This is a genomic window from Burkholderia sp. EMB26, from assembly GCF_024730645.1.
Classification (GTDB): domain Bacteria; phylum Pseudomonadota; class Gammaproteobacteria; order Burkholderiales; family Burkholderiaceae; genus Burkholderia; species Burkholderia cenocepacia.
The window spans coordinates 1131688-1185873 of record NZ_CP078070.1; the positions used below are offsets into that span (position 1 = coordinate 1131688).

Sequence of the window (54186 nt, forward strand, 5' to 3'; positions counted from 1 at the left end):
CACGAGGGCGGCGCGAAGGGGCAACATGACGGTCGGGAGCGTCCTGGACACGACGATTGTAGGCCCGGCGGACGGGCCGTCCGCGGATTTTTACGCGTAAGTGTTTGTTGTACCTCTGGTTTCCGGCTATAATCGCGTGTTTCAGTAGTTTCGAACCCGGTTTTCCCGAAGGACATCATATGGTTATCATCCGTCTGGCTCGTGGCGGCTCGAAGAAGCGCCCGTTCTACAACATCGTTGCTACCGATTCGCGCAACCGTCGTGACGGCCGCTTCATCGAGCGCGTCGGCTTCTACAACCCGGTCGCCACGAAGGGCGAATCGCTGCGTATCGCTCAGGATCGCCTGACGTACTGGCAAGGCGTTGGCGCGCAACTGTCGCCGACCGTCCAGCGTCTCGTGAAGGAAGCGCAAAAGGCGCAACCGGCTGCCTAACATGGCACGGTGTGCCGGTCGTGCCGGCTATGAGGTGCATTGATGGCGGGTCACGATTCCGGTAATGCAAGGCGCGGGCGGGCGTCATTCGGCGCATTCGTCCGCAAACCGGTCGAGCGCGACATGGTCGCGAACGCCGGTCAGGCTGCCGAACCAGGCGGCCTCGACGCGACGCAAACCTGGCCCGACGATGCCGTCGAGGTCGGGGCGGTGGTCGACGCCTACGGCCTGAAAGGCTGGGTCAAGGTGGCGGCGCATGCCGATGCCGGTCGCGGTGGCGACGCGCTGCTCAATGCGCGTCGCTGGTGGCTGGAACGCGGTGCGGAGCGGCTTTCCGTCCGCATCATGCAGTCGAAGACGCACAGCGATACTGTCGTTGCGCAACCCGCGGGCGTCAGCGACCGCGATGCTGCGCTGTCCATGCGCGGCTTTCGCGTGTTCGTGCGCCGGGAAGATTTCCCGGCACTGGCCGCGGACGAATTCTATTGGGTCGACCTGATCGGTCTCGAGGTCGTCAACGAGCAATCGGTGGCGCTCGGGAAGGTGAGCGGGATGATCGACAACGGCGTGCATTCGATCATGCGTGTCGAGTATCCGGCGACCGGCAAAGACGGTCGGCCGACCACCGACGAGCGGTTGATTCCGTTCGTCGGCGTCTACGTCAAAACGGTGGATCAGGCGGCGCGTCGCATCGTCGTCGACTGGGAAGCCGATTACTGAAATGAACCAGGTTACCGAGAGCGCGGTGCAGTTCGACGTCATCACGCTCTTTCCCGAGATGTTCCGCGCACTGACCGACTGGGGAATCACCAGCCGGGCCGTCAAGCAGGGGCGCTTCGGGCTGCGCACCTGGAACCCGCGTGATTTCACGACGGACAACTACCGCACGGTCGACGATCGTCCGTACGGCGGCGGTCCGGGCATGGTGATGCTGGCCAGGCCGCTCGAAGCCGCGATCGATGCCGCGAAAGCGGCACAGGCGGAGCAGGGCATCGCGAGCACGCGCGTCGTGATGATGTCGCCGCAAGGCGCGCCGCTCACGCATGATCGCGCGGTGCGGATGGCGCAGGAACCCGGCGTCGTCGTGCTGTGCGGTCGTTACGAAGCGATCGATCAGCGCCTGCTCGACCGTTGCGTCGACGAGGAAATCAGCCTCGGCGATTTCGTGCTGTCGGGCGGCGAGCTGCCGGCGATGGCGATGATGGATGCAGTCGTGCGGTTGCTGCCCGGTGTGCTGAACGATTCGCTGTCGGCAGTGCAGGACAGCTTCGCCGATGGTCTGCTCGATTGTCCGCACTACACGCGTCCCGAGGAATACGACGGCGTGCGCGTGCCGGACGTGTTGCTCGGCGGGCATCATGCCGAGATCGAGAAGTGGCGGCGTCAGGAAGCATTGAGGAATACGTTGCGGAAGCGGCCGGACCTGATCGTCCGGGCGCGCCGCGAAAAGTTGTTGAGCCGGGCCGACGAGGCGTGGCTTGCGAACCTCGCACGCGAAGCGAAGGACGCCTCCTGAGGCGGCTGCGCGAGCGGGAATTGGCGGTGCCGTACATGCGTGTACGGTGCCTGATGTGAATCCATCCTCTATCGGGGCCAGGCCTGGAAGCAGGCGGGTGCCAACGCCGACACGATGGCATAAGGAGTCAGTAATGAATCTGATCGCAAAACTTGAGCAGGAAGAAATCGAGCGCGCGCTCGCCGGCAAGACGATCCCCGATTTCGCCCCGGGCGACACGGTGATCGTGAACGTGAACGTGGTTGAAGGTAACCGCAAGCGCGTTCAGGCTTACGAAGGCGTCGTGATCGCGATTCGCAATCGTGGTCTGAACTCGAACTTCATCGTTCGCAAGATCTCGTCGGGCGAAGGCGTCGAGCGTACGTTCCAGACGTACTCGCCGCTGCTGGCAAGCATCGTCGTGAAGCGTCGCGGTGATGTGCGTCGTGCGAAGCTGTACTACCTGCGCGAGCGTTCGGGCAAGTCGGCTCGTATCAAGGAAAAGCTGGTGTCGAAGGATCGCGCCGCAGCAGCTTCCCAAGAGTAAGAGCTGTAAGGAAAAAGCACCCAACCGGGTGCTTTTTTCATTCTGGCGCGACAATATGCTCGATACGACACGAACCCGAGAGCCCCATTGAATCGCCGCCCCATCATCGATCCCGAAGTCTTGCCGGTCGAAGGCACCGGCGCCGGCCTGCCCGTCATCGACTCCCGGCTGATGACGCCGTCCGGCCTGCGCGAACGTTTTGCGCGCACGCTCGAATGGAGCGTCGAGCCCGGCGAGGCGAGGCTGCAGGAGGGCGTCGATCCGCGTAGCGCGGCCGTCCTCGTGCCGCTCGTCGTCCGCGAGTCAGGCCTCACCGTGCTGCTGACGCAGCGCGCCGATCACCTGAACGACCACGCCGGACAGATCAGCTTTCCCGGCGGCCGTCGCGAGCCGTTCGACCGCGATGCGACCGCCACCGCGTTGCGCGAGGCGAAGGAAGAGATCGGGCTGGCCGCCGAACGCGTCGAGATTCTCGGCGCGCTGCCCGACTACCTGACCGGCACGGGCTTCTGCGTGACGCCGGTCGTCGGCCTCGTGCATCCGCCGTTTACCGTGCAGGCCGATACGTTCGAAGTCGCCGAGATTTTCGAAGTGCCGCTCGCGTTCGTGATGAATCCCGCGAACCATCAGGTCCGCGTGTTCCGGTGGGAAGGCGGCGAGCGTCGTTTTTTTGCCATGCCCTATCCGAATGGCGAACCGGGCGGGCATTACTTCATCTGGGGCGCAACTGCCGGCATGTTTCGCAATCTGTATCGCTTCTTGGCCGCCGGCTAGGCGGGCGCGCCGACTGGCGCGCGCGACCGGCTGCCGGGCGACCGCGCCGGCAGCCATGCGCGGCTGACGCTGTGCTATCGTTATGCAAAAAATGACATAACTCCGAAGACGGCGCCACGCATGACTTTCTTTTCGGTTCTCCTCGCTCTCATCATCGAACAGGTCCGCGCGTTGTCGCCGAGCAATCCGGTATTCGCGCTGTTCCAGTTTCATGCGGAAACCGTCGCGCATGGCCTCGACGCCGGCAAGCAGAAGCACGGGATCCTCGCATGGCTCGCGGTCGTGCTGCCGTGGGTGCTGATCGTCGCGCTGATCTATTTCCTGCTGTACAAGGTGAGCTTCGTGCTCGCGTTCCTGTGGAACGTCGCCGTCGTGTATTTCACGCTCGGCTTCCGCCAGTTCAGCCACTACTTCACCGACATCCACCTCGCGCTCAACAACGACGACGTGCCGCGCGCGCGTGAAATCCTCCATGAATGGACGGGCATCGACACGGTCGACATGCCGGTGGGTGAAATCGTCCGCCATACGCTGATCCATGCGGTCGTCGCGTCGCATCGCCACGTGTTCGGCGTGTTCTTCTGGTACGTGCTGCCGATTGGCCCGGCCGGCGCCGTGCTGTACCGGATTTCCGAATATCTCGCGCGCAGCTGGGCGACGCCGGGCGACGACCGTACGGCCGCGTTCTCGACGTTCGCGCAGCGTGCGTTCTTCGTGATCGACTGGATTCCGTCCCGACTGACGGCGCTCGGTTTCGCGATCGTCGGCAATTTCGAGGATGCGATTTACGCGTGGCGCAATCACACGCGCCAGTGGCCCGACCCGAACGACGGCGTACTGCTGGCCGCCGGCAGCGGGGCGCTCGGCGCGCGTCTCGCAGGGCCGCTCGCGGAACCGTCGAGCCTCGATGCGCTGGCAGTCGGCGACAGCGGCCCGTTGACGGTTGGTGACGATTGCACGCCGCGCACGCTGCAGTCGGCGGTCGGTCTCGTATGGCGTGCGGTGATTCTGTGGATGATCCTGCTGCTGATGTTGACGCTCGCCGTCTGGGTGTCGTGACGGGGCAGCCTGACGCGCGATGAAATGAAAAGGCCGGCTCGATGCCGGCCTTTTCGCTGTGTGTCAGCGCGGTGCATTCAGTCATCGAGCGGGTCACGCACGGCGCCGCATTGCCAGCACGCGGTGAATTGCGCTTCGAGCGCTTCGCCGCACTGCCGGCAGCGCCAGGGCGCCGCGCCCGCCGACGGGCCGTGCGACGCGGCGTCGAGGAGCCGGCGGGCGAGCGCGTCGTCACGTTCGTCGTCGAGCCACAGCTCGGGCGTGCACGCATCGGCCGGCAGGCCGCCGAGCGCGCCGGTCGCGTAGCAGTTGTGCAGCTCGCAACCGATGCCGGCTACCTGGAGCACGTTGGCCCAATGCTGCGCGGTCGCGAGGTCGGGTGCCTTGAAACGCATCGCGGCTCCTGTCGATGAAAGCCGGCCCGGCTGGCGCCGGCCGGCCGTCGTGCACGTCGCGCGGTCAGCGGACGATCTGGCTCGCCTCGTGCACGAGCTGCGCGTACAGCGCGTGCCGCGACGGCGCGATACGGCCGTCGGCGACCGCTTCGAGGATCGCGCAGCCGGGCTCGTGCAGATGATGACAATTATAGAAACGGCAGTCCGCGAGCAGCGGCCGGAATTCCGGAAACGCGCGCTCGAGGCGGCCTTCGGTCAGGTGGTAGAGGCCGAATTCCTGGAAGCCCGGCGAATCGATCAGCGCACCGCCGCCTTCCAGCGGGTACAGGCGCGTGAACGTCGTCGTGTGACGACCGCTGTTGAGCGCGGCCGAAATTTCGCGGGTTGCGGCTTCGGCGTCGGGCACGAGCAGGTTCACGAGCGTCGACTTGCCCATCCCGGACTGGCCGAGCAGGATCGTCGAATGCCCGGCGAGGTGCGGCATCAGCTGCGCGCGCGCATCGTCCGGCGCGCCTTTCACCGACAGCTCGAGCACGTCGTAGCCGAGCGCGCGGTACGGGGCGAGGCGTTCGCGCGCGACCGGCAGCGCGGCCTCGACGTCGATCTTGTTCAGCACGACGAGCGGCTTCAGCTCGTTCGCTTCGGCGGCGATCAGCGCGCGGCCGAGCAGATCCTCGCTGAAATAGGGCTCGGTCGCGAGCACGATCAGCAACTGGTCGAGGTTCGCGGCGAACAGCTTCGATTTGAACTGGTCGGAGCGGTACAGCAGGTTGCGCCGTTCGCCGATTTCCACGATCACGCCCTGGTCGGCCGACGCGAGTTCGTACGCGACGCGGTCGCCGACCGCGATGTCGCTCTTCTTGCCGCGCGGGAAGCATTGCAGCATCGGGCCGCCGTCGTCGGGGGCGACGATGTAGTGGCGGCCGTGCGCCGCGATCACGCGGCCTTCGGCCCGTTGCGCGCTCGACGCGCGCGGGGCCGGCTTGCGGGAGGTCGGCCGGCTCATGCGTGTTGCAGCAGGCGGTCGATCCGCTGCGACGCCGGCGGATGCGAGTAGTAGAAGGCCGTGTAGACGGGGTCGGGCGTCAGCGTCGACGCGTTGTCCTCGTAGAGTTTCACGAGCGCGCTGACGAGATCCTGCGCGTCGGTCTGGCTGGCCGCGAACGCGTCGGCCTCGAATTCGTGCTTGCGCGACGTGAGGCTGCTGAACGGCGTCGCGAAGAACAGGAACACGGGAATCGCGAGGAAGAACAGCACGAGCGCGGCGCCCGCGTTGCTGGTGTCGAGCGACGGCGTGACGCCGAGCCCCGTATAGAACCACGTGCGCTGCGCGAGCCAGCCGAGCAGCGCCAGCAGCACGAGGCTCAGCACGAACGACACGAGCATCCGCTTCATCACGTGGCGGCGCTTGAAGTGGCCGAGTTCGTGCGCGAGTACGGCCTCGATCTCCTGGCCGGACAGGCGCGCGAGCAGCGTGTCGAAGAACACGATCCGTTTCGATGCGCCGAAGCCCGTGAAGTACGCGTTGCCGTGCGCGGAGCGGCGGCTGCCGTCCATCACGAACAGCCCCTTGGCCGCGAAGCCGCAGCGCTTCATCAGCGACTCGATGCGCGCGCGCAGCGCGTCGTCCTTCAGCGGCTCGAACTTGTTGAAGAGCGGCGCGATGAAGGTCGGGTAGATCAGCAGCACGAGCATCTGGAACGCGACCCACACGATCCAGGTCCACAGCCACCACAGGCTGCCGGCCTGGTTCATCAGCCACAGCACGACGAACAGCAGCGGCAGGCCGAGCGCGGCGCCGAGCAGCGAATTCTTCAGCATGTCGGTGAAGAACAGCCGCTTCGTCATCCGGTTGAAGCCGAAGCGCTGCTCGATCCCGAACTGGCGGTAATACTCGAACGGCACGTCGATCACGCTCGTGATCACGAGCACCGCGGCGACCAGCGCGACCTGCTGCCCGTAGCCGCGGCCGAGCCAGCCGGTCAGCAGCGTGTCGAGCGCGCCGACGCCGCCGAGCAGCGTGAGGCCGACCAGCACGGCCGCGCTGACGACGATCTCGAGCATCGTCAGCCGGGTGCGCTCGACCGTGTAGTCGGCCGCGCGTTGGTGGGCGGTCAGCGGGATGGTGGCGCTGAACTGCGCGGGTACGCCGTTACGGTGCGCGGCGACGAAGCGGATCTGCCGCGATGCGAGCCACAGTTTGGTGACGACCATCGCGAGTACGGCGAGCGCGAACAGCAGGGTGAACGAAAAGGGTGACATCGAAGGCGCCAAAGGGTTCTATGCGAGAATTATATGTTCTTGCGGACCGGCCCCGCTGATGCGATGCCGGCCGCCCGGGCGGCGCTGCATCGGCGCGCCCGGTCCGCCATTTTCCAGGATGAATCATGACCGATACCGCCGCTTCCGCCAGCCAGCCCGCGCTCGTGCGCAACGAGTTGAACCTCGTCTGGCTCGACATGGAGATGACGGGCCTCGACCCGGATAACGACCGCATCATCGAGATCGCGGTCGTCGTGACCAACTCCACGCTCGACATTGCCGTCGAGGGCCCGGTGTTCGCGATCCACCAGAGCGACGAGACGCTCGCGAAGATGGACGACTGGAACAAGTCGACGCACGGCCGTTCGGGCCTGATCGACCGCGTGCGCGCATCGACCGTGACCGAGGCGGACGCCGCCGCGCAACTGCAGGCGTTCCTCGCGCAGTACGTGTCGCCCGGCAAGTCGCCGATGTGCGGCAACTCGATTTGCCAGGACCGCCGCTTCATGGCGCGCTGGATGCCGGAATTCGAGCGATTCTTCCACTACCGCAACCTCGACGTCAGCACGCTCAAGGAGCTGTGCCGCCGCTGGCAGCCGGCCATCTACAAGGGTTTCCAGAAGCGGGCGATGCACACTGCGCTCGCGGACATCCACGAATCGATCGACGAGCTGAAGTATTACCGCGAGCATTTCCTGATTCCGGCCGCGTCGGTGTCGGCAGGGGAATCCGCGCCGGCCGCGTGAGCGGGCCGGCACGCGCGCAGCGCCCGGCAAACGCTCAGCGCCGCGCGCTTTTCGGCCGGAACGCCGCGACCACCGCGGCGTCGGTCTCGACATACGGGCCGCCGATCAGGTCGATGCAGTAGGGCACCGCGGCGAAGATGCCGGGCACGGTCGGCTTGCCGTCGGCATCGCGCAGCCCTTCCAGCGTTTCCCGGATCGACTTGGGCTGGCCGGGCAGGTTGATGATCAGCGCCGCATGGTCGGCCGTTTCTCGGATCACCGCGACCTGCCGCGACAGGATCGCGGTCGGCACGAAATTCAGGCTGATCTGCCGCATCTGCTCGCCGAATCCCGGCATTTCCTTCGTCGCCACGGCCAGCGTGGCTTCCGGCGTCACGTCGCGGCGCGCGGGGCCGGTGCCACCCGTCGTCAGCACGAGGTCGCAGCCGGCGACGTCGACGAGCTCGGTCAGCGTGGCCGAGATCGTCGGCGCATCGTCCTGGATCAGGCGCGTTTCGGCGCGCCACGGCGAAACCAGCGCGCCGGCGAGCCATTCCTGCAGCGCCGGAATGCCCTTGTCTTCGTAGACGCCCGTACTCGCGCGGTCGCTGATCGACACGAGGCCGACCACGAGTTCGTCCGGGTGGTTACGCTTCGTCGTCATGGTCGTCTCCGGCGTCGCCGGCCGCTTCGTCGTCGCTGTCGGATGCGCCGCCCGCGGCCTTGATCCACTGGAACAGCTCGCGGAAATAGCGCGGCGGCTTGCCTTGCTGCGCTTCCTTGCGCGCGTTGCGGATCAGCGTGCGGCCTTCCTGGATGTCGGCGTCGGGGTGCTGGCGCAGGAATTCGGTCAGTGCGTCGTCGCTCGCGAGCAGCTGCTCGCGCGTGCGCTCGATCCAGTGCAGGCGGGCTGTCGCGGCCTTGTTCACGCCGCGTTGCGCGTCGAGCGCGGTACGCAGCGCGGCCGTTTCGTCGTCGGTCAGCGAGCGCATCACGCGGCCGACGTACTGGAGCTGGCGGCGCTTGCCCTCGTGATCGGTGATCCGGCGCGCCTCGCGCACGGCGTCGGCGAGATCTTCGGGCATCGGCATGCGCTTGAGCGCGTCCTTCGGCAGGTCGACGAGCGCCTGGCCGAGTTCCTGCAGCGCGTGCATTTCGCGCTTCAACTGGGATTTGCTGGGGCGATCGTAGCCATTGTCGTCGTCCTCGACGGCATGTTCGATCGGCTGGATTCGGGTTTTGCGTGTCATGGGCCGCATTGTATCGCGGCGCGGACACCCCAAGCTTGTCTGTGTCCGGCCCCGGACCTTGCTATGATCGCGGGATACGCAACATTTTGACCATGCGGGCGCCCGCCCGCCACCGGATACCAAGACGATGGCAGCCAATCTCGACGTACAAGCGCGCTATTTCCCGCACACGCAGGACCAGCTCAAGGAAATCGCATCGGACATCCTTCGCCATGCGAAGGCGCTCGGCGCGACGGACGCCGCGACCGAAATCTCCGAGGGCGACGGCCTGTCGGTGTCGGTGCGCCGCGGCGAAGTCGAAACGATCGAGCACAACCGCGACAAGATGGTCGGCGTGACCGTGTTCATCGGCAAGAAGCGCGGCAACGCGAGCACGTCGGACTTCTCGCCGGCCGCGATCAAGGACACCGTCGCTGCCGCGTACAACATCGCGCGCTTCACGGCCGAGGACGAAGCGGCCGGTCTCGCCGAAGCCGAGCTGCTCGAAACCGACCCGCGCGACCTCGATCTGTACCACCCGTGGGCGCTGAGCGCCGACGAAGCCGTCGAGCTCGCCCGCCGCGCGGAAGACGCCGCGTTCGCGGTCAGCCCGCAGATCCGCAATTCGGAAGGCGCGAGCGTGTCGGCGCAGCATTCGCAATTCGTGCTCGCGACGTCGCGCGGCTTCCTCGCCGGCTATCCGTACTCGCGCCACTACATCGCGTGCGCGCCGATCGCGGGCAGCGGCCGCCACATGCAGCGCGACGACTGGTATTCGTCGAAGCGCAGCGCGATCGATCTCGCCGCGCCCGAAGCGGTGGGCCGTTACGCGGCCGAACGCGCGCTCGCGCGGATGGGCGCGCGCCGTCTCGACACGCGCAAGGTGCCCGTGCTGTTCGAGGCGCCGCTCGCGGCCGGCCTGCTCGGCGCCTTCGTGCAGGCAGTGAGCGGCGGCGCGCTGTATCGCAAGACGTCGTTCCTCGTCGACAGCCTCGGCAAGCCGGTGTTCGCGCCGCACGTCCAGGTCGTCGAGGATCCGCACGTGCCGCGCGCGATGGGCAGCGCACCGTTCGACGAGGAAGGCGTGCGCACGCGTGCGCGCAGCGTCGTGAAGGACGGCGTCGTCGAAGGCTATTTCCTGTCGACCTATTCGGCACGCAAGCTCGGCACGCAAACCACCGGCAACGCGGGCGGCTCGCACAACCTCGCGCTGCGCAGCTCGAACACGCAGGCGGGCGACGACTTCGACGCGATGCTGAAGAAACTCGGCACGGGCCTGCTGCTGACCGAACTGATGGGGCAGGGCGTGAACTACGTGACGGGCGACTATTCGCGCGGCGCGGCGGGCTTCTGGGTGGAGAACGGCGTGATCCAGTATCCGGTCGAGGAAATCACCGTCGCCAGCACGCTGCAGGAGATGTTCCGCCATATCGTCGCGATCGGTGCGGATTCGATCGTGCGCGGGACGAAGGAAACCGGCTCGGTGCTGATCGAGCAGATGACGATCGCGGGGCAGTAAGCCGCACGCGGCACCGGCCGCCTGGAAACGAAAAAGCCCGACCGGCGCAAACCGGTCGGGCTTTTTTCATCGTGCGGAAGCAGGCGTCAGCCGCGCTTGCGTGCGTAGACGACGAACGCATAGCCGAACGTGTTCGGCGCGGCTGCCTGATGTGCGTCGCGCGAGATTTCCTGCCAGTGCGCGGCGTCGGGCGCCGGGAACGATGCGTCGCCGTCGAAGTCCGCATCGATCTCGGTGACGACCAGCTTGTCGGCGAGCGTGAGACCTTCCGCATAGAGTTGCGCGCCGCCGATCAGGAATGCCTCGGGTGCGCCGTCGCGCGCGGCGAGCGCCAGCGCATCGGCCAGCGACGTGACCGTGTCGCAGCCTTCGAAACGGCGCGTCGCGTCGCGCGTGACGACGATATTGCGGCGGCCCGGCAGCGGCCGCCCGATTGACTCGTGGGTCTTGCGGCCCATCACGATCGGCGCACCCATCGTCGTGCGCTTGAAGAACGCGAGGTCCTCGGGAAGTTTCCAGGGCAACTGGTTGTCGCGGCCGATGATGCCGTTGCGGGCACGCGCGACGATCAGGGTCAACGTCGTCATGAAGGTCGGGGAAGAGGGAAAACGGAATGGGCCGATTTTACCGGAACGGCGGCACGCTCCGGATTCCGCACGCCGGTAGGGACGTCGGCGTTTCCCGTGCCGTGCGCCGCGACGCGTGATGCTCCGCGTCGCGGCGACCGTCCGAATAAAAAGAGTGCCCGCCGGGGGACGGAGCACAAAAAACGTTTTGTGCCGCGAGATCGGCGATACCGGTTCCGATCGAGGGCAGCGCGTTCGACCGGATCGTCAGTTCAATACGGAATCCTGATCGAATCGAAGCGACGCGAGCATCAAGGATGCGTACTGCCTCGCGCGTTGCCGCCCATCGCGTGCCGCATGTCCGACGGTTGCGGCGCCGGCAGCGGCATCGGCAACTGGGGCGGCGGCGGGATCTCGTCCCAAAGCGTCACGGAGGCCTGGGCGGCCGGCAGCGGTTGCGGCGCCGACACGGTCACGATACTGAAGCCGTCGCCGAGCTGCATGCTCGGCACAGGCTCGGCAACCAGCATGGCGCGATCCGGCCGCATGCCTTCGTCCGCGCATGCCGGTGCGGGCGGGCCGGCTGCCGAGAGCACGAGCGTCATCGGCACGAAAGAAAGTAAAAGATGTTTTCGCATGGCGACTGTCTCCGGTCGTTCCCGTATTCAGCGAAATACATGCCACGGTACCGGGACCATTGCCGCCATTGCGATTCCTGCTCAAGCGTTGCGAATTGTGGCCAAAAACGCCTGAAAATGTTTCAGGCCTGAAACGAGGGGGCTCGGGAATACTGCTGATTCAATCGATACGCTTCAAGGATGAAAATCGGCGCGTGTGTTGATGACGAAACCCTTCCCTGCGCATGGGCTATGTGCAGATGATTGATCTGCATCGACCTCCTGAGCGATTCGGCCGCATCGCCATCGGCACTGAAACGGCTTTGTCGTATTCGGTGCCTATAACCAAGCAGTCTTGATCAAAAATAACTGGACGCGAGATAAGCGCCATCATGCGAGGCTGTGTCGTTGCCGCGCATCGGCATGGCGAATCGAGCCACCTTGGGCTGACCCGATTCGATCCTTTTGCACGTGACCTTGACGTGTGCGGCAATCGTTAGACGGTTGATGAACGGGGTGAGCATATGGGAGCCGATCAGCGGCACGTGATCTACTATTCGCGCGAACCGAACGACGCGTTGCGCGGCCATTTCGACGAATGCGGCTGGCGCGTCGATCTGGCCGAGACCGTGCGCGATGTGCGGCGCGTCGTGCAGCATGGCGTCGCAACCGCCGGCCTGCTCGATTTCTCGCCGGGCTTCAAGCCGTCGGATCTGCGTGAACTCGAATCCTGCCTGAGCATCCAGCACATCGGCTGGATCGCGGCGACGCGGCGCGGCCAGTTGCAGGACGCGACGCTGCGCCACCTCATTCGCGACTATTGCTTCGACTACGTGACGATGCCGTACGAAACGGCGCGGATCGTCGAGACGGTCGGTCATGCGCACGGCATGGTCGCCCTGACCGATCCCGTTGCGCCGCCCGTCGGCGCCGGACGCAGCGAAGGCGAGATGGTCGGCACCTGCGATGCGATGCTCGGGCTCTTCAGGACGATCCGCCGCGTCGCGGCGACCGACGCACCGGTATTCATCTCCGGCGAATCGGGTACGGGCAAGGAGCTGACGGCGGTCGCGATTCACGAGCGCTCGTCGCGTGCGCAGGCGCCGTTCATTGCGATCAATTGCGGCGCGATACCGTCGACGCTGCTGCAGGCCGAACTGTTCGGCTATGAACGCGGCGCGTTCACCGGTGCGAACCAGCGCAAGATCGGTCGCGTCGAGGCCGCCAACGGCGGCACGCTGTTTCTCGACGAGATTGGCGATCTGCCGCTCGAAAGCCAGGCGAGCCTGTTGCGCTTCCTGCAGGAAGGCAAGATCGAGCGGCTCGGCGCGCACGTGTCGGTGCCGGTCGATGTGCGCGTGATCTGCGCGACGCACGTGGACATGGAAGCGGCGCTGCGCGAAGGGCGCTTCCGCGAGGACCTGTTTCATCGGTTGTGCGTGCTGAAGATCGAGGAGCCGCCGCTGCGCGCGCGCGGCAAGGACATCGAGGTGCTCGCGCGCCACATGCTCGAGCGCTTCAAGGGCGATGCGCATCGCCGTCTGCGCGGCTTTTCCCCGGATGCGGTCGCGTCGCTGTACGGCTATTCGTGGCCGGGCAACGTGCGCGAGCTGATCAACCGCGTGCGCCGCGCGATCGTGATGTCGGAAGGCCGGATGATCACGTCGGCCGATCTCGAACTGAACGACTATGCGGCGCTTGCGCCGGTGTCGCTGCTGGAGGCGCGCGAGGCGGCCGAACGGCAGGCGATCGAGCAGGCGCTGCTGCGCCATCGCGGCCGTTTCGCGGATGCCGCGCGCGAACTCGGCGTATCGCGCGTCACGCTCTACCGGCTGATGTGCGCACACGGGATGCGCGATCGCGGCGACACGCTCGGAGGGTTTTCGGCGCCGTTGCCGGAGCTTCCGCGTCACGCTTGTTAAAATTGGCGGGTACGGCCGCCCTCGCGGCCGAAGGAACCCGCATGAAACAGTATCTCGATCTCGTTCGTACCATTCTCGATACCGGCAGCTGGCAGGAGAACCGGACGGGGATCCGCACCATCAGCATGCCGGGCGCGATGCTGCGCTTCGACCTGCAGCAAGGCTTCCCGGCCGTGACGACCAAGAAGCTCGCGTTCAAGTCCGCGATCGGCGAACTGGTCGGCTTCCTGCGCGCGTCGCGCAGCGCGGCCGATTTCCGCGCGCTTGGCTGCAAGGTGTGGGATGCGAACGCGAACGAGAACGCACAGTGGCTCGCGAACCCGTATCGCCAGGGCGTGGACGATCTCGGCGACGTCTACGGCGTGCAATGGCGCCAGTGGCCGGGCTACAAGGTGCTGGATGCCGGCGCGGACGCGCAGATCGCCGATGCGACCCGCCGCGGCTTCCGGATCGTCACGCGTTTCGACGAAGACGGCGCGCCGAAGGTGCTGCTGTACAAGGCGATCGATCAGTTGCGCCAGTGCCTGGACACGATCATGGAGAACCCGTCTGATCGCCGCATCCTGTTTCACGCATGGAATCCGGCCGTGCTCGACCAGATCGCGCTGCCCGCGTGCCATCTGCTGTACCAGTTCCTGCCGAACGCGACGAAGCGAGAGATCTCGCTGTGCCTGTACATCCGCAGCAACGACGTCGGCCTCGGCACGCCGTTCAACCTGACGGAAGGGGCCGCGCTGCTGTCGCTCGTCGGCCGGCTGACGGGCTACACGCCGCGCTGGTTCACGTATTTCATCGGCGACGCCCACATCTACGAGAACCAGCTCGACATGCTGCAGCAGCAACTCACCCGCGAGCCGTACGAAAGCCCGCGGCTGGAAATTGCCGAGCGCGTGCCCGACTACGCGAAGACGGGCGTCTATGCGCCGGAATGGCTGGAGCAGGTCGAGCCGTCCGATTTCTCGCTCGTCGGCTATCGGCACCATGAGCCGCTGACCGCGCCGATGGCGGTCTGATCGCGCGGCCGGGGCCGCGCGGGTCCATCGATCCGCACCCTGCAAAAAGGCTCGACCGGCTGATACCGGTCGAGCCTTTTTGTTTCAGGTTTGCTGCACTTACTGGCGATGCCGCTCCTCGTGGCCGCCTTGCGGCGGCGGGTTGCTCGGGCGCGGCGCCTCGACGTGCGGCGCCGGCTGCGGCCGCGGTTCCATCCGCGGAGCGGGCATCGCCGGGCGCGGCTCCATGCGGGGCGCCGGTTGCGGGCGCGGCTCCATCCGCGGCGCCTGCGGCTGCGGACGCGGCACGTCGTGCACGGCGGGCGCCGGCGGACGGTACTCGTTCACGCGCGGCGGCGCGACTTCGCGATGGGGCGCCGGTTGAGCGAAGTCCGGGCGCGGCTGCGGCGCGGGGGCGGCCCGTTCCGGTTGCGGCTGCGGCTGCGCATGCCGGGCCGGCGTCGGGAAATCGGGGCGCGGACGCGGCTGCGGAATCTGCGCGGTATGGTCGGGCTGCGGTTGCGGCAGCGCGCGCGGCGCTTCGTTGCGGCCGCCGGGCTGGATGCCCTGCGGGGCCGGCACGCCGTCCGGGTGCGGCACCGCGGCGCTGCGCACGGGCGGCAGCGCGTTCTGGCCGGCCGCGTGCAGCGCGGTGGGCGGAGCAGGGCGCTGACGTTCCATCGGCGTGTGCGGCTGCATCCACGTGGGCGATGACGGCGCGTCGGCTGCCCGCGCCTGACCGATGCCCGACCGAGCGTTGTTCGCTTCCGGCGGATGCGGGACGCCGTTGCCGGTCGCGAATGCCTGATGCGGGATCGGGTTGCCGGATGCCTGCGGCGTGCCGCCATTGGCGAAACGCGATGCGTTCGGGATTTCGCCGTTTGCAGGCCGTGCGATATTCGGCATGCCCGGAGTCGGCGCCTCCGGCCGTCCGGCCTGCACGCCGGCCGGCTGGCCTTCGCGCGGCGCGCGGGCCGGCTGCACGACGGGGCCGTGCGGATTCACGAGCTGCACGTTGTGCATCGCCCAGGCGCCGCCGCCCGGCTTGCCCGGCACGCGGACCGGACGAGCCGTATAGTCGGCCGGCACGTTGGTCTTCACGACCGGTGCGCCGGCGCCCGGTACGCGCCCGCCTTGCTGCGCGAGGTGGGCGGCGGCCTGGTCGCGATATGCGGCCGGCACGGCCGGATTGCGGGTCGCGACGTACGGGTGCTGCGCGATCGCCGCCGGCGGACGGTAGCTGGCATTGCGCAACCCGCCGGTGAAGCTCTGGCGCACGGGCGCGATGCCGGGCGTGCCCGGCGTGACATGCGCGTTGCGCCATTGCTGCGGATCGACGTGCTGCGAGAAGTGCGCGACCGGCTGGCCGTGCACGAACGCGGAGGCCGGTACGGCCGTGATCGCGTGCGGCGCGCGGAAGTTCACGTACGTCTTGTTGATGTTGGTGATATTGGTGATGTTCGTCACGTTCACGGTCTTGTTCACGTTGACGTTGTTCACCACGATGTTGCGGTTGACGCGCTCGTAGTAGTGCGGACTCCAGCCGCCCCAGCCCGGATGCCACGGCTCGCCCGGGCCGAGCGCGAACCATGCGCAGCCGGCCGCGGCGACGCCGCCGACCGTCAGCGCCACATTCCAGTCGGAACCGCCGCCACCGCCGCCGCCCACGAAGGCGACGAGCGCCGGCGCATAGACGGGCGGCTGGCTGACGACCATCGGGCCGGGCACCCAGGCCCAGCTGTCGTCCACGTACGCCCAGCGGCCGTAGTGATACGGCGCGAAGCCCCACGGCGCGTCGTCGACCCAGGTCCAGCCCCACGGCGCCTGCCAGATCCAGTGGCCGTCGTGATACGGCGCCCAGTCGGCCGGCGTGTCGTTCGGCACCCAGACCGCGCCGTAGTTCGGCGTTTCGCGCCACGTGCCGTTCGCATCGAGATCCTGGTAGCCGGGGATGTCGCGGGACACGTAGCGGGCCGACACCGAGCGCGCTTCGGCCGCGTCGCGGCTGGCCGCCCACTGGTCGAGCGCATCGGGGCCCGGTGCGGCCGATTGTTGCGCGACCTGCAGGTCGGTGCCGGTGAACACGACCTGCTGCCCGGGCGACAGCGGGTACTGCCCGTTGCTGCCGTAGGCCGTCGCGCTGCCGCTGCGCACCGTCACCGTCGTGCTCGCGCCGTTCGGCGCCACATCGACGCGATAGTCGCCGGGGCCCGTGATGCCGAGCGCGAGGTTCGGCGTGTCGATTTCATACGATCCGCCGGCCGGCAAATCGCGCACGTGCGTCGACACGGTGCCGAGGCCCACTTTCAACTGCGTCGTCGTGTCGTCGAGATTCAGCACCGCCAGGCTCGTCGACTCGCCGAGCCGCACCGCGGTCGAGCCGATGTGCAGTTCCGAGCGCGCGCCGGCATCGTTCCAGAGCTGGTCGCCGGTCGTCAGCGGCCGGTTCACCGCCGCATACGACCACGCATCGGTGCCGGCCGGTTCGGTCGTCACGGCGCCCGACAGGTAATTGAGCCGCGCGACGCGGCCGGGCGGATCGCCGCCCGGTTGCCGTGCCGCGGCCATATTCGGCGGCGCATCGGCCGATTGCGCGAAGGCGGGCGGCAGCGCCGCAAGCGCGACGAACGCGAGCAGCGTGTAGCGGGCGGTGCGCTTGAGCGTGAACAGGGTGGCCATGGTGAGCGTCATTGTCGTGATCGCGGCGCGTCGATTCGTGCCGTCGAGTTCACAATATCCGCTTGGCCTGTTTCAAGGCACGGTGTTTTGTAAGTCGAATGGCATGCGATGTAACAAAACCTGTCCATCGCGCGCCGTTGTCGTGTGGCTGCAATGCCGGCGTCAAGCGGACGTAAGCCACGCATCGAAAACCTGCCGGCCGGGCGCCGTGACGCGCAGCACGCGCGGCCGGGCAGCGCGCTCGATCCAGCCGTGTGCGCAGAAGCTTTCGAGCAGCGCCGCGCCGAGCGCGCCGCCGAGATGCGAGCGCCGCTCGCTCCAGTCGAGGCAACCGCACGCGAAGCGGCGCCGGCGCGCGCGCTGTTGCGCGACGTCGATGCCCCATCGCCCGAGCGCCTGCGTGCCGAGCTCGGTGGTCTCGATCGCGTCGCCGTTCGCGAGCAGCCAGCCGCGCGCGGTGAGGCCGTCGAAGATGCGCACCGCGAGCTCGCCTGCCATGTGGTCGTAGCAGGTGCGGGCGTAGCGCAGTTCGGCCGGGACCGCGCGCGACGGCGGCGGAACCGGACGGTGCGGCGCGGCCGCGCGGGCGACGTTCGCCAGCGCTTCGAGCGAGGCCGCGATGTCGGCCGACGCGATGCGGTAGTAGCGATGCCGGCCGCGCACGTCGAGCGCCAGCAGGCCGCCCTCGGTCAGGCGGGCGAGGTGCGCGCTGGCCGCGGACGGCGACAGTCCCGCGATCATCGTCAGTTCGCCGGCCGGCCGCGCGCTGCCGTCCATCAGCACCCACAGCATCGCGGCGCGGCCGGGATCGGCGATCAGTGCGCCGATGCGGCTCAGGCCCGGAAAATGGTGGTCGTCTTGATCGGTCATCGTCGTACCTCGTCGAGCGGGATGAAGGCAGTGTAGTCGGTGCGCGCATTCGATGTTTCGCTTCCGGATGAAATGTCGGATGCGGCCGCGACGCCCCTGCGGGGACGGGCTGCGGCCGGTTGCAGGGCACGCGTAGAATGGCCGGACGCGGCGGCAGCGGGCCGCCGCATGTGACGCGATGCAACGATGAAGACGATTTTCTGTGTGTTGACCGCCGCGCTCGTATGCGCGGCGTGTGCGCAGGGCGGCGCGGGCGCGACCGGCGAGCGCGGCGGCAGTATCGAGATGTACGGGACGATCGACCTGGGCATCACGGTGCGCCGCTGACCGGCGGCGCTCCCCGCGCGCGTCGGCATGACCGCCGCAGCCCCGCCACGCGGGGCTTGCCGCGACGCGTTGCCGCAGTGCAACGTATAATGGCCGATCACAGCGCCCCTGTCGCCTGGAGCCAGAACAATGTCCCAACCGTCCCCCGTGCCGGCCGCCCTCGACCGCACCGAAACCGTATTCCGCTTCCTCGCCGAGCCTTCGTCCGTGAACTTCGGCGGCAAGGTGCATGGCGGCGCGCTGATGAAGTGGATCGACGAGGTCGCGTATGCGTGCGCGGCCGTCTGGTCGAGCCGCTATTGCGTGACGGTCAGCGTCGGCAACATCCGTTTCCAGCGTCCGATCCTGGTCGGCAATCTGGTCGAGCTGAAGGCGCGCGTCGTCGCGACGGGGCGTACCAGCATGCACATCCACGTGTCGGTGCACGCCGGCGATCCGAAGGGCGGCGTGCTGCGCCAGACGACCGATTGCCTCGTCGTGTTCGTCGCGGTCGACGAGAACGGCAACCCGGTGCCGGTGCCGCCGTTCGTGCCCGAAACCGACGAGCAGCGCGTGCTCGCGAAATATGCGGCCGACGTGCGGGCCGCGCTCGACAAGATCGTCGAGATGAAGCCGGAAGAAGTCGCGAAGGGCACCGTCTGAGTGCCGTGGGCGCCGCGCTCGTCGCGCCGCGCCCGCCGTCCTGCCGTTACCGCGTCCCGATCATCTGCTCGGGGCGCACCCAGGCATCGAATTCCGCCTCGGTCAGGTAGCCGAGCGCGAGCGCGGCCGCCTTCAGTGTCGTGCCTTCCTTGTGCGCCTTCTTCGCGATCTGCGCGGACTTGTCGTAGCCGATGTGCGGATTGAGCGCCGTCACGAGCATCAGTGATTCGTTCAGCAACAGGTCGATCCGCGAGCGGTTCGGCTCGATGCCCACCGCGCAGTGATCGTTGAAGCTCTGCGCGCCGTCGGCGAGCAGGCGCACCGATTGCAGCACGTTGTGCGCGATCATCGGCCGGAACACGTTCAGCTCGAAGTTGCCGCTCGCGCCGCCGACGTTGACCGCGACATCGTTGCCGAACACCTGGCAGCACAGCATCGTCACCGCTTCCGACTGCGTCGGGTTCACCTTGCCCGGCATGATCGAGCTGCCCGGCTCGTTTTCCGGAATCGACAGCTCGCCGAGCCCGCAGCGCGGCCCGCTCGCGAGCCAGCGCACGTCGTTCGCGATCTTCATCAGGCTGGCCGCGACCGTCTTCAGCGCGCCGTGCGCGAAGACCAGCGCATCGGCGGCCGCCATCACCTCGAACTTGCTCGGCGCCGTCACGAACGGCAGCTTCGTGAGCCGGCCGATCTCGTCGGCCACGCGCACCGCGAATTCCGGGTGCGCGTTCAGCCCCGTGCCGACCGCGGTGCCGCCGAGCGCGAGCTCGTACAGATGCGGCAGCGCCGATTCGACGTGACGGATGCCCTGGTCGAGCTGCGCGACATAGCCGGAGAATTCCTGGCCGAGCGTGAGCGGCGTGGCGTCCTGCAGGTGCGTGCGGCCGATCTTCACGATGTCGGCGAACGCCTTCGACTTCGCGTCGAGCGTCGCGCGCAGCGTGCGCAGCGCCGGCAGCAGGTGATTGACGATCGCATACGCGGCCGCCACGTGCATCGCGGTCGGGAACACGTCGTTCGACGACTGGCCGCGGTTCACGTCGTCGTTCGGATGCACCTTGCGCGCTTCGCCGCGCTCGCCGCCCATCAGTTCGCTCGCACGGTTCGCGATCACCTCGTTGAGGTTCATGTTGGTCTGCGTGCCGGAGCCCGTCTGCCACACTGCGAGCGGGAATTCGCGCGGATGCTTGCCGGCGATGATCTCGTCGGCGGCTGCGATGATCGCGTGCGCCTTGTCGTCGGCGAGTACGCCGAGCGACTGGTTGACGGCTGCCGCGGCGCGCTTGACGATCGCGAGCGCGTGGATCAGCTCGGGCGACTGCTTCTCCGTCGAGATCCGGAAATTCTGCAGCGAGCGCTCGGTCTGCGCGCCCCAGAGCCGATCGGCCGGCACGGCGATCTCGCCGAACGTGTCGCGCTCCATCCGAACTGCTTCATTCATGATGCACTCCTCCTGGAAAGGGGAAAGGCCGCGCGTCGTCGCGCGGCGTCAGGCGTAATCAGACGTATCGTGAGGCAGTCGCGCCGCTGGCGCGGCGTCTCGAGGTGTTCAACCGACAAGCATAGCGCCGGCCGCGATTTTGCGTCGTGTCGCGCCTGGGGCAGGCGCAAGCCCGCGACGAGCGGGAACCGGCCCTAGCGCGCCGTCGCGATGAGCGAGAGGGTCTTGCGGTGAAAGCGCCAGGCCATCAGCGCGGCGACGCTCGCGAGCCCGGCCGCGAGCCCCCACCACAGGCCGCGCGCCCCCAGGCCCGCGTGGAACGCGAACCAGTAGCCGGTCGGGAAGCCGATGCCCCAGTAGCCGAAGGTCGCGGCGAGCATCGGGATGCGCGTGTCCTTCAGGCCGCGCAGCGCACCCGACGCGACGGTCTGCATCCCGTCGACGATCTGGAACACCGCGGCGATGCCGAGCAGTGACGCGGCGAGCGACACCGTGGCCGCGTTGGCCGGGTCGTCGAGGTGCAGGTACAGGCCGACGATCGTGTGCGGCGCGACGATCATCACGAGGCCCGACAGCGACATGAAGCCGACGCCGAGCGCGAGCGCGACGAAACCCGCGTGCCGCGCGGCGACGGGCGAGCCCGCGCCGACCCAGTAGCCGACGCGCACGTTGGCCGCCTGGCCGATCGCGAGCGGCACCATGAACGATACCGACGCGACGTTCAGCGCGATCTGGTGCGCGGCGAGCGACGTCGCGCCCAGCACGCCGACCGTGAGGCCGGTGGCGAGGAACAGCGTCGATTCGACCCCGTACGTGATCGCGACCGGCCAGCCGATGCCGATCAGCTCTCCCATCACGGGCAGCTTCGGGCGCGCCGCGGTCACGAAATGGCGGAAGCGCTGCCGGCCGTGCAGCAGCCAGATCAGCGCGAGCGCGGTGAGCCAGATCGTGATCGTCGTCGCGACGGCCGAACCGAGAAAACCGAGGCGCGGCAACCCGAATGCGCCGTGGATCAGCCCGTAGTTCAGCACGCCGTTGACGCCGACGCCGCCGATCGACACCCACAAGAGCCGCCGCGCGGCGCCGATCGCCGGCAGGAACGCGCGCATCAGCCCGACGCCGATCAGGCTGCCGAGCGCCGCGTAGCGCAGGATGCCCGTGTATTCGCCGACGTGATGCGCGAGCAGCGGCGGCTCGTGGAACATCAGCAGGATCGGCTCGGCGAGCGACAGCGCGACGATCGCCGGAATCGCGAGCAGCACGGACAGCGCGAAGCCCGTCCAGTAGATGTGCGGCACGCGGTCCTCGGCCTGCGCGCCGCGCGCATGCGCGACGCTCACGCTGACCGACGACAGCACCCCTTGCAGGATCGTCACGATCACGAAGAAGAAGTTCGCGCCGAGCCCGCCCGCCGCGAGCGAATCGGGGCCGAGCGAGCCGAGCAGCACCGTGTCGGTGACGCTCATCGCCATCTGGGAAAGTTGCGCGATCGCGAGCGGCGCGGCGAGGCGCGCGGTATCGGCGGCATGACTGGACAGGGACGGCGGCGCGGCGGCCGTCCGCGTGAAACCGGAATGCGACATGGAATGGGCGCTCGCGCGGGTGCGGGCCCGCGCTATATGTATTTATTTTGAGAGACGGTTAGCTTACGGCTTTATTCGTACCGTGTCGAACGCGTGCATCGATGGCCATGTCGCAGGCAGGGGGAACGCGGCGGGGGCTAGGCCTCGCGCACCGCGATGCGCGTGTCGCCGAGCAGCACGACCTGGCCCGCGCGGATCTTGCAGGTCTTGCGCAGCTCGACCGCGCCGTCGACTTTCACGGCGCCGGACGCGACGATCAGCTTCGCGGTGCCGCCGCTGTCCGCGAGGCCGGTGATCTTGAGAAGGTTGTGCAGCTCGACGTATTCGCCGGTCAGCGTGAAGTCCAGATTGGGCATGACGAGGAAGGTGCGCGACGCGCGGGAGGAAACGCCCCGCATCATACGGCACCGCGGGCCGGCACGCGAGCGCGGCCGGCTGCCGGCGGATGTAAAGGACTGTGAGCGATTCGTCAGCAAATGAAACGGTGGGTAACAGTCTGAGAGATTGGCGAACCGGCCGCGCGGGCCGCCGGTCTTCTGTCGTACCTGCTGCGTGTTGCGGCGGGGACGCGACGGACCGCAACGGCGGCCCGGGCGGACAACTTCTTGAGGAGAATTGCCATGTCCAAGATTCGTACGATGCTGATCGGTGCCGCGCTGACGGCGTTCGCCACTTCGGCCGCATTCGCCCAGACGGGCACGACGGCGCAAGGCGCAGCCGGTGCCGGCGTGCAGGCGCAGACGCCGGCGGCCGGTGTCGGTGCAGGCGCGCAGGGCGGGGCCGGCGCGAACGCGTCGGGCAATGCGACGGGTGCTGCGACCGATGCGGTCGGCGCGGCAGCCGATGGCGCGAAGGATACGACGTCGTCGGCCGTCCATTCGACCAAGAAGCACACGAAGCATGCGGCGAAGTCGGCCAAGAGCCATGCCGGTTCGGCCAAGGCGAAGGCCGACGAGGCGACCGAGGGCGGCGCATCGGTCGGCGCGCAGGGCGGGGCATCGGCCCAGGGCGCCACGCAGTAAGCGATGCCCGGCGCTTGTCGCGACGCTCGCCTTCGGGCGGTGCGTCGCGACCGGCGATCGTCCGGCGGCCCGGTTCGCTTGACGCGAGCCGGGCCTTTTTCATGAGGTAAAAGGTTCAGCGGGACGGGCGAGCCGTCACGGCCGGCGCGGGCCTTGCCCTTGTCCCTGCCCCTGGGCCGGCCGCACGGCGGCCGGTGTGAACACGCTGCGCAGCCACGCGGCGAGCCGCGCGAAGACGTCGTACGGTTCCTCGACGAAGATCTCCGGCTTCAGCAGCCGCAGGTATTCCATGATCTGCTGGGCTTCCTGCTTCTGGAACGAGCCGTGCGCGAGCCCGAGCCGCAGCAGCCCGCGCAGTTCGCCGAGCTTGTCGCGCGCGGTGCTGCCGACGCTCATCTCGCACGCGAGCTTGGCTTCGTAGATCCGTTGCCGCAGCGATTCCGCGAGCCGCCACGCCGGCGTCTGCATCGATTCCTCGAGCGTCTGGATGTCCTGCGCCGCGCCCTTGATCTGCGACGCGAGCGGATCGATCAGCGACGCGTCGCCCTGCGCTTCGGCGACGATCGCCTTCGCCCAGTCGCGGCAGGCCTTCGCGAGTTCGTCGGGCGTCCACTCGGAGCGCGACGCGAAGCCGAAGCCGAATTCGCCGGCCTGCCGCATCAGGATCGCGACGACGTCCGGGAATTCCTTGTCGAGCGTGCGCTTCGCCCATGCGTACTGGCCGCCCTGCAGCATCCGCTGCACGGCGTGCTCGGTCAGCGGCACCATGTTGTCGAGCAGCTTGGCGCGCAGGAAATCCTCGAACGACGGCGTCGCGAATTGCGGGTCGAGTTTCAGCGACACGCGAACGAACGCATCGTAGTCCTTGCGCAGGGACTCGAGCGTGTCGTCCTTGAGGGAAAGGGTGATCTGGCCCATGAATCGTCTCGATGGCGGCCCGCGCAGGCCGGCGCCGGCACGGCGCACCGGGGCGGGCGCAGCGTCGACTGACCGGTGCGCGCCGAGGCCGGTGGCGGGTCTTCATCTCCTATATCGGCGCACCGGGCGGAAACTTGAGCGGGCGCGATCGAGCGAGCGCTCAGGCGGGCAGCCAGTGCGGGAGGACGACCCCTTGCCACAGGAAGAACACCACGAGTCCGGCGGCGATCGTCACGAGCGGGCGGCGGGTCGTGGCCGATACCAGCACGGCGGCGAGCGCGCCGACGAGTTGCGGATTGCGCCAGGTCAGCTCGGCCGTGCCGCCGTGCGGCGAAACGGTCATCGGCACGATGATCGCGGTCAGCACGGTGACCGGCACGAAGCCGAGCGCGGTTCGCACGAGCGGCGGGAACGTCAGCCGCTCGCCGAACAGGAACAACGTCGAGCGGATCGCATACGTGATGACGGCCATGCCGAGGATCAACAGCGCGTAGCTCACGATGCGGCCTCCGAGCGCGAGCCGGCGCGCGTGCGATCGTGCAGCAGCGTGAGCAGGACGCCGATCGCGACGCCGACGGCGACCGCGCCGAGCAGCCCGAGCTTGTACGGCCAGCCCTGCCAGAAGTACGCGAGCGTGCCGGCCGTGGCGGCCGCCGCGAAATAGCGCAGCGTGCCGAGCTGCGGGACGACGATCGCGATGAAGGTCGCCGCCATCGCGAAATCGAGGCCGAGCGACTGCAGGCCCGGGAATGCCGCGCCGAAGCCGATGCCCGCGAGCGTCCAGACCTGCCAGTTCAGGTACATCGCGAGCCCGGAGCCGAAAAAGTAGTGGGGGCCGATCGTGCCGGGCGGGTAGTGCCGGTAGTGCCCGTACGCGACCGCGAACACCTCGTCGGTCATCAACGCGCCGAGCGTCGCGCGCCAGCGCAGCGGCAGGTGCGCGACATAGGGCGCGAGGGTCGCGCTGTACAGCAGGTGGCGCAGGTTCACGATCAGTGTCGTGGCGAGCACGACGACGAAACTCGCGCTACCGGCGATCAGGCCGAGCGCGATGAACTGCGCGGAGCCCGCGAACACGGCGAGCGACATCAGCGCGCCGTGCCAGGCGGCGAGCGGGCCGCCGCCGACGAGCGTGCCGAAAATCACGCCGAACGGTGCGGCGCCGATCATCATCGGAATCGTGTCGCGCGCGCCGTCGAGCCATTCGTTGAGCGGGCGGCGCGGGGGCGATGCGGGTGTCTTGTTCAAGAAGCGCTCCTCCATGAGCGGGAGGATAGCGGGCCGGTGGCGGGCCGGCTTGTATGTTCTTGCGCCCGCCGGAACGGGGCCGGCGCCCGCGTGCCGGCCGGCGCGGGCGGCCGTGCGGCCGACGACGGCGGGAAGCCGCGCGTCAGCTTGCCTGCCAGCGCCCGGGCGGCACGCCGAACATCCGTTTGAAATGCCGCGTGAAGTGGCTCTGGTCGACGAAGCCGCTGGCCGCCGCGACATCGGCGACCGGCACGCCCGCGCGCAGCGGCGCCAGCGCACGCTGCAGCCGCAACTGGTTGCGCCACGCATGCGGCGGCATGCCGGTCGTACGCGTGAACAGGCGCGCCGCGTGAAACGGCGACAGGCCGGCCGCCTGCGCGACCTCGTCGAGCGTCACCGTGGACATCAGGTCGGCGGCGAGCCGCTCGCGCATCGCGTCGACGCGTGGCTCGTCGGCCGCGAGCGGCGCGGGTCGCGGCCGTACGTCGGCGTGGCGCACGATCAGCGTCGACAGCGCGTCGAGCATCGCGGTTTCGGCGGCGAGCGGATCGTAGAGGCGCGGCGCGTCGGTGGCCGGATCGCCGGCCGGCTGTCCGGCCGCATCGGCCTGCGACGACAGCGCGCGCTCGCTGCCGGCTTCCAGCATCCGGTGCGCGAGCGTGAGCCGGGCCGCGAGATCGGCGTCGCGGATCACGTCGGGGGCAAACCATGGCGCATCCTGCGGACGGCCCGCGATCGCGCTGGCGAGTTCGCGGATGAATTCGACCGGCATGTAGCTGACGCGATAGCACCAGCCCTCGTCGGCGGCACGCGAGCCCGTATGCACTTCGCCGGGATTGATCACGGGCACGGTGCCCGTTTCGGCGACGTAGCCGGTGCCGCGATAGGTGAAGCGTTCCGCGCCTTCGAGAATCACGGGGATCGTGTACGCGTCGTGCCAGTGGGGCGCGAACGCGTGATCGCGATAGGTGGCCGTGAGCAGATCCGCGTCCGGCACGAGCGGCGTGCGCCAGTAGCGTGCGGAATCGGGGAGGCGGGCGGCGGACATGATCGGGCGCGGGAGCGGGCTTACTTGACCGGAATCGTCGTGCCGGCGGGCATCGGCACCGCGGTCACGGCGTTCTTCGGGCTGCCGCTGACGATACGGTCGCTGTAGGTCAGGTAGACGATCGTGTTGCGCTTCTTGTCGATCACGCGCACGACGTGCAGCGTCTTGAAGATGAACGACATGCGTTCGCTGAACACGTCGGTCTGCTGCTTGAGCGGTTCCTTGAAGCTGATCGGGCCGACCTGCCGGCACGCGATCGACGCTTCGCTCGGATCCTCGGCGACGCCGAGCGTGCCCTTGATCCCGCCGGTGCGGGCGCGCGACACGTAGCAGGTCACGCCATTCACGACCGGATCGTCATAGGCCTCGACGACCACGCGATCGGAGCCCGTGACGCGGAAATGGGTGTTGACGCTGCCGACTTCCTCCGCGTGCGCGAACGGTGCGGCGGCGACGGCGGAGAACAGGAGGGCGACGGGGGCGAAACGGAAGAGGCGATGCTTCATCGACGGAACCGGATGCGAATGCGGGACAGAAACTCTAGCATGCGCATGACCGGACCACGAAAAGCGGGAAGAGGGAACGGCGGCCGGAAAAACAAAAGGCCCGTCGAATGACGGGCCTTTCGCTGTTTGGCTCCCCGACCTGGGCTCGAACCAGGGACCTACGGATTAACAGTCCGGCGCTCTACCGACTGAGCTATCGGGGAATAAATCGGTACATCTGCGTGTTGTGTGTTCCAACAAAAAACCCGTCCACTTTCAACGGGCCTTTGCGTTTTTGGCTCCCCGACCTGGGCTCGAACCAGGGACCTACGGATTAACAGTCCGGCGCTCTACCGACTGAGCTATCGGGGAACAAACAAGCAACAGCAGAGAAACGAGATTGTATGGAGTGTTCGCTAACCTGTCAACACCTTGGAGCCGCGCCGCATGAAATTTTTTGCGGCCGCCGCGCGATCAGCGCTCGAGCAGGTGCAGCTTCTCCTGCACGTCCTTCCACTCGTCCGCGTCGGCCGGCGCCGGCTTGGTCTTCGTGATCGACGGCCAATTCTTCGCCAGCTCGGCATTCAGCTCGGTGAACTGCTGCTGGTCGGTCGGAACGTCTTCTTCGGCATAGATCGCATTGGTCGGGCATTCGGCGACGCACACGGCGCAGTCGATGCACTCGTCCGGATCGATGGCGAGAAAGTTGGGACCTTCACGGAAGCAATCCACCGGGCACACATCCACGCAATCCGTGTATTTGCACTTGATGCAGCCTTCGGTCACAACGTGAGTCATTAAAACGCTCCTGCTTGGCGGTATATATGGGGTGGCGTTTGCGCCAAAAGCGGCATTGTAACTGAAGCGCAAAACCCGCATGACGTGGTCGGCTATCCGGCTTATATCGTTTCGTGATTAGTTTATGGCATGCGCAACGCGGATACCCGCGCACCCGGCGGCGGCGCGACGCGGCCCGGCGGCGAGGGCGGTTTCACGATGGTCCGGCCCGCATTCGGGTAACATGACCGACAGACCGGGCGGCGCGCGGTGCGCCGGGGCCCGGTCATGATATTGGCGGTGCCGTCATCATGATCATCACTTCGCTGCTGGACACGGATCTCTACAAGTTCACGATGATGCAGGTCGTCCTGCATCACTTTCCCGCTGCAAACGTCGAATACCGCTTCCGGTGCCGTACGCCCGGCGTCGATCTCGTGCCGTACATCGACGAGATTCGCGACGAGGTGCGCGGCCTGTGCTCGCTGCGCTTTTCCGACGTCGAACTCGATTACCTGCGGCGGATGCGCTTCATCAAGAGCGACTTCGTCGATTTCCTCGCGCTGTTCCACCTGAACGAGAAGTACATCTCGGTCACGCCGTCGCCGAAGGGCAACGGCGAGATCGACATCGTGATCGAGGGGCCGTGGCTGCATACGATCCTGTTCGAGATCCCGGTGCTCGCGATCGTCAACGAAGTCTATTTCCGCAACACGCAGCGCGAGCCCGACTATCGCGAAGGCCGCGAACGGCTGCGCGAGAAGATCAAGCTGCTCGGCGCGAAGCCTGAGTTCGCCGACTGCAAGATCGCCGATTACGGCACGCGCCGGCGCTTCTCGAAGGTCTGGCACGAGGAAGTCGCGCTCACGCTGCGCGACGGGCTCGGCCCGCAGTTCGCGGGCACGAGCAACGTGCTGTACGCGATGAAGCACGACATCACGCCGCTCGGCACGATGGCGCACGAGTATCTGCAGGCGTGCCAGGCGCTCGGCCCGCGGCTGCGCGATTCGCAGATCTACGGCTTCGAGATGTGGGCGAAGGAATATCGCGGCGACCTCGGGATCGCGCTGTCGGACGTCTACGGCATGGACGCGTTCCTGAACGACTTCGACATGTACTTCTGCAAGCTGTTCGACGGCGCGCGCCACGATTCGGGCGATCCGTTCGAGTGGGGCGAGCGGATGCTGCGCCATTACGAAGCGAACCGGTGCGACCCGCGCACCAAGGTGCTGGTGTTCTCGGACGCGCTCGACATTCCGAAGGTCATGCAGCTGTACGAACGGTTCCGCGGCCGCTGCAAGCTCGCGTTCGGCGTCGGCACCAACCTCACCAACGATCTCGGCTACGTGCCGCTGCAGATCGTGATCAAGATGGTTCGCTGCAACGGGCAGCCGGTCGCGAAGCTGTCCGATTCGCCGGGCAAGAGCATGTGCGACGACAAGGCGTATCTCGCGTACCTGCGGCAGGTGTTCGGCATCGCGCAGCCGGTCGAGGAAGACGCGTCGAAGTAGGCGCCGGCCGTTCGGCCGAAGGTGCGTCGCGGCAGGGGCGGTCGGTATAATCCGACGTATTGCCCGCCACCGTCACGAGGACCGTTCATGGACACTTCCGCTGCCCGTCGCCAGATCCTCGCGCGCATTCGCGCGGCGCAGGGGCGCGCGGCCGAACCCGATGCAGCGGAGCGCGACGGCGTCGCCGACTATCTCGCCCGTCATCCGGAGGGGCCGCGCCCGCCGGCGCCGGCCGACCTCGTCGCCGCTTTCGTCGACGAAGCGGCGCGCCTGTCGACCACGGTCGACGAAGTCGCGACGCTGGCCGACGTGCCTGCCGCCGCCGCCCGCTATCTTGCCGCTCACGGCCTGCCGACGCAGGCCATCGCTTGGCGCACGCTCGCCGATCTCGACTGGGCCGGCGCCGGCCTGTCGGTCGAGTGCCGCAAGCCGCGCGACGGCGATCTGGTCGGTCTGACCGGCTGCTTTTGCGCGACCGCCGAAACGGGGTCGCTGGTATTGCTGTCCGGCCCCGACACTTACGCATCGGCCGGCCTGCTGCCGGAAACCCACATCGCGATCGTGCCGGCATCGCGCATCGTCGCCGGTCATGAAGACGCGTTCGCGCTGATTCGCGCGGAGCGCGGCGAGCTGCCGCGCGCGGTCAATTTCGTGTCCGGCCCGTCGCGCACGGGCGACATCGAACAAACGATCATCCTGGGCGCACACGGCCCGTACCGCGTGCACGCGATCGTCGTACGGGGCGCATGACGCGCCCGCTGCATTCACCCCTACTCGAACAAGGAAGTTCTGCATGAAACGACATGCCGCCTGGGCGGGCATGGCGTCGGGAATCGCGCTTGGCGCCGCTCCCGCGCTTGCATCGGCCGCCACGCTCGACGGTGCCACGCTGTCCGCGCTCTGGGGCATCCCGTTCGCCGGGATCCTGCTGTCCATCGCGCTGTTCCCGCTCGTCGCCCCCGTGTTCTGGCATCACCACTTCGGCAAGATCGCCGCCGGCTGGGCGATCGTGTTCCTCGCGCCGTTCGCGGTCGCGTTCGGCATCGGCACCGCGTTCGGCACGCTCGTGCATGCGCTGCTCGAGGAATACATTCCGTTCATCGTGCTGCTCACCGCGCTCTATACGGTCGCGGGCGGCATCTGCGTGAACGGCAACCTGCATGGGTCGCCGAAACTGAATACCGCGATCCTCGCGCTCGGTACGCTGCTCGCGAGCGTGATGGGCACGACGGGCGCCGCGATGCTGCTGATCCGGCCGCTCCTGCGCGCCAACGACAACCGCAAGCATGTCGTGCACGTCGTGATCTTCTTCATCTTCCTCGTCGCGAACGCGGGCGGCTCGCTGTCGCCGCTCGGCGATCCGCCGCTGTTCCTCGGCTTCCTGAACGGCGTGAGCTTCTTCTGGACGACCACGCATCTCGCGCTGCCGATGCTGTTCATCTGCGTGGTGCTGCTGACGCTGTTCTTCGCGCTCGATACGTACTTCTACCGGAAGGGCGGCGAGGAGCGGCCGGCCGCGCTCGATCCGACGCCCGACGGTGCGGCGCTGTCGATCGACGGCAAGGTCAACTTCGTGCTGCTGGCGGCCGTGATCGCGCTCGTGCTGATGAGCGGCGTGTGGAAGCCGGGCATCTCGTTCGACGTGTGGGGCACGCACGTCGCGCTGCAGAATCTCGTGCGCGACGTCGCGCTCGTGGTCGTGACGCTCGTGTCGCTCGCGCTGACGCCGCGTTCCGCGCGCGAGGGCAACGCGTTCAACTGGGCGCCGATCGAGGAAGTCGCGAAGCTGTTCGCGGGCATCTTCGTGACGATCGCGCCGGTGATCGTGATCCTGCGCGCCGGCGCGGATGGCGCGTTCGCGCAGATCGTCCATCTCGTCACGGGGCCCGACGGCAAGCCGATCGACGCGATGTACTTCTGGGCGACCGGCATCCTGTCGTCGTTCCTCGACAACGCGCCGACCTATCTCGTGTTCTTCAACCTCGCGGGCGGCGATGCGCAGACGCTGATGACGACCGGCGCGTCGACACTCGCCGCGATTTCCGCGGGCGCGGTGTTCATGGGCGCGAACAGCTACATCGGCAACGCGCCGAACTTCATGGTGAAGGCGATCGCCGAATCGCGCGGCGTGAAGATGCCGAGCTTCTTCGCGTACCTCGGCTGGGCGCTCGTCGTGCTGATACCGGTATTCCTGCTGACGTCGTGGCTTTTCTTCACGGCGTAAGCTGACGACTTTCAACCCCGAGCGGGCGGTCCCGGCGGCGCATGGTGCGCCGCCATCCGTCCGCGGCATGCGGAGATGGCGATGCAGAAGATCCTGGTCGCGCGTCCGATCTTTCCGGACGTGATCGAACGGCTCAAGCAGTATTTCGAAGTCGACTGGAACGACGGCGACGCGCTCGCGCCCGACGCGCTCGCCGCGCGTCTGGCCGACAAGGACGGCGCGCTGACGGCCGGCGACCCGGTCGGCGCGGCCACGCTCGCGGCGGCGCCGCGTCTGCGCGTCGTGGCGAACATGGCGGTCGGCTACAACAACTTCGACATGGCCGCATTCAACGCGGCGAACGTGCTCGGCACCAATACGCCCGACGTGCTGAACGAATCGACCGCCGATTTCGGCTGGGCGCTGATGATGGCCGCGGCGCGCCGGATCGCCGAATCCGAACACTGGCTGCGCGCCGGCCACTGGCAGAAGTGGGCGTACGACGGCTTTCTCGGCGCCGACATCCATGGCTCGACGCTCGGCGTGATCGGGATGGGTCGCATCGGCCAGGCGCTCGCGCGCCGCGCGCGCGGCTTCGGGATGCAGGTGATCTACCACAACCGGTCGCGGGTCGCGCCCGAGATCGAAGCCGAGCTGAATGCCGAATACGTGTCGAAGGATGCGCTGCTCGCGCGCGCCGATCATGTCGTGCTCGTGCTGCCGTACACGAAAGAGAACCATCACACGATCGGCGCGGCCGAGCTCGCGAAGATGAAGCCGACGGCGACGCTGACCAACATCGCGCGCGGCGGGATCGTCGACGATGCGGCGCTGGCCGTTGCACTGCGCGACGGGACGATCGCCGCGGCCGGCCTCGACGTGTACGAGGGCGAGCCGAGCGTGCATCCGGCGCTGCTCGAGGTGCCGAACGTCGTGCTGACGCCGCATATCGCAAGCGCCACCGAAAAGACCCGCCGCGCGATGGCGGATCTCGCCGCCGACAACCTGATCGCCGCGCTGGGCGAGGGGCCGCGGGCGGGGCGGCCGCCGAATCCGATCAACCCTGACGTGATCGGGAAGCCGCGCGCATGACGATGACGTTGTTGCTTGCGGCGGTCGTCGTGCTCGCTGTCGCGCTCGCGGTGGCGATCGTCGCGCTCGTGCGCGGCGGCCGCCACGACGATGCGGCCGTGCTCGGCGACCAGATCGAGGACGCCGCGCATGCGCAGGCACGCGCGGTCGAGCGGCTCGAGCGCGAACTGCGCGGCGAGATCGTCGAAAATGCGCGCGGCTCGCGTACCGAGCTGGCCGGCAGCTTCGCGCAGTTGCAGCAGACGCTCGCCGCGCAACTGACGAGCGTGGCGACCGTGCAGAACAACCAGATCGAGGGGTTCGCGCAGCAGCTCGGCAAGCTCGTCGCCGGCAACGCGCAGCAGTTCGACGCGATGCGCGAGAGCGTGCAGCGCCAGGCCCAGCAGGCGCGCGAGGAGCAGACGGGCGCGCTGCGGCTGTTCGGCGACACGTTGCACCGGCAGCTCACGCAACTGACCGAGGCGAACGATCGCCGGATCGGTGAAGTGCGTGCGACGCTCGAACAGCGGCTGAAGGAAATCGAGACGAACAACGCGGCGAAGCTCGAGGAGATGCGCCGCACCGTCGACGAGAAACTGCACGCGACGCTCGAGCAGCGGCTCGGCGAATCGTTCAAGCTCGTGTCGGACCGGCTCGAGCAGGTGCATCGCGGGCTCGGCGAGATGCAGACCCTCGCGGCCGGCGTCGGCGACCTGAAGAAGGTGCTGACCAACGTGAAGACGCGCGGCACCTGGGGCGAGGTGCAGCTCGAAGCGCTGCTCGAACAGATGCTCACACCCGAGCAGTACGCGAAGAACGTCGCGACGGTGCCGAAGAGTACCGAGCGCGTCGAATTCGCGATCCGGCTGCCGGGCCGCGATGCCGGCACGCGCGACGCGCCGCCGGTGTGGCTGCCGATCGACGCGAAATTTCCGCGCGAAGACTACGAGCGGTTGATCGACGCGCAGGAGCGCGCCGATGCGGTGGCGGTCGAGGAGGCGGCGCGTGCGCTCGAGGCGCGGGTGCGGATGGAAGCGCGCACGATCGCCGAGAAGTACGTCGCGCCGCCGCACACGACCGATTTCGCGCTGCTGTTCCTGCCGACCGAGGGGCTCTATGCGGAGATCCTGCGTCGGCCGGGGCTGACCGACCTGCTGCAACGCGACTATCGCGTGACGGTCGCCGGGCCGACCACGCTCACCGCGCTGCTGAACAGCCTGCAGATGGGGTTCCGCACGCTCGCGATCGAGCAGCGCTCGAGCGAGGTGTGGCAGGTGCTCGGCGCGGTCAAGACCGAGTTCGGCAAGTTCGGCGACGTGCTCGCGCGCACGAAGTCGCAGCTCGAAACGGTCACGCGTTCGATCGAGGCGGCCGAGCAGCGCACGCGCGTGATGAACCGCAAGCTCAAGCAGGTCGAGGCGTTGCCGGGCGATACGGCGGCCGGGCTGCTCGGCGCGGAAGGGGCCGAAGGCGCCGATGCGGACGATGCATGACACGCGTTGCCGGCAGCCGCCGGACAGAAAAAACGGGCGCCGCGTGAACTGCACCCCAAAAGTTGGACTAGATCCAACCTTTGGGGTGTTTTTCATGACGAAGTACGACGAACGTTTTCGGCGTCGAGTGGTTCAGGCGTACCTGGCTGGAGAGGCCGGCACCAAGACACTTGCTCACCGTTACGGAGTGGGCAGGACGATGGTGCGACGTTGGGTGGCGAGCTATCGCGAGCATGGTGAACAGGGGCTGCGCAAGAAGCACAGCCACTACGACGCGCGATTCAAGTTGTCAGTCCTTCAGCGGATGCGGCGCGATGAGCTGTCGTATGCGCAGGTGGCAGCGCTATTCGGCATCCGCAATGAACGAAGCATCCCGATCTGGGAGCGTCTGTATCATGAGGGCGGTATAGATGCGTTGGCGCCTCGTCGCCGAGGGCGCCCCCCGAAAATGACCACCTCACCACCACCGAAATCCCTCGACGATACCGTGCAGAAAGAGCCGAGCCGCGAGGAACTGCTCAAGGAAATCGTGTATTTGCGCGCGGAGGTGGCATACCTAAAAAAGCTCGATGCGCTGCTGCAATCCAAGAAGCAGGCAGCGCCCAGGAAAAAGCGCAAATAGTGCGTGAGCTCAGGCAGTGTCATCCGGTAGCTGCGCTCCTGAAGGCGGCAGGCCTGGCGCGCAGCACGTTCTATTACCAGCTCAAGGCATTGGCTGCCGGCGATCGGTATGCGAATCTCAAAGCGAAGATCCAGACCGTATACGACCACCACAAGGGCCGTTACGGCTATCGGCGAATCACGGCGGCGATCCGGCAGACCGGAGATGCGATCAACCACAAGACCGTGCAACGGTTGATGGGACAGCTGCAATTGAAATCTCTGGTGCGCCCAAAGAGATATCGTTCCTGGCGAGGCGAAGTCGGCCGCGTTGCCCCGAATCTACTGCGGCGTCAGTTTGATGCTGAACGCCCGAATCAGAAGTGGGTGACCGACGTGACCGAATTCAATGTAGAGGGCCAAAAGCTCTATCTATCGCCGGTGATGGACTTGTACAACGGGGAGATCGTCGCTTACCAAATGGATGAGCGCCCGAGCTTCGAGTTGGTCAGCTGCATGTTGAAGAAGGCGTTGGCCAAGCTCGATGATGAAGGACGGCCGTTACTGCATTCGGATCAAGGCTGGCAGTATCAGATGCCCGCCTACCGTCGGCTGTTGAAGCAGCATGCGCTCACCCAGAGCATGTCGCGCAGAGGCAACTGCCTTGATAACGCAGCCATGGAGAGCTTCTTCGGCACGCTGAAATCCGAGTGCTATCGGCTGACGCGCTTTGCGAGCGTGGAGCAGTTGCGAGATGCGTTGAGCCGTTACATCCACTACTACAACCACGAACGCATCAAGCTGAAATTAAATGGGCTGAGTCCCGTGCAATACAGGACTCAGCCCTTGGCCGCTTAGCTTTTAACCGTCCAACTTCGTGGGGTCAGTTCACGCGGCGCCCGTTTTCTTTTGCAGCGATCGCCGGCGTGGCCGGCCCGCGCTCAATGCGCGGCGAGCGTGTCCAGCGCGCCACCCGTCACGCGTACGATGCGCCACTCCGGCAGCACGGTCGCGCCCATCTTCTCGTAGAAATCGATTGCCGGCTGGTTCCAGTCGAGGACCGACCACTCGAAGCGCGCGCAACGGCGCTCGACGGCGAGTGCCGCGAGATGACGCAGCATCGCGGTGCCGAGGCCCGTACCGCGCTGCGACGGCTGCACGTACAGATCCTCGAGATAGAGTCCGCGGCGGCCGACGAACGTCGAATAGTTGTGGAAGAACAGCGCGTACGCGACGATCGCGCCGTCACGCTCGGCCACCAGCGCTTCGGCCGCGGGGTGCTCGCCGAACAGCGCGTCGGCGAGATCGGCTTCGGTCGCGACGAACAGATCCGTGAGCTTCTCGAACTCGGCCAGCTCGCGCATCAGCGCGAGGATCGCGCCGACGTCGCGCGGGGCGGCCGCGCGGATCAGCGGCGTGCCGCTCACGCTTCCTCCGGCGGATCGGACAGCACGATTTCGATGCCGCCGAAGCGCGACGCGACCCAGTTGTACGCGTGGCACGCAATCCACAGCAGCACGAAACCGAGGATCGCGTTCAGCAGCAGCGCGCTCAGGATCGTGCTCAGTTCGACCATCCCGTAGCGGATGTACGCGACGAGAATGCCGAGCAGCACGATCGGCACGCTGAACGTCAGGTAGACGAGAATCAGCGCCTTCGCGGTCTGTCCCGCGGCGATCGACGAGATTTGTTTCTTCATGTGCGGATTGCCCCCGTAGAGATATACCGATAGTGGAATTCAGATCAGGCCGTCGAGCGGCAGGATGTCGACTGGGGCGCCCGCGTCGACTGCCGCGGTATCGTGGCCCAGGACGATGAAACAGTTGGCGTCTGCGAGGCCGCTCAGCGACGCGGAGCTTTGCGATCCGGCCGGTGCGACGTGCCATTGGCCGTCGGCGGCGCGCGTCGCGATGCCGCGCAGGTATTCGGTGCGACCGGGGCGCGTCTTCAACGGCTGCGTACTGCGCGCCGTGTACATCGCCGGTGGCGGCGTCTGCGCGCCGGCCAGCGTCAGCAGCGCGGGGCGCACGATGGCGTAGAACGTCACGGCGGACGCGACCGGATTGCCGGGCAGCCCGAAGAACAGCGCGTGGCCGGCGCCGTCGGCCGCGCGTGCGAGCGTGCCGCACGCGAGCGGCCGGCCGGGCCGCAGCGCAAGGCTCGCGAACGTCACGTCGCCGAGCCGCGCCATCACGTCGCGCGTGAAGTCGGCTTCGCCGACCGACACGCCGCCCGACGTGACGACCGCATCGGCCTGCGCGGCGAGGGCGTCGCGCAATGCGGCTTCGAGCGCGGCCGGGTCGTCGCGGACGATGCCGAGATCGATCGCATCCACGTGCAGGCGTTCGAGCATCGCGATCAGCATCCCGCGATTGCTGTCGTACAGCGCGCCGCGGCCGAGCGGTTCGCCGGGCTCGCGCAGCTCGTCGCCGGTCGAGAACACGGCGACGCGCACGCGCCGGCGCACCATGACGTCGGTGACGCCGAACGACGCGAGCAGACCGAGATCAGACGGCCGCAGGACGCGGCCCGCGGCGAGCGCACAGGCGCCGCGCGCGAGATCCTCGCCGGCCTTGCGGCAGTTCGCGCCGCGCGCGACGTCGCGCGTGGCGAAGCGGATCGTGTCGCCCTCGACGCGCACGCGTTCCTGCGGGATCACGGTGTCGCATCCGGCCGGCATCGGCGCGCCGGTCATGATCCGCACGCATGCACCGGCTGCCACGGCGCCGTCGAACGGATGGCCGGCGAATGCGGTGCCGGCGACCGGCATCGCGACCTCGCCCTGCGGCGACGCGAGTGCCGCGCTGCCGCCGTCGAACGCATAGCCGTCCATGGCCGAATTGTCGTACGCGGGAATGTCGAACGGCGCGCTCACGTCGACCGCGAGCACGCGGTCGAGCGCATCGCGCAGCGTCACCGTGTCGCACGCGTCGACGGGCACCGCGAAGCGGCACGCGAGCGCCTGCGCGTCGGCGAGCGACAGCGGGACGTCGGGGTCGGGTGCGGTTCGGGAGGCGGGCGAGGATTGCGTGATCATCAGTCGGACTGCGCCGCAAGGCGTATCGGGTTCGTGGCCGGTGGCGCGAGGAGGGTGCCTGGGCGCGGGTTTCGCGTGTGGCGGGCGCCGGGCGGGAACGGCACGGGGCCGTCAGCGGCGGGCCAGCGCGGCGAGTTCCTGCCAGGAGTTGGCATTGTAAAACGCACGCTCGTCGCGAAACTCGACTTCGACCGTCTTGTGGCGTGCGTACCACGCACGCACCTTGCGGTCGCCGGCCGCGAGGCGCGCGGCCAGATCGTCGGCCAGCGACGTGCGCAGCAGCGCGAACGTCGGCTGCGGCGAGCGCAGTTGCTGCGCGTCGACGGTGACCGCCATCGCAATGTCGGCCTGCTGTGCGTCCAGCGCCGTATGCAGTTGCGCGACGAGGTCGGCGGGCAGATACGGCGTATCGCACGGCGAGCACGCGACCAGCGGCGCGCGCGCCGCGCGCATGCCGGCGAGCAGGCCCGCGAGCGGCCCGGGGAAGTCGGGCGTTTCGTCTGCGACGATGCGCGCGTCGAACGGCGCACCGAGCTCGGCATAGCGATCGGCATGGCGGTTCGCGCTGATCAGCGTCTCGTCGACCTGCGGCGACAGCCGGCGCAGCACGTGCAGCGCGAGCGGCGTACCGTCGAGCAGTTGCAGGCCCTTGTCGACGCCGTCCATGCGGGTCGCTCGGCCGCCTGCGAGCAGCAGGCCGGCGATCGACGGAGAAGCGGGAGCGGGCATCGTGTGAAGGCGGAAAGAGGCGTCAGCCGCCGATATACGACATTTCGACGCGCTTGCCGGCGCCGTCGGGCGTGGCGTCGGCCGAGGCGCTGCCGCGCAGCTGCGAATAGCGATCGGTGCGCGCCTGCCAGATGCGCGCGATCGCAGTCGCGATCTCGGCATCGCTTGCGCCGCCCCGCACGAGCGCACGCAGGTCGTGGCCGGCCGACGCGAACAGGCACAGGTACAGCTTGCCTTCGGTCGACAGCCGGGCACGCGTGCAATCGCCGCAGAAGGCCTGCGTGACGCTCGAGATCACGCCGATCTCGCCGCTGCCGTCCGCATAGCCCCAGCGCTGCGCGGTTTCGGCCGCTGTGTGCGGCTCGAGCGGCACCAGCGGGAAATGTTCGGCGATGCGCGCGACGACGTCCGCCGACGGCAGCACCTCGGTCATGTTCCAGCCGTTCGACGTGCCGACGTCCATGTATTCGATGAAACGCAGGATCACGCCGGTGCCGCGGAACCGCTCGGCCATCGGCAGGATCTCGCTGTCGTTGGTGCCGCGCTTCACGACCATGTTGACCTTGACCGGCGCGAGGCCCGCAGCCTGCGCGGCGAAGATGCCGTCGAGCACGTCGGCGCTCGCGAACTCCGCATCGTTCATGCGCTTGAACAGCGTGTCGTCGAGCGCATCGAGGCTGACCGTGACGCGCGTGAGCCCGGCGTCCTTCAGCGCGCGCGCCTTGCGTGCGAGCAGCGAGCCGTTGGTCGTCAGCGTCAGGTCGAGCGGGCGGCCGGCATGCGTCGTCAGGCGCGCGAGGCGCTCGATCAGGAATTCGAGGTTCTTGCGCAGCAACGGTTCGCCGCCCGTGATACGGATCTTCTCGACGCCGTGTGCGACGAAGAGTCGCGCCACGCGCTCGATTTCCTCGTGCGTGAGCAGCGCGCTGTGCGGCAGGAACGGGTAGTCCTTGTCGAAGACCGCGCGCGGCATGCAGTACACGCAACGGAAATTGCAGCGGTCCGTCACCGAAATGCGCAGGTCGCGCAGCGGCCTGGCGAACGTGTCGGCCAGCGTGCCGTCGGGGGCATGCGCGACGCCGGAGACGTCCGGCATCCCGCTGACGTCGGCGAGAGGAATGATGCGTCGGGACATGTTGGAAGAAGTGCGAACCAGGCCTCTATTTTAGCCGCAACCGGCCGGTGGGTCCGGTGGGCGGAAACCCGCAGCGCGGACATGAAAAAGCCCGCCGGAGGCGGGCTTTTCCTGGTCGGGCGATGCGCCGTTAGTGGTGCGTCGTTTCGACCTGCTGCATCGGCGCCGTATCGGCCGGCGGCAGCACCTTGCGTTCGCGCGGCACGCGGGCCGGGCGCGGGAGTCGCGATGCGGCTTCCTGCGCGGCCGCGAACTTGTCGGCGTCCGTGTTCACCCAGACGAGACCGGCCTGCTCCAGCACGACGTCCAGGCTCGCCGAAGCGGGCGCGGCTGCCGGTTGTGCGGGGGCGGGAGCCGGTGCCGGTGTCGGTGCCGGTGCGGCGACGGCCTCGACCGGCGCGGCTGCGACCGGTGCCTCGGCCACCGTCGGCGCGGCTTCGACCACCACCGGAGCGGTCTCGATCGCCACGGCAGCCGGTGCAGCCTGCTCGACCGGTGCGGCTTGCGGCGCCTCGGCAGCGACCGGAGCGGCTGCCGGCACTTCGAACGCATCGGTCGGCGACACCGCGACCGGCGTCGGGCCTGCTTCCGCGACGGCCGGTGCGACCGGTGCCGGTTCGGCTGCCTGGGCGGCGACGGGCTCGACCGAGGCGGCCGGAGCCACTTCGGCGAGGGCCGGTGCCGGCTGCGCTTCGACAGCGGCCGGTGCGGCATGCTGCTCGGCGACGGCTTCCACGGCGACCGCGCTTGCCACGGCCGCGACGACTGCCGGCGCGGCCGTGTGAGCCGGTTCGGCAGCGACCGGGGCGGCCGGCGTCACCGCTTGCGCGGCGACTTCGCCTTCGGCGCCTTGTTCGGCCTGCTCGACTGCGCCGTCTTCCTCGCGCTCGCGACGACCGCCGCGGCGGCCGCGACGGCGACGGCGGCGTTCTTCGCCGTCACGTGCGCCGGCTTCCGCATCGGCTGCCAGTTCCGCGCCGGGCAGGGCTTCTGCCGCCACCTTGTCGGTTTCCGGTTCCGGATGGTTTTCACCGCGGGTGACGGTTTCGAGCGTGGCTGCGTGCTGGGTCGGCTTGCGGCGTTCGCCGCGCTCGCGACGCTCGCCGCGTTCCTGACGCTCGCCACGGCCGGTTGCTTCGACGCCTTCCGGCTGTTCGGCACGCTCGCGCGGTTCGCGGTTCTCGCGCGGTTCGCGCGGCTCACGGCCTTCACGCGGCTCGCGACCTTCACGCGGGCCACGGCCCTCGCGACCTTCGCGACCCTCACGGTTTTCACGACCTTCGCGGCCCTCGCGACCTTCACGCAGCTCACGACCCTCGCGCGGCTCACGGCCTTCACGCGATTCGCGCACTTCCTTGCCTTCGCGTTCCTGGCGTTGCGGCTGGCCACGGCCTGCGGCTGCCGGGTCGCGGCCGCCTTGCGCCTGCTGGGCGCCGCCGCGACGGTTGCGATTGCGATCGCCGCCGCGCTGCTCGGTCTTTTCCGTGCGCTCGCGCGCCGGACGGGCTGCCTGCTCCTTCGCCGGTGCCGGCGCGACCGGTGCGGGCGCCGGTGCCGGCGACACGCCGAACAGGCCCTTCAGCCAGCCGATGAAGCCGCCGCTTGCCGCGGCGACGGGCGCCGGGGCGGGGGCGGCAACGGGCTCGACCGGACGCTGCGGAGCCGGGCTCGGTGCCGGACGCTCGGGCGTGATGCCCTTGACCGCGGCTTCCTGCTTCGGCTTCACTTCGGCCGCCCGCTTGCTGTAGCCGGTTTCCGACTCGAGCTCGCGGGCCGCTTCCTCGGCCATCTTCCAGGATGCGCGCGGATCGTCGAGGCGCGCATCGTCGTGACGCAGGCGCTCGAGCTTGTAGTGCGGCGTATCGAGGTGCTTGTTCGGGATCAGCACGATGCCGACCTTGAAGCGCGACTCGATCTTGTTGATTTCCTGACGCTTTTCGTTCAGCAGGAAGGCGGTCACCTCGACCGGCACCTGGCAGTGGATCGCCGCGGTGTTTTCCTTCATCGCTTCTTCCTGAATGATCCGCAGGACCTGCAGCGCGGACGATTCGGTATCGCGGATGTGGCCGGTGCCGTTGCAGCGCGGGCACGTCACGTGGCTGCCTTCCGACAGCGCCGGGCGCAGGCGCTGGCGCGACAGTTCCATCAGGCCGAAGCGCGAGATCTTGCCCATCTGCACGCGCGCACGGTCGTGCTTGAGCGCGTCCTTCAGGCGCTGCTCGACTTCACGCTGGCTCTTCGCCGATTCCATGTCGATGAAATCGATCACGATCAGGCCGCCGAGGTCGCGCAGGCGCAGTTGGCGGGCGACTTCGTCGGCCGCTTCGAGGTTCGTGCGGGTGGCCGTTTCCTCGATGTCCGCGCCCTTGGTCGCGCGTGCGGAGTTCACGTCGATCGCGACGAGCGCTTCGGTGTGGTCGATCACGATCGCGCCGCCCGACGGCAGCGGGACCGTGCGCGAGTACGCGGTTTCGATCTGGTGCTCGATCTGGAAGCGGGAGAACAGCGGCACGTCGTCGTGATAGCGCTTCACCTTCGCGACGTTGTCCGGCATCACGATGTCCATGAAGGCACGGGCCTGATCATGGATTTCGTTCGTATCGATCAGGATTTCGCCGATATCCGGCTGGAAATAGTCCCGGATCGCGCGGATCACGAGGCTCGATTCCAGATAGATCAGCATCGGCTGGCCGGCGTTGCCGCTTTGCGAGGCAGCCTCGATCGCGCGCCACAGTTGCAGCAGGTAGTTCAGGTCCCACTGCAGTTCCTCGGCGCTGCGGCCGATGCCCGCGGTACGGGCGATCATGCTCATGCCGTCCGGAATCTGCAGCTGCGCCATCGTTTCGCGCAGTTCCTGGCGCTCGTCGCCTTCGATCCGGCGCGATACGCCGCCGCCGCGCGGGTTGTTCGGCATCAGCACGAGATAGCGGCCGGCGAGCGAGATGAAGGTGGTGAGGGCGGCGCCCTTGTTGCCACGCTCTTCCTTCTCGACCTGGACGATCAGCTCCTGGCCTTCGCGCAGCGCATCCTGAATGCGCGCGGAGCGCATGTCGATGCCTTCCTTGAAGTACTGGCGGGCGACTTCCTTGAACGGCAGGAAGCCGTGGCGGTCTTCGCCGTAGTTGACGAAGCACGCTTCGAGCGACGGCTCGATACGGGTGATGACACCTTTGTAGATATTGCCTTTGCGCTGTTCGCGCCCGGCGGTTTCGATGTCGATGTCGATGAGCTTTTGCCCATCGACGATGGCGACGCGCAGCTCCTCCTGCTGCGTCGCATTGAACAGCATGCGTTTCATGAACGACTCCAGGCGGCTCCGCTGCCGGCGCCTCGCGGTTGTCAGGCGCGAGGGCGGGAACGACGACAGGCCGCACCTTGTTGTGTTGTCACGAGCACGCTGGAGCGGGAATGCTGGCGGGGAGAATTGCCTGAAGAGGCGCTTGGGCCCGAAAGACGGGGCCGGCGGCCATAGGGCACCTGCGAATACGGCTTCAAAGCACGGCGTTCACACACCGCACGCTGCAAAAGCGCGCTAAGCCTGTCCGGGCATTGCCACGGGCGCGCGCAATGCGTCGCGCGCGCCGACGGGCGGCAGATGCTGCGGCTTGGGCCGCAGCGGGGAGTATCGAATCCAGCCCGACTTTCCCGCTTGGGGTGTACTTCCCTGGTTTGACGTCGCCAAGCCCCGCACGCTTCGCGGGGCCAAATCGGGCGCAACGCCGTAATTTTCGCAACCGGCAGCCTGCGGACGCACTGCGCGCCGTCGGCTGCCGATCAAATTCTTTTCAACCAACTTTCCGTTACCGCGGCGCCTTGCCGACCGAATCCGCCTGTGGGCGCGATCCTTGCCGACGGGCGGCGCCGTGCGTGCAACTTGCTGCTTCTCTTTGATTAGGGGCGAGCAGCGGACCCCCGGCGCAAGTAAAATAGCAGTTTGCGCTTGCGCCTTGCCCGATTCAGCCGGGGCCGGCCGGTCAGGCCACCCACAACGTCAGGCTGGGCAAAATTATATTCAGTATGAATGAGTTAGGCAAAATATCCCAGAATTCGGTCGCAAGCGGCCAGGTATCGATGATCGAGATCGACGAAAACTCGGCCGGTCAGCGCATCGACAACTTCCTGTTGCGCGTCTGTAAAGGCGTGCCGAAAAGCCATATTTACCGGATCCTCCGCAGCGGCGAAGTGCGCGTGAACAAGGGCCGGATCGACGCGCAGTACCGCCTGGAGCTCGGCGACCTCGTCCGCGTGCCGCCGGTGCGCGTGGCGGCGGCCGACCTCGCGCGCGCCGACACGCCCGTCGTGCCGCCCGCGAATTTCGACGTGCTGTACGAGGACGACGCGATGCTCGTGATCGACAAGCCGGCCGGGGTCGCGGTCCACGGCGGCAGCGGCGTCGCGTTCGGCGTGATCGAGCAGATGCGCCAGGCGCGTCCGCGCGCGAAATTCCTCGAACTGGTGCACCGGCTCGACCGCGAGACGTCCGGGATCCTGATGCTCGCGAAGAAGCGCACGGCGCTCGTCGGCCTGCACGAGCAGATCCGCGAGAACCGGATGGACAAGCGCTACTTCGCGTGCGCGCACGGCGAATGGCAGCCCGACTGGGGCCGGCGCCGCGCGGTGAAGGCGCCGCTGTTCAAGTATTCGACCCCGGAAGGGGAGCGCCGCGTACGGGTGCAGGAGGACGGGCTCGCGTCGCATACGGTGTTCAATCTCGTCGACCGCTGGCCGGACTACGTGCTCGTCGAAGCGGAACTCAAAACGGGTCGGACCCATCAGATCCGGGTGCACCTCGCGCATCTCGGCCTGCCGATCGCCGGCGACGCCAAGTATGGCGATTTCGCATTGAACAAGGCGCTGGCGCGCGCGAACGCGCAGCCGTCGCTGAAACGGATGTTCCTGCATGCGCACCGCCTCAAGCTCGCTCATCCGCTGACCGGCGAGGCGCTGCAGTTCGATGCGCCGCTGCCGGCCGAGTGCCGGCGCTTCCTCGATCAACTCAGCGCATTGCGCGATACCGCCTGAACCGCATGGCCCGACAGCAATTTGACCTGATCGTCTTCGACTGGGACGGCACGCTGATGGATTCGACCGCGCACATCGCGCACAGCATCCAGGCGGCATGCCGCGATCTCGGCTTGCCCACGCCGTCCGACGAAGCTTCCCGCTACGTGATCGGCCTCGGCCTGCGGGACGCGCTGCAGATCACGGCGCCGACCCTCGATCCGTCCGACTACGCACGGCTGGCCGAGCGCTACCGCTATCACTACCTGCTCGACGACCAGCGCATCGAGCTGTTCGCCGGCGTGCGCGAGCTGCTCGCCGAACTGCGCGATACGGGCTATCTGCTCGCCGTCGCAACCGGCAAGGGTCGGGTCGGGCTGAATCGCGTGCTCGACCAGTCGAAACTGACGAGCTGGTTCGACGCGACGCGCTGCGCGGACGAAACGTTCTCGAAACCGCATCCGGCGATGCTGCACGAGTTGTCGCGGGAATTGGGGCAGGACCTGTCGCGCACCGTGATGATCGGCGATACGACGCACGACCTGCAGATGGCGGCCAGCGCCGGCGCGGCCGGCGTCGGCGTCGCGTATGGCGCGCACACGGCCGATGCGCTGGCGGCGCTCACGCCGCGCTTCGTCGCGCCGGACGTCGGTGCGCTGGCCGCATGGCTGCGGGAGCACGCATGAGCGCGGCGCCGGACGCCGTGCGCGTGTGCGCGTCGGACGCGCTGACCGACGGCGGCGCCGGGGTGCGCGTCGACGCGACGCTGCGCGGCGAGCAGGCGGTCGTGTTCTTCGTGCGCTACGACGGCCGCGCCTACGGCTACCTGAACCGCTGCGCGCATGTGCCGATGGAGCTCGACTGGGCCGAAGGGCAATTCTTCGAGTCGTCGGGCCTCTATCTGATGTGCGCGACGCACGGCGCGATCTACGCGCCGGATACCGGCAAGTGCGTCGGTGGCCCGTGCCGCGGCGGCCGCCTGCGGCCGGTCGAGGTCGACGAGCGCGACACGCCCGACGGCCGTGCGGTATTCTGGGTGCCCGATGCGGACCTGCATCCCGCCACGCCCGCCACGCCCGCCACGACCGACTGACGACACCACTGCATGGCCGACCAACCGAATTCCCCGGATTCCTCCTCCCGTCCCGACAGCCGTGAACCGGCCTGGGAGCGCGCAGCGCTCGAGCGGATCGCGCTCGCGGCCGTCAAGGAGCAGCGTGCCGCACGGCGCTGGAAGATCTTCTTCCGCTTCGCGTTTCTCGCCGTGTTCGTGCTGCTCGCGTTCGCGCTGATCGATTTCTCGAGCGATTCGAAGTTCTCGTCGAGCGGGCGGCATACGGCGCTCGTGACGATCGACGGCGAGATCGCGGCAGGCGTCAACGCGAACGCCGACGACATCAACACCGCGCTCGACGCCGCGTTCGACGACGACGGCACGGTCGGTGTCGTGCTGCGGATCAACAGCCCGGGCGGCAGCCCGGTGCAGGCCGGCATGGTCTACGACGAGATCCGGCGCTTGCGCGGCAAGTATCCGGACAAGCCGCTGTACGTCGTCGTGACCGACATGTGCGCATCAGGCGGGTATTACATCGCGTCGGCCGCCGACAAGATCTTCGTCGACAAGGCGAGCATCGTCGGCTCGATCGGCGTGCTGATGGACGGCTTCGGCTTCACCGGGCTGATGGGCAAGCTCGGGGTCGAGCGGCGCCTGCATACGTCGGGCGAAAACAAGGGCTTCTACGATCCGTTCTCGCCGGAAACGCCGAAGATGGACGCGCACGCGCAGGAGCTGCTCGACCAGGTGCATGCGCAGTTCATCAAGGCCGTGAAGGATGGCCGCGGCAAGCGGCTGCACGAGACGCCGGACATGTTCTCCGGCCTGTTCTGGACCGGCGAGAAGAGCGTCGAGCTCGGGCTCGCCGACGGCTACGGCACCACCGACACGGTCGCGCGCGACGTGCTGAAGGCGCCGGATCTGGTCGACTATACGGTGAAGGAAAGCCTGACGAACCGTGTCGCGCGCAAGTTCGGCGCGGCCGTCGGCGGCGCTGCGATGAAGGCGCTGACGGCTGGCGGCGCGTCAGTCAGCCTGCGCTGACGGCGGCGATCGGCGGGCCGCGATGGCCCGCCTTTCATTCATCGGTGGATCGCCGGTCGCGGCATCAATCAGTTCGCGAGCAGCAGGAAGATCGCGGGGCGCTTGTGCAGATTCGGCGCCGGCGCCTTTTTCCAGTCCGCCGCCGTGCGGCTCGCGATCGTCTCGGTCGCGAGGGTCAGATCGGCCGCGACGCAGATCTGCGTCGACGGCGCGCAGGTCGCGACCAGCGTGTCGAGCATCGCGTGATTCCGGTACGGCGTTTCGATGAAGATCTGCGTCTGGCGCGCCTTGCGCGACAGTTGCTCGAGTTCGCGCAGGCGTTTCGCGCGCGCGGCCGCATCGACCGGCAGATAGCCGTTGAACGCGAAGCTCTGGCCGTTCAGGCCCGACGCCATCAGCGCGAGCAGGATCGAACTCGGTCCGACGAGCGGCACGACCTTCACGCCGCGCTCGTGCGCGCGGCGCACCAGCAGCGCGCCGGGATCGGCGACGGCCGGGCAGCCGGCCTCCGACACGAGGCCGGCATCCGCGCCGGCCAGCACCGGAGCGAGCAGCCGGTCGATCGCGCCGGCCGGCGTATTGACGTTCAGCTCGCTGATCTCGATTTCCTGGATCGGCCGCGTCGTACCGATCTTCTTCAGAAACGCGCGGGTCGTTTTCGCGTTCTCGCCGATGTAATAGCCGAGCGTGCCGGCGCGCGCCTGCACGGCGGCGGGCAGCACGGCGGCGAGCATCGATTCGTCGCCTTCGCCGAGCGTGTTCGGGACGAGATAAAGCGTGCCGGCGGTCATGCGCGGTCTCCACGAGTGGTTGCAAACAACGGGTAGCCGGCGGCGCGCAGCATCCGCGTGAGGGCGATCAGCGGCAGGCCGACGAGTGCGGTGGGGTCGTCCGAGTCGATCGCGTCGAGCAGGGCGATGCCGAGCCCTTCGGATTTCGCGCTGCCGGCCACGTCGTACGGCGTTTCCGCGCGCAGGTAGGCGTCGAGTTCGGCCTCGGGCAGCGAGCGAAAGCGCACGTGCGTGACGATGTCCTCGACCTGCGCTTCGTCCGTACGGCTGTCGTACAGGCAGAGCGCGCTGTGGAATTCGACTTCGCGGCCCTGCATCGACACGAGTTGCGCGAGCGCGCGCTCGTGCGTACCGGGCTTGCCGATCTGGTGGCCGTCGAAGGTCGCGACCTGATCCGACCCGATCACGAGCACGCCGTCCGGCGCGTCGATCGTCGCGGCCACCGCGCGTGCTTTCGCGGCGGCGAGGCGCAGCGCGGTCGCGGCCGGCGTTTCGCCGGCGAGCGGGGTTTCGTCGAGGTCGGGCGACACGACGTCGAACGGCACGCCGAGGCGCTCGAGGAGCGCTCGGCGGTAACGGGAACTGGAAGCAAGAATCAGCCGCGGCGGGCGGCAAACGGTATCCGGCATGGTCGGTTGGATCGGTGAGTCGTCAGGTGTGGCGCGGCGTTGCGCGGACGCAAGCTTAAGTGATTGACCGCAAAAGGTAAAACAGGTATGCTTTCCCGCTTTTCGTCGGCAGGCTTTCGTGTGGTGGCGCCTGCCGGGTCTTCGGAAGTAAAGTACGTCATCTTCGATGAGCCGTACGCGAGCGGTGCCAAGCCGGATCCCGCAAGTCAGCCTGTAGGCAGGAGCGCACATGAACACTTCTTCTGGCAAACCTGCGGCGGCGCTCGATCCGCACGCGGTCGACCTGTTCGAGTTTGCCCGCAGCGGGCGGCAGGCAGCCGGCGCGGTGCACCTCTCGCAACTGCCGCGCATGTTAAACGAAGTGCCGACGGACGCGCCAGATCGCGACACGGTCTTCACGTGGCAGGCGGAAGGGTTCACGCAAAAGGAGTTGCAGGACGACGGCACCGACGGGCAGCAGCCGTATCTGCGCCTCGCGGTGCACGGCCATGCATGGCTCACGTGCCAGCGCTGCATGACGCCGTACGACCAGACGTTCGACGTCGACATGACGTACCGGATCGTCGCGACCGAAGAAGAAGCTGAAGAATTTCCGCTCGACGACGATGAAGCCGATGTGATCGTGGGCTCACGCCAGTTCGATCTCGTCGACTTGATCGAAGAGGAATTGCTGCTTTCGTTGCCGCTCGTGCCCAAGCACGAGGTTTGCCCGGCAGTTCACGAAAGCCTCGTGTCGGGCGCGAGCGGTCCCACGGAAGAGACGGACGAGGCGTCCGACGAAGCCGGGGACGAAGGCAAACGGCCGAATCCGTTCGCAGCGCTGGAAGCGTTGAAGAAGGACGGTGACGGCACCAAGAAACACTGAGCAGTTGTGGCGCGGGAAGGCGTAAGGGCTTTGGGCCAGGGTAGTTAAGCGCCGGATCGGGCTGTGTTAGAATCCGGAAAATTATTTAGGAGTTAGTCATGGCAGTCCAGCAAAACAAGAAGTCGCCGTCGAAGCGCGGCATGCATCGTTCGCACGATTTCCTGACGGCAGCGCCGCTGGCAGTCGAGCCGAGCACGGGTGAAGTGCACCTGCGTCACCACGTCAGCCCGAACGGCTACTATCGCGGCAAGAAAGTCGTCAAGACGAAGAACGACTAAGCGTCAAGTCACGCGTTGCGCGCTACGCTCGCCGTTCGCGTGACAACTGGTTCGCTTGACACTTTCCTGGCTCAACAAAAAGGCGGCATTCAACTGCCGCTTTTTTGTGCCTGAAATTCGTCGCATTCCATGACCGTAAAGCTCACAATCGATTGCATGGGAGGCGACCACGGCCCGTCCGTGACCGTTCCCGCGGCAGTCAAGTTCGTCCGCGCGCATCCCGATGCGCACCTGATGCTCGTCGGCATCGAAAGCGCGATTCGCGCTCAGCTGAAGAAGCTGAAAGCCCTCGACGATCCCGCGTTGACCATCGTGCCCGCCACCGAAGTCGTGGCGATGGACGATCCTGTCGAAGTGGCGCTGCGCAAGAAGAAGGATTCTTCGATGCGCGTCGCGCTCAACCACGTCAAGGACGGCGCGGCGCAGGCCTGCATCTCCGCCGGCAATACCGGCGCGCTGATGGCCGTTTCCCGTTACGTACTCAAGACGCTGCCCGGCATCGAGCGGCCCGCGATCGCGTTCGCGCTGCCGAACCCGACCGGCTACACGATGATGCTGGACCTCGGCGCGAACGTCGACTGCGAACCGCAGCACCTGCTGCAGTTCGCGGAGATGGGGCACGCGCTCGTGGCCGCGCTCGAAGGCAAGGAGCGCCCGACGATCGGCCTGCTGAACATCGGCGAAGAGGTCATCAAGGGCAACGAGACGATCAAGCGCGCAGGCGAGCTGCTGCGTGCCAGCACGCTCAATTTCCGCGGCAACGTGGAAGGCAACGACATCTACAAGGGCACCGTCGACGTGATCGTGTGCGACGGCTTTGTCGGCAACGTCGCGCTGAAGACGTCCGAGGGGCTCGCGCAGATGCTGTCGGACATCATCCGTGAGGAGTTCGGCCGCTCGCTGATGTCGAAGCTGATGGCGCTGCTCGCGCTGCCTGTGCTGATGCGCTTCAAGAAGCGCGTCGACCACCGCCAGTACAACGGCGCGGCGCTGCTGGGGCTGAAGAGCCTCGTGATCAAGAGCCACGGTTCGGCCGACGCCTACGCGTTTGAGTGGGCGATCAAACGCGGGTATGATGCCGTCAAAAACGGGGTGCTGGAGCGCCTCGCGCGCGCGATGGCGGATAATTCAGTGTCGCTCGGCGACGGCGAACACGACGCGGGCGGCGCGGGCCATGCAAGCCCGGCCGCAGGCCATCACGCCGAACCTTCCGCTGCGCAATCCTCTAAAGCATAAATGGCCCAATCGACTCTCTATTCCCGCGTGCTCGGCACGGGCAGCTACCTGCCGCCCGACCGCGTCACGAACCAGCAGTTGACCGATCGTCTTGCGAAGGAAGGCATCGAGACGAGCGATGAATGGATCGTGGCGCGCACGGGCATCCATGCGCGCCATTTCGCCGCACCGGACGTCACGACGAGCGATCTCGCGCTCGAGGCGTCGCGTCGTGCGATCGAAGCGGCCGGTGTCGATCCGCAGTCGATCGACCTGATCATCGTCGCGACTTCGACCCCCGATTTCGTGTTCCCGAGCACCGCGTGCCTGCTGCAGAACAAGCTCGGCATCAAGAACGGCGGCGCGGCATTCGACGTGCAGGCCGTGTGTTCGGGCTTCGCGTACGCGATGGCGACGGCCGACAGCTTCATCCGCAGCGGCCAGCACCGTACGGCGCTCGTGGTCGGCGCGGAGACGTTCTCGCGCATTCTCGACTTCAAGGACCGCACGACCTGCGTGCTGTTCGGCGACGGTGCCGGCGCGGTGATCCTGTCCGCGTCGGAAGAGCCGGGCGTGCTCGGCAGCGCGCTGCATGCGGACGGCAGCTACTCGAACATCCTGTGTACGCCGGGCAACGTCAACCGCGGCGTGATCGACGGCAGCGCGTTCCTGCACATGGACGGGCAAGCCGTGTTCAAGCTCGCGGTCAACGTGCTCGAAAAGGTCGCGATCGAAGCGCTCGCGAAGGCGAATCTCGCGCCCGAGCAAATCGACTGGCTGATTCCGCACCAGGCCAACATCCGCATCATGACCAGCACCTGCCGCAAGCTCGGCCTGCCGCAGGAGCGCATGGTCGTGACGGTCGACCAGCACGGCAATACGTCGGCCGCGTCGATCCCGCTGGCGCTCGACGCCGCGGTGCGCGACGGTCGCATCCAGCGTGGCCAGCACGTGCTGATCGAAGGCGTCGGCGGCGGCTTCACCTGGGGCGCGTCGGTCTTCCGCTTCTGATCCGCGGCGCGCGACAAGCCGCGCGCGGATCCCATCGGCGCGCCGTTCGTGCGCGCCGTCCGAATCGATTCAATTGGGGACGATATGAAATTTGCATTCGTTTTTCCGGGGCAGGGCTCGCAGGCGATCGGCATGCTCAACGCATTCGCCGATCTGGCCGTCGTGCGCGAGACGCTCCAGGAAGCATCCGATGCACTCAATCAGGATCTCGGCAAACTGATCGCCGAAGGCCCGGCCGAAGAGCTGAACCTGACCACCAACACGCAGCCCGTGATGCTGACCGCGGCGTACGCGTGCTACCGCGCGTGGCAGCAGGCGGGCGGCCCGGCGCCGTCGATCGTCGCCGGCCACAGCCTCGGTGAATACACGGCGCTCGTCGCGGCCGGCGCACTTGCGTTCAAGGATGCGGTGCCGCTCGTGCGCTTTCGTGCACAGGCGATGCAGACGGCCGTGCCGGTCGGCCAGGGCGGCATGGCCGCGATCCTGGGCCTCGACGACGACACGGTGCGCGCGGTATGCGCGGAAGCCGCGGAGGCGGGCGTCGTCGAAGCGGTGAACTTCAATGCTCCGGCGCAGGTCGTGATCGCGGGCAGCAAGGCCGCGGTCGAAAAGGCATGCGAGATCGCTAAGGCGAAGGGCGCGAAACGCGCGCTGCCGCTGCCGGTGTCGGCGCCGTTCCATTCGTCGCTGCTCAAGCCGGCGTCGGACCAGCTGCGCGACTACCTCGCGAACGTCGACGTGAAGGCGCCGCAGATTCCGGTCGTCAACAACATCGACGTTGCCGTGGTCAGCGATCCGGCCGCGATCAAGGATGCGCTGGTGCGCCAGGCCGCGGGCCCGGTGCGCTGGGTCGAGTGCGTGCGGCATATCGCCGGCACGGGCGTCACGCACGTGATCGAATGCGGTCCGGGCAAGGTGCTGGCCGGCCTGACGAAGCGCATCGACGGCAACCTGACGGGTGCGTCGGTGTTCGATCCGGCTTCGCTCGACGAAGCGCTCAAGCTCGTGACCGCCTGACGCGGCGCCTTTTCCCAAGCAACGGACATTCGATTCATGGACAAGACTCTCGATAAACAGGTTGCGATCGTGACCGGCGCGTCGCGCGGCATCGGCCGTTCGATCGCGCTCGAACTCGCGCGCCTGGGCGCGACGGTGATCGGCACGGCGACGAGCGAATCGGGCGCCGCCGCGATCACCGCGGCGTTCGCGGAAGCGGGCGTCACGGGCCGCGGCGCGGTGCTGAACGTCAACGACGCGGCAGCCGCCGAGGCACTGATCGATGCGACCGTGAAGGAATTCGGCGCGCTGAACGTGCTCGTCAACAACGCGGGCATCACGCAGGATCAGCTCGCGATGCGGATGAAGGACGAGGACTGGGACGCGGTGATCGACACCAATCTGAAGTCGGTGTTCCGCCTGTCGCGCGCGGTGCTGCGCCCGATGATGAAGGCGCGCGGCGGCCGTATCATCAACATCACGTCGGTGGTCGGCTCGGCCGGCAATCCGGGTCAGGTCAACTACGCGGCCGCGAAGGCCGGCGTCGCGGGCATGACGCGTGCGCTCGCGCGCGAAATCGGCAGCCGCGGCATCACGGTGAACTGCGTGGCGCCGGGCTTCATCGACACCGACATGACGAAGACGCTGCCGGAAGAACAGCAGGCCGCGCTCAAGACCCAGATTCCGCTCGGCCGCCTCGGCAGCCCGGAGGACATCGCCCATGCCGTCGCGTTCCTCGCATCGCCGCAGGCCGGTTACATCACCGGCACGACGCTGCACGTGAACGGCGGCATGTACATGTCGTAACGGTTTTCGTTTACCATCCGCGCCGTATCCCGTTTTTCAGGCGGATCGGCGCTTGATCGACCATCAAGCCAACGCGCGTTTTGGCGTCAGCAAACCTGATAAAATGCGCGCACTTGTAAATCTGAACTTTCCCTCGGAGGGGTAATGGACAACATCGAACAACGTGTCAAGAAGATCGTCGCTGAACAACTGGGCGTCGCGGAAGCCGAGATCAAGAACGAAGCTTCGTTCGTGAACGACCTGGGCGCGGACTCGCTCGACACGGTCGAACTGGTGATGGCTCTCGAAGACGAGTTCGGCATGGAAATCCCGGACGAAGAAGCAGAGAAGATCACGACCGTTCAGCAAGCGATCGACTACGCTCGCGCAAACGTCAAGGCGTAAGCGCCTTTCGCGCTTGTCCGCCACGTCGCCGCGATCTTCGCGATTGACGCGCCATCCTGCCGGCTTCGCGCCGGACGGACTAACAGCCACAGGGCTCGCAGGGCTGGTTCCTGTGGCCACTGTGGCTTTTGTTTTTGTCATCCAATAATGGAAAAGAGGTTACCGTGAGCCGCCGTCGTGTTGTCGTTACAGGCCTGGGGCTGATTTCGCCTGTTGGCAATAATGTTGCCGACGGCTGGGCCAATCTCGTCGCCGGCAAGTCCGGTATCGCCACCGTCACGAAGTTCGATGCGTCGAACCTCGCCTGCCATTTCGCGGGCGAAGTGAAGGGCTTCAGCGCCGAGGAGTACATCCCGGCGAAGGAAGCCCGGAACATGGATACGTTCATCCATTACGGCATCGCCGCCGGCGTCCAGGCCATCAAGGACAGCGGGCTGGAAGTGACCGAAGCCAACGCGGAGCGCATCGGCGTGCTGGTCGGTTCCGGCATCGGCGGCCTGCCGATGATCGAAGACACGCACCAGACCTACGTCGATCGTGGCGCGCGCCGGATTTCGCCGTTCTTCGTGCCGGGCTCGATCATCAACATGATCTCGGGTCACCTGAGCATCATGTTCGGCCTGAAGGGCCCGAACCTCGCGGCCGTCACGGCCTGCACGACCGGCCTGCACAGCATCGGCCTCGCCGCGCGCCTGATCCAGGCCGGCGACGCCGACGTGATGGTCGCGGGCGGCGCCGAATCGACGGTGTCGCCGC

The 54186-nt window shown here is 67.5% G+C and carries 58 protein-coding genes and 2 tRNA genes (2 of these 60 cut by a window edge); 31 read left to right on the top strand and 29 right to left on the bottom strand.

Features of this window, described 5'->3' with window-relative positions:
• Positions 1 to 27 carry the beginning of a sorbosone dehydrogenase family protein gene (locus tag KU887_RS05350; protein WP_258254988.1) on the bottom strand. It extends 1113 nt beyond the left edge of the window, so the window shows 27 of its 1140 coding nt (coding positions 1-27); its start codon is at positions 25 to 27; its stop codon lies off the left edge, out of view.
• A gap of 152 nt (positions 28 to 179) precedes the next feature.
• Here KU887_RS05350 and rpsP point away from each other — a divergent pair, with 152 nt between their 5' ends.
• The 6 genes from rpsP to KU887_RS05380 all read left to right on the top strand — a co-directional run bounded on the left by rpsP (position 180) and on the right by KU887_RS05380 (position 4309).
• Positions 180 to 434: a 30S ribosomal protein S16 gene (gene rpsP / locus KU887_RS05355; protein WP_006476550.1), complete on the top strand. Its 255-nt coding sequence runs from the start codon at positions 180 to 182 to the stop codon at positions 432 to 434.
• Between the two features lie 42 nt (positions 435 to 476).
• Positions 477 to 1154 carry a ribosome maturation factor RimM gene (gene rimM / locus KU887_RS05360; RefSeq protein WP_006496528.1) on the top strand — a complete coding sequence of 226 codons (678 nt, stop codon included), beginning with the start codon at positions 477 to 479 and terminating at the stop codon, positions 1152 to 1154.
• 1 nt (position 1155) lies between these two features.
• Positions 1156 to 1950, top strand: coding sequence for a tRNA (guanosine(37)-N1)-methyltransferase TrmD (gene trmD, locus KU887_RS05365; protein ID WP_006486979.1), 795 nt, complete (start codon positions 1156 to 1158; stop codon positions 1948 to 1950).
• 133 nt (positions 1951 to 2083) lie between these two features.
• Positions 2084 to 2476 carry a 50S ribosomal protein L19 gene (rplS, locus tag KU887_RS05370; protein WP_006486838.1) on the top strand — a complete coding sequence of 131 codons (393 nt, stop codon included), beginning with the start codon at positions 2084 to 2086 and terminating at the stop codon, positions 2474 to 2476.
• An 87-nt stretch (positions 2477 to 2563) separates the two neighbouring features.
• Complete coding sequence (locus tag KU887_RS05375; RefSeq protein WP_006486824.1) at positions 2564 to 3250, top strand: CoA pyrophosphatase; 687 nt, start codon at positions 2564 to 2566, stop codon at positions 3248 to 3250.
• A 120-nt stretch (positions 3251 to 3370) separates the two neighbouring features.
• On the top strand, positions 3371 to 4309 hold the full coding sequence (locus KU887_RS05380; RefSeq protein WP_006486900.1) for a CobD/CbiB family protein: 939 nt from the start codon (positions 3371 to 3373) through the stop codon (positions 4307 to 4309).
• Between the two features lie 77 nt (positions 4310 to 4386).
• On the opposite strand, the gene KU887_RS05385 is transcribed toward KU887_RS05380, so the two are convergent.
• The 3 genes from KU887_RS05385 to KU887_RS05395 form a co-directional block, all read right to left on the bottom strand.
• Positions 4387 to 4704 (bottom strand): putative signal transducing protein, encoded by a 318-nt coding sequence (locus KU887_RS05385; protein ID WP_011351362.1) that lies wholly within the window; start codon positions 4702 to 4704, stop codon positions 4387 to 4389.
• Positions 4705 to 4768: 64 nt separating this feature from the next.
• Complete coding sequence (rsgA, locus tag KU887_RS05390) at positions 4769 to 5710, bottom strand: ribosome small subunit-dependent GTPase A (RefSeq protein WP_006486937.1); 942 nt, start codon at positions 5708 to 5710, stop codon at positions 4769 to 4771.
• Positions 5707 to 6966 (bottom strand): M48 family metallopeptidase, encoded by a 1260-nt coding sequence (locus tag KU887_RS05395; protein ID WP_006486907.1) that lies wholly within the window; start codon positions 6964 to 6966, stop codon positions 5707 to 5709. The genes rsgA and KU887_RS05395 overlap by 4 nt, the downstream gene beginning before the upstream one ends.
• 125 nt (positions 6967 to 7091) lie before the next feature.
• Between KU887_RS05395 and orn the strand changes: the two genes are divergently transcribed.
• Positions 7092 to 7712 carry an oligoribonuclease gene (gene orn / locus KU887_RS05400; protein ID WP_006486828.1) on the top strand — a complete coding sequence of 207 codons (621 nt, stop codon included), beginning with the start codon at positions 7092 to 7094 and terminating at the stop codon, positions 7710 to 7712.
• Between the two features lie 34 nt (positions 7713 to 7746).
• On the opposite strand, the gene mog is transcribed toward orn, so the two are convergent.
• Both mog and yjgA read right to left on the bottom strand, forming a co-directional pair.
• A complete protein-coding gene (gene mog / locus KU887_RS05405) occupies positions 7747 to 8355 on the bottom strand; it encodes a molybdopterin adenylyltransferase (RefSeq protein ID WP_006486883.1) in 609 nt (202 codons plus the stop codon).
• Positions 8339 to 8941 (bottom strand): ribosome biogenesis factor YjgA, encoded by a 603-nt coding sequence (gene yjgA / locus KU887_RS05410; protein WP_006486826.1) that lies wholly within the window; start codon positions 8939 to 8941, stop codon positions 8339 to 8341. The genes mog and yjgA overlap by 17 nt, the downstream gene beginning before the upstream one ends.
• Before the next feature lie 127 nt (positions 8942 to 9068).
• On the opposite strand from yjgA, the gene pmbA reads away from it, so the two are divergent.
• Complete coding sequence (pmbA, locus tag KU887_RS05415; protein ID WP_048984630.1) at positions 9069 to 10439, top strand: metalloprotease PmbA; 1371 nt, start codon at positions 9069 to 9071, stop codon at positions 10437 to 10439.
• A gap of 86 nt (positions 10440 to 10525) precedes the next feature.
• Here the strand turns inward: pmbA and KU887_RS05420 are convergent, their stop codons facing one another.
• Together KU887_RS05420 and KU887_RS05425 are read right to left on the bottom strand one after the other, a co-directional pair.
• Positions 10526 to 11026, bottom strand: a complete 501-nt coding sequence (locus tag KU887_RS05420; RefSeq protein ID WP_006493548.1) for a dihydrofolate reductase — start codon at positions 11024 to 11026, stop codon at positions 10526 to 10528.
• Between the two features lie 290 nt (positions 11027 to 11316).
• The gene (locus KU887_RS05425) at positions 11317 to 11643 is read right to left on the bottom strand and encodes a hypothetical protein (protein WP_006486864.1); all 327 of its coding nucleotides are present in this window, start codon (positions 11641 to 11643) and stop codon (positions 11317 to 11319) included.
• A gap of 503 nt (positions 11644 to 12146) precedes the next feature.
• Between KU887_RS05425 and KU887_RS05430 the strand changes: the two genes are divergently transcribed.
• Together KU887_RS05430 and KU887_RS05435 are read left to right on the top strand one after the other, a co-directional pair.
• Positions 12147 to 13544, top strand: coding sequence for a sigma-54 dependent transcriptional regulator (locus KU887_RS05430; protein WP_006486860.1), 1398 nt, complete (start codon positions 12147 to 12149; stop codon positions 13542 to 13544).
• 41 nt (positions 13545 to 13585) lie between these two features.
• Positions 13586 to 14557, top strand: a complete 972-nt coding sequence (locus KU887_RS05435) for a thymidylate synthase (protein ID WP_006486933.1) — start codon at positions 13586 to 13588, stop codon at positions 14555 to 14557.
• Between the two features lie 99 nt (positions 14558 to 14656).
• On the opposite strand, the gene KU887_RS05440 is transcribed toward KU887_RS05435, so the two are convergent.
• Together KU887_RS05440 and KU887_RS05445 are read right to left on the bottom strand one after the other, a co-directional pair.
• Positions 14657 to 17227 carry a DUF6600 domain-containing protein gene (locus tag KU887_RS05440; RefSeq protein WP_258254997.1) on the bottom strand — a complete coding sequence of 857 codons (2571 nt, stop codon included), beginning with the start codon at positions 17225 to 17227 and terminating at the stop codon, positions 14657 to 14659.
• Between the two features lie 150 nt (positions 17228 to 17377).
• Positions 17378 to 18085: a helix-turn-helix transcriptional regulator gene (locus KU887_RS05445; RefSeq protein WP_048985197.1), complete on the bottom strand. Its 708-nt coding sequence runs from the start codon at positions 18083 to 18085 to the stop codon at positions 17378 to 17380.
• Between the two features lie 186 nt (positions 18086 to 18271).
• On the opposite strand from KU887_RS05445, the gene KU887_RS05450 reads away from it, so the two are divergent.
• Both KU887_RS05450 and KU887_RS05455 read left to right on the top strand, forming a co-directional pair.
• Entirely contained in the window at positions 18272 to 18412 is a 141-nt protein-coding gene (locus tag KU887_RS05450; protein ID WP_258254998.1) for a hypothetical protein, read from the top strand.
• Positions 18413 to 18541: 129 nt separating this feature from the next.
• Positions 18542 to 19054 carry an acyl-CoA thioesterase gene (locus KU887_RS05455; protein WP_006493265.1) on the top strand — a complete coding sequence of 171 codons (513 nt, stop codon included), beginning with the start codon at positions 18542 to 18544 and terminating at the stop codon, positions 19052 to 19054.
• A 46-nt stretch (positions 19055 to 19100) separates the two neighbouring features.
• Here the strand turns inward: KU887_RS05455 and fumC are convergent, their stop codons facing one another.
• The 3 genes from fumC to KU887_RS05470 all read right to left on the bottom strand — a co-directional run bounded on the left by fumC (position 19101) and on the right by KU887_RS05470 (position 22434).
• Positions 19101 to 20495, bottom strand: a complete 1395-nt coding sequence (gene fumC / locus KU887_RS05460) for a class II fumarate hydratase (protein WP_006486188.1) — start codon at positions 20493 to 20495, stop codon at positions 19101 to 19103.
• A gap of 194 nt (positions 20496 to 20689) precedes the next feature.
• The gene (norM, locus tag KU887_RS05465) at positions 20690 to 22078 is read right to left on the bottom strand and encodes a multidrug efflux MATE transporter NorM (RefSeq protein WP_006496523.1); all 1389 of its coding nucleotides are present in this window, start codon (positions 22076 to 22078) and stop codon (positions 20690 to 20692) included.
• Between the two features lie 137 nt (positions 22079 to 22215).
• Positions 22216 to 22434: an RNA-binding S4 domain-containing protein gene (locus KU887_RS05470; RefSeq protein WP_006486208.1), complete on the bottom strand. Its 219-nt coding sequence runs from the start codon at positions 22432 to 22434 to the stop codon at positions 22216 to 22218.
• A gap of 264 nt (positions 22435 to 22698) precedes the next feature.
• Here KU887_RS05470 and KU887_RS05475 point away from each other — a divergent pair, with 264 nt between their 5' ends.
• Positions 22699 to 23100 (top strand): hypothetical protein, encoded by a 402-nt coding sequence (locus KU887_RS05475; RefSeq protein ID WP_006486212.1) that lies wholly within the window; start codon positions 22699 to 22701, stop codon positions 23098 to 23100.
• Between the two features lie 135 nt (positions 23101 to 23235).
• Here KU887_RS05475 and KU887_RS05480 read toward each other — a convergent pair whose 3' ends face one another.
• The 8 genes from KU887_RS05480 to fdxA form a co-directional block, all read right to left on the bottom strand.
• A complete protein-coding gene (locus KU887_RS05480) occupies positions 23236 to 24018 on the bottom strand; it encodes a DUF4088 family protein (RefSeq protein WP_006493266.1) in 783 nt (260 codons plus the stop codon).
• Positions 24019 to 24178: 160 nt separating this feature from the next.
• Positions 24179 to 24517, bottom strand: a complete 339-nt coding sequence (locus KU887_RS05485; protein WP_006486204.1) for an AzlD domain-containing protein — start codon at positions 24515 to 24517, stop codon at positions 24179 to 24181.
• The gene (locus KU887_RS05490; protein WP_006496522.1) at positions 24514 to 25281 is read right to left on the bottom strand and encodes an AzlC family ABC transporter permease; all 768 of its coding nucleotides are present in this window, start codon (positions 25279 to 25281) and stop codon (positions 24514 to 24516) included. Before KU887_RS05490 ends, KU887_RS05485 begins: the two co-directional genes overlap by 4 nt.
• Positions 25282 to 25408: 127 nt before the next feature.
• Complete coding sequence (locus KU887_RS05495) at positions 25409 to 26314, bottom strand: AraC family transcriptional regulator (RefSeq protein WP_258254999.1); 906 nt, start codon at positions 26312 to 26314, stop codon at positions 25409 to 25411.
• A 20-nt stretch (positions 26315 to 26334) separates the two neighbouring features.
• On the bottom strand, positions 26335 to 26820 hold the full coding sequence (locus KU887_RS05500; protein ID WP_006486196.1) for a CreA family protein: 486 nt from the start codon (positions 26818 to 26820) through the stop codon (positions 26335 to 26337).
• A 127-nt stretch (positions 26821 to 26947) separates the two neighbouring features.
• A tRNA-Asn gene (locus KU887_RS05505) sits at positions 26948 to 27023 on the bottom strand.
• A gap of 72 nt (positions 27024 to 27095) precedes the next feature.
• Positions 27096 to 27171 (bottom strand) — tRNA-Asn (locus KU887_RS05510).
• 102 nt (positions 27172 to 27273) lie between these two features.
• Positions 27274 to 27597 carry a ferredoxin FdxA gene (gene fdxA, locus KU887_RS05515; RefSeq protein WP_006496521.1) on the bottom strand — a complete coding sequence of 108 codons (324 nt, stop codon included), beginning with the start codon at positions 27595 to 27597 and terminating at the stop codon, positions 27274 to 27276.
• A 290-nt stretch (positions 27598 to 27887) separates the two neighbouring features.
• Between fdxA and pncB the strand changes: the two genes are divergently transcribed.
• From pncB to KU887_RS05545, 6 genes are all read left to right on the top strand, one after another.
• The gene (gene pncB / locus KU887_RS05520; RefSeq protein WP_006486197.1) at positions 27888 to 29087 is read left to right on the top strand and encodes a nicotinate phosphoribosyltransferase; all 1200 of its coding nucleotides are present in this window, start codon (positions 27888 to 27890) and stop codon (positions 29085 to 29087) included.
• 87 nt (positions 29088 to 29174) lie between these two features.
• On the top strand, positions 29175 to 29837 hold the full coding sequence (locus KU887_RS05525) for a lactate utilization protein C (protein WP_006486205.1): 663 nt from the start codon (positions 29175 to 29177) through the stop codon (positions 29835 to 29837).
• Positions 29838 to 29880: 43 nt separating this feature from the next.
• Positions 29881 to 31311 (top strand): sodium:proton antiporter, encoded by a 1431-nt coding sequence (locus tag KU887_RS05530; RefSeq protein WP_006486191.1) that lies wholly within the window; start codon positions 29881 to 29883, stop codon positions 31309 to 31311.
• Positions 31312 to 31392: 81 nt separating this feature from the next.
• Complete coding sequence (locus KU887_RS05535) at positions 31393 to 32382, top strand: D-glycerate dehydrogenase (protein WP_006486189.1); 990 nt, start codon at positions 31393 to 31395, stop codon at positions 32380 to 32382.
• Entirely contained in the window at positions 32379 to 33854 is a 1476-nt protein-coding gene (gene rmuC, locus KU887_RS05540; RefSeq protein ID WP_006486198.1) for a DNA recombination protein RmuC, read from the top strand. The genes KU887_RS05535 and rmuC overlap by 4 nt, the downstream gene beginning before the upstream one ends.
• A 94-nt stretch (positions 33855 to 33948) precedes the next feature.
• A protein-coding gene (locus KU887_RS05545; protein WP_258250486.1) for an IS3-like element ISBcen10 family transposase occupies positions 33949 to 35312 on the top strand; the annotation gives its coding sequence in 2 pieces (ribosomal slippage) (positions 33949 to 34411 and positions 34411 to 35312; 1365 coding nt in all).
• Positions 35313 to 35395: 83 nt separating this feature from the next.
• Here KU887_RS05545 and KU887_RS05550 read toward each other — a convergent pair.
• From KU887_RS05550 to KU887_RS05575, 6 genes are all read right to left on the bottom strand, one after another.
• Positions 35396 to 35881: a GNAT family N-acetyltransferase gene (locus KU887_RS05550; RefSeq protein ID WP_048987069.1), complete on the bottom strand. Its 486-nt coding sequence runs from the start codon at positions 35879 to 35881 to the stop codon at positions 35396 to 35398.
• Complete coding sequence (locus KU887_RS05555; RefSeq protein ID WP_006476519.1) at positions 35878 to 36153, bottom strand: hypothetical protein; 276 nt, start codon at positions 36151 to 36153, stop codon at positions 35878 to 35880. Before KU887_RS05555 ends, KU887_RS05550 begins: the two co-directional genes overlap by 4 nt.
• 39 nt (positions 36154 to 36192) lie before the next feature.
• The gene (gene glp, locus KU887_RS05560) at positions 36193 to 37491 is read right to left on the bottom strand and encodes a gephyrin-like molybdotransferase Glp (protein WP_006496518.1); all 1299 of its coding nucleotides are present in this window, start codon (positions 37489 to 37491) and stop codon (positions 36193 to 36195) included.
• Between the two features lie 111 nt (positions 37492 to 37602).
• Positions 37603 to 38220 (bottom strand): molybdenum cofactor guanylyltransferase MobA, encoded by a 618-nt coding sequence (gene mobA, locus KU887_RS05565; protein ID WP_006488635.1) that lies wholly within the window; start codon positions 38218 to 38220, stop codon positions 37603 to 37605.
• Positions 38221 to 38242: 22 nt separating this feature from the next.
• Positions 38243 to 39355, bottom strand: coding sequence for a GTP 3',8-cyclase MoaA (gene moaA, locus KU887_RS05570; protein ID WP_006488636.1), 1113 nt, complete (start codon positions 39353 to 39355; stop codon positions 38243 to 38245).
• 130 nt (positions 39356 to 39485) lie between these two features.
• Positions 39486 to 42653 (bottom strand): Rne/Rng family ribonuclease, encoded by a 3168-nt coding sequence (locus KU887_RS05575; protein WP_258255007.1) that lies wholly within the window; start codon positions 42651 to 42653, stop codon positions 39486 to 39488.
• Between the two features lie 719 nt (positions 42654 to 43372).
• Here KU887_RS05575 and KU887_RS05580 point away from each other — a divergent pair.
• Genes KU887_RS05580 through KU887_RS05595 form a run of 4 tightly spaced genes read left to right on the top strand, consistent with a single transcriptional unit; the run spans position 43373 to position 46454 of the window.
• A complete protein-coding gene (locus KU887_RS05580) occupies positions 43373 to 44377 on the top strand; it encodes an RluA family pseudouridine synthase (RefSeq protein WP_043205423.1) in 1005 nt (334 codons plus the stop codon).
• Positions 44378 to 44382: 5 nt separating this feature from the next.
• Entirely contained in the window at positions 44383 to 45042 is a 660-nt protein-coding gene (locus tag KU887_RS05585) for an HAD-IA family hydrolase (RefSeq protein WP_006493743.1), read from the top strand.
• Complete coding sequence (locus tag KU887_RS05590; protein WP_258255008.1) at positions 45039 to 45449, top strand: Rieske 2Fe-2S domain-containing protein; 411 nt, start codon at positions 45039 to 45041, stop codon at positions 45447 to 45449. The genes KU887_RS05585 and KU887_RS05590 overlap by 4 nt, the downstream gene beginning before the upstream one ends.
• 12 nt (positions 45450 to 45461) lie before the next feature.
• Entirely contained in the window at positions 45462 to 46454 is a 993-nt protein-coding gene (locus KU887_RS05595) for a S49 family peptidase (protein ID WP_006496514.1), read from the top strand.
• Between the two features lie 68 nt (positions 46455 to 46522).
• Here KU887_RS05595 and KU887_RS05600 read toward each other — a convergent pair whose 3' ends face one another.
• Together KU887_RS05600 and KU887_RS05605 are read right to left on the bottom strand one after the other, a co-directional pair.
• Positions 46523 to 47245 carry an SAM-dependent methyltransferase gene (locus tag KU887_RS05600; RefSeq protein WP_006489699.1) on the bottom strand — a complete coding sequence of 241 codons (723 nt, stop codon included), beginning with the start codon at positions 47243 to 47245 and terminating at the stop codon, positions 46523 to 46525.
• Positions 47242 to 47874 (bottom strand): Maf-like protein, encoded by a 633-nt coding sequence (locus KU887_RS05605; protein ID WP_034200837.1) that lies wholly within the window; start codon positions 47872 to 47874, stop codon positions 47242 to 47244. Before KU887_RS05605 ends, KU887_RS05600 begins: the two co-directional genes overlap by 4 nt.
• Before the next feature lie 229 nt (positions 47875 to 48103).
• Between KU887_RS05605 and KU887_RS05610 the strand changes: the two genes are divergently transcribed.
• The 8 genes from KU887_RS05610 to fabF form a co-directional block, all read left to right on the top strand.
• Complete coding sequence (locus KU887_RS05610) at positions 48104 to 48739, top strand: DUF177 domain-containing protein (protein WP_006489698.1); 636 nt, start codon at positions 48104 to 48106, stop codon at positions 48737 to 48739.
• 98 nt (positions 48740 to 48837) lie between these two features.
• Positions 48838 to 49017 carry a 50S ribosomal protein L32 gene (gene rpmF / locus KU887_RS05615; RefSeq protein WP_006051932.1) on the top strand — a complete coding sequence of 60 codons (180 nt, stop codon included), beginning with the start codon at positions 48838 to 48840 and terminating at the stop codon, positions 49015 to 49017.
• 129 nt (positions 49018 to 49146) lie between these two features.
• On the top strand, positions 49147 to 50253 hold the full coding sequence (plsX, locus tag KU887_RS05620) for a phosphate acyltransferase PlsX (protein ID WP_006489700.1): 1107 nt from the start codon (positions 49147 to 49149) through the stop codon (positions 50251 to 50253).
• On the top strand, positions 50254 to 51243 hold the full coding sequence (locus tag KU887_RS05625; RefSeq protein ID WP_006489693.1) for a beta-ketoacyl-ACP synthase III: 990 nt from the start codon (positions 50254 to 50256) through the stop codon (positions 51241 to 51243).
• An 84-nt stretch (positions 51244 to 51327) separates the two neighbouring features.
• Entirely contained in the window at positions 51328 to 52260 is a 933-nt protein-coding gene (gene fabD, locus KU887_RS05630; RefSeq protein ID WP_058902116.1) for an ACP S-malonyltransferase, read from the top strand.
• Between the two features lie 36 nt (positions 52261 to 52296).
• A complete protein-coding gene (gene fabG / locus KU887_RS05635; protein WP_006476504.1) occupies positions 52297 to 53046 on the top strand; it encodes a 3-oxoacyl-ACP reductase FabG in 750 nt (249 codons plus the stop codon).
• Between the two features lie 144 nt (positions 53047 to 53190).
• The gene (gene acpP, locus KU887_RS05640) at positions 53191 to 53430 is read left to right on the top strand and encodes an acyl carrier protein (protein WP_004197638.1); all 240 of its coding nucleotides are present in this window, start codon (positions 53191 to 53193) and stop codon (positions 53428 to 53430) included.
• A 164-nt stretch (positions 53431 to 53594) separates the two neighbouring features.
• A protein-coding gene (gene fabF, locus KU887_RS05645) for a beta-ketoacyl-ACP synthase II (protein WP_006489692.1) crosses the window boundary here: on the top strand, positions 53595 to 54186 show its 5' end (the start). The gene runs 641 nt beyond the window's last position; 592 of the gene's 1233 nt are visible here — the first part of the coding sequence; its start codon is at positions 53595 to 53597; its stop codon lies off the right edge, out of view.

What these genes read in the sequence shown, in the direction of transcription:
- KU887_RS05380 (WP_006486900.1), top strand. Translation starts at nt 3,371, where the DNA reads ATGACTTTCTTTTCGGTTCTCCTCGCTCTCATCATCGAACAGGTCCGC.
- KU887_RS05605 (WP_034200837.1), bottom strand. Translation starts at nt 47,874, where the DNA reads ATGCCGGATACCGTTTGCCGCCCGCCGCGGCTGATTCTTGCTTCCAGT.
- KU887_RS05495 (WP_258254999.1), bottom strand. Translation starts at nt 26,314, where the DNA reads ATGTCCGCCGCCCGCCTCCCCGATTCCGCACGCTACTGGCGCACGCCG.
- KU887_RS05475 (WP_006486212.1), top strand. Translation starts at nt 22,699, where the DNA reads ATGTCCAAGATTCGTACGATGCTGATCGGTGCCGCGCTGACGGCGTTC.
- mog (WP_006486883.1), bottom strand. Translation starts at nt 8,355, where the DNA reads ATGACGACGAAGCGTAACCACCCGGACGAACTCGTGGTCGGCCTCGTG.
- KU887_RS05585 (WP_006493743.1), top strand. Translation starts at nt 44,383, where the DNA reads ATGGCCCGACAGCAATTTGACCTGATCGTCTTCGACTGGGACGGCACG.
- KU887_RS05500 (WP_006486196.1), bottom strand. Translation starts at nt 26,820, where the DNA reads ATGAAGCATCGCCTCTTCCGTTTCGCCCCCGTCGCCCTCCTGTTCTCC.
- KU887_RS05590 (WP_258255008.1), top strand. Translation starts at nt 45,039, where the DNA reads ATGAGCGCGGCGCCGGACGCCGTGCGCGTGTGCGCGTCGGACGCGCTG.
- KU887_RS05600 (WP_006489699.1), bottom strand. Translation starts at nt 47,245, where the DNA reads ATGACCGCCGGCACGCTTTATCTCGTCCCGAACACGCTCGGCGAAGGC.
- glp (WP_006496518.1), bottom strand. Translation starts at nt 37,491, where the DNA reads ATGATCACGCAATCCTCGCCCGCCTCCCGAACCGCACCCGACCCCGAC.
- fdxA (WP_006496521.1), bottom strand. Translation starts at nt 27,597, where the DNA reads ATGACTCACGTTGTGACCGAAGGCTGCATCAAGTGCAAATACACGGAT.
- rmuC (WP_006486198.1), top strand. Translation starts at nt 32,379, where the DNA reads ATGACGATGACGTTGTTGCTTGCGGCGGTCGTCGTGCTCGCTGTCGCG.
- KU887_RS05430 (WP_006486860.1), top strand. Translation starts at nt 12,147, where the DNA reads ATGGGAGCCGATCAGCGGCACGTGATCTACTATTCGCGCGAACCGAAC.
- KU887_RS05455 (WP_006493265.1), top strand. Translation starts at nt 18,542, where the DNA reads ATGTCCCAACCGTCCCCCGTGCCGGCCGCCCTCGACCGCACCGAAACC.
- KU887_RS05595 (WP_006496514.1), top strand. Translation starts at nt 45,462, where the DNA reads ATGGCCGACCAACCGAATTCCCCGGATTCCTCCTCCCGTCCCGACAGC.
- pncB (WP_006486197.1), top strand. Translation starts at nt 27,888, where the DNA reads ATGATCATCACTTCGCTGCTGGACACGGATCTCTACAAGTTCACGATG.
- KU887_RS05625 (WP_006489693.1), top strand. Translation starts at nt 50,254, where the DNA reads ATGGCCCAATCGACTCTCTATTCCCGCGTGCTCGGCACGGGCAGCTAC.
- KU887_RS05435 (WP_006486933.1), top strand. Translation starts at nt 13,586, where the DNA reads ATGAAACAGTATCTCGATCTCGTTCGTACCATTCTCGATACCGGCAGC.
- KU887_RS05440 (WP_258254997.1), bottom strand. Translation starts at nt 17,227, where the DNA reads ATGACGCTCACCATGGCCACCCTGTTCACGCTCAAGCGCACCGCCCGC.
- orn (WP_006486828.1), top strand. Translation starts at nt 7,092, where the DNA reads ATGACCGATACCGCCGCTTCCGCCAGCCAGCCCGCGCTCGTGCGCAAC.
- mobA (WP_006488635.1), bottom strand. Translation starts at nt 38,220, where the DNA reads ATGCCCGCTCCCGCTTCTCCGTCGATCGCCGGCCTGCTGCTCGCAGGC.
- KU887_RS05610 (WP_006489698.1), top strand. Translation starts at nt 48,104, where the DNA reads ATGAACACTTCTTCTGGCAAACCTGCGGCGGCGCTCGATCCGCACGCG.
- fabG (WP_006476504.1), top strand. Translation starts at nt 52,297, where the DNA reads ATGGACAAGACTCTCGATAAACAGGTTGCGATCGTGACCGGCGCGTCG.
- KU887_RS05425 (WP_006486864.1), bottom strand. Translation starts at nt 11,643, where the DNA reads ATGCGAAAACATCTTTTACTTTCTTTCGTGCCGATGACGCTCGTGCTC.
- KU887_RS05530 (WP_006486191.1), top strand. Translation starts at nt 29,881, where the DNA reads ATGAAACGACATGCCGCCTGGGCGGGCATGGCGTCGGGAATCGCGCTT.
- KU887_RS05575 (WP_258255007.1), bottom strand. Translation starts at nt 42,653, where the DNA reads ATGAAACGCATGCTGTTCAATGCGACGCAGCAGGAGGAGCTGCGCGTC.
- rplS (WP_006486838.1), top strand. Translation starts at nt 2,084, where the DNA reads ATGAATCTGATCGCAAAACTTGAGCAGGAAGAAATCGAGCGCGCGCTC.
- pmbA (WP_048984630.1), top strand. Translation starts at nt 9,069, where the DNA reads ATGGCAGCCAATCTCGACGTACAAGCGCGCTATTTCCCGCACACGCAG.
- acpP (WP_004197638.1), top strand. Translation starts at nt 53,191, where the DNA reads ATGGACAACATCGAACAACGTGTCAAGAAGATCGTCGCTGAACAACTG.
- rimM (WP_006496528.1), top strand. Translation starts at nt 477, where the DNA reads ATGGCGGGTCACGATTCCGGTAATGCAAGGCGCGGGCGGGCGTCATTC.
- KU887_RS05480 (WP_006493266.1), bottom strand. Translation starts at nt 24,018, where the DNA reads ATGGGCCAGATCACCCTTTCCCTCAAGGACGACACGCTCGAGTCCCTG.
- rsgA (WP_006486937.1), bottom strand. Translation starts at nt 5,710, where the DNA reads ATGAGCCGGCCGACCTCCCGCAAGCCGGCCCCGCGCGCGTCGAGCGCG.
- trmD (WP_006486979.1), top strand. Translation starts at nt 1,156, where the DNA reads ATGAACCAGGTTACCGAGAGCGCGGTGCAGTTCGACGTCATCACGCTC.
- KU887_RS05525 (WP_006486205.1), top strand. Translation starts at nt 29,175, where the DNA reads ATGGACACTTCCGCTGCCCGTCGCCAGATCCTCGCGCGCATTCGCGCG.
- KU887_RS05535 (WP_006486189.1), top strand. Translation starts at nt 31,393, where the DNA reads ATGCAGAAGATCCTGGTCGCGCGTCCGATCTTTCCGGACGTGATCGAA.
- KU887_RS05445 (WP_048985197.1), bottom strand. Translation starts at nt 18,085, where the DNA reads ATGACCGATCAAGACGACCACCATTTTCCGGGCCTGAGCCGCATCGGC.
- KU887_RS05470 (WP_006486208.1), bottom strand. Translation starts at nt 22,434, where the DNA reads ATGCCCAATCTGGACTTCACGCTGACCGGCGAATACGTCGAGCTGCAC.
- rpmF (WP_006051932.1), top strand. Translation starts at nt 48,838, where the DNA reads ATGGCAGTCCAGCAAAACAAGAAGTCGCCGTCGAAGCGCGGCATGCAT.
- KU887_RS05490 (WP_006496522.1), bottom strand. Translation starts at nt 25,281, where the DNA reads ATGGAGGAGCGCTTCTTGAACAAGACACCCGCATCGCCCCCGCGCCGC.
- rpsP (WP_006476550.1), top strand. Translation starts at nt 180, where the DNA reads ATGGTTATCATCCGTCTGGCTCGTGGCGGCTCGAAGAAGCGCCCGTTC.
- KU887_RS05450 (WP_258254998.1), top strand. Translation starts at nt 18,272, where the DNA reads ATGAAGACGATTTTCTGTGTGTTGACCGCCGCGCTCGTATGCGCGGCG.
- moaA (WP_006488636.1), bottom strand. Translation starts at nt 39,355, where the DNA reads ATGTCCCGACGCATCATTCCTCTCGCCGACGTCAGCGGGATGCCGGAC.
- KU887_RS05395 (WP_006486907.1), bottom strand. Translation starts at nt 6,966, where the DNA reads ATGTCACCCTTTTCGTTCACCCTGCTGTTCGCGCTCGCCGTACTCGCG.
- KU887_RS05420 (WP_006493548.1), bottom strand. Translation starts at nt 11,026, where the DNA reads ATGACGACGTTGACCCTGATCGTCGCGCGTGCCCGCAACGGCATCATC.
- KU887_RS05580 (WP_043205423.1), top strand. Translation starts at nt 43,373, where the DNA reads ATGAATGAGTTAGGCAAAATATCCCAGAATTCGGTCGCAAGCGGCCAG.
- norM (WP_006496523.1), bottom strand. Translation starts at nt 22,078, where the DNA reads ATGTCGCATTCCGGTTTCACGCGGACGGCCGCCGCGCCGCCGTCCCTG.
- plsX (WP_006489700.1), top strand. Translation starts at nt 49,147, where the DNA reads ATGACCGTAAAGCTCACAATCGATTGCATGGGAGGCGACCACGGCCCG.
- yjgA (WP_006486826.1), bottom strand. Translation starts at nt 8,941, where the DNA reads ATGACACGCAAAACCCGAATCCAGCCGATCGAACATGCCGTCGAGGAC.
- KU887_RS05555 (WP_006476519.1), bottom strand. Translation starts at nt 36,153, where the DNA reads ATGAAGAAACAAATCTCGTCGATCGCCGCGGGACAGACCGCGAAGGCG.
- fumC (WP_006486188.1), bottom strand. Translation starts at nt 20,495, where the DNA reads ATGAATGAAGCAGTTCGGATGGAGCGCGACACGTTCGGCGAGATCGCC.
- fabD (WP_058902116.1), top strand. Translation starts at nt 51,328, where the DNA reads ATGAAATTTGCATTCGTTTTTCCGGGGCAGGGCTCGCAGGCGATCGGC.
- KU887_RS05385 (WP_011351362.1), bottom strand. Translation starts at nt 4,704, where the DNA reads ATGCGTTTCAAGGCACCCGACCTCGCGACCGCGCAGCATTGGGCCAAC.